Source organism: Paenibacillus oryzae (genome assembly GCF_001675045.1).
Taxonomy (GTDB): Bacteria; Bacillota; Bacilli; order Paenibacillales; family Paenibacillaceae; genus Pristimantibacillus; species Pristimantibacillus oryzae.
This window is the reverse complement of record NZ_LYPA01000032.1, coordinates 1-57,531: the sequence shown is the minus strand read 5'-3', so window position 1 is coordinate 57,531 and position 57,531 is coordinate 1. Positions and strand designations below refer to the sequence as shown.

At 51.0% G+C, this 57,531-nt stretch carries 51 protein-coding genes and 1 pseudogene (1 of these 52 only partly in view); 27 read left to right on the top strand and 25 right to left on the bottom strand.

All coding sequences use genetic code 11. The features are described from left to right. The 4 genes in view from A7K91_RS05295 to A7K91_RS05280 are tightly spaced (at most 26 nt apart) and all read left to right on the top strand, a layout consistent with a single transcriptional unit that may run on beyond the window. Nucleotides 1–638: the 3' portion of an NUDIX hydrolase gene (locus tag A7K91_RS05295; RefSeq protein ID WP_068680429.1), read on the top strand. The gene continues 256 nt to the left of window position 1, outside the view; the window shows 638 of its 894 coding nt (coding positions 257–894); the start codon falls outside the window, past its left edge; its stop codon occupies nucleotides 636–638. Next, a complete protein-coding gene (locus tag A7K91_RS05290; RefSeq protein ID WP_068680428.1) occupies nucleotides 635–1,192 on the top strand; it encodes a riboflavin biosynthesis intermediates N-glycosidase in 558 nt (185 codons plus the stop codon). The genes A7K91_RS05295 and A7K91_RS05290 overlap by 4 nt, the downstream gene beginning before the upstream one ends. Nucleotides 1,193–1,218: 26 nt before the next feature. Next, complete coding sequence (locus A7K91_RS05285; RefSeq protein ID WP_082967252.1) at nucleotides 1,219–2,184, top strand: TIGR02452 family protein; 966 nt, start codon at nucleotides 1,219–1,221, stop codon at nucleotides 2,182–2,184. A gap of 26 nt (nucleotides 2,185–2,210) precedes the next feature. Then, entirely contained in the window at nucleotides 2,211–2,765 is a 555-nt protein-coding gene (locus tag A7K91_RS05280; protein ID WP_068680427.1) for an RNA 2'-phosphotransferase, read from the top strand. A gap of 198 nt (nucleotides 2,766–2,963) precedes the next feature. Here A7K91_RS05280 and A7K91_RS05275 read toward each other — a convergent pair whose 3' ends face one another. Continuing rightward, the gene (locus A7K91_RS05275) at nucleotides 2,964–3,557 is read right to left on the bottom strand and encodes a hypothetical protein (protein ID WP_068680425.1); all 594 of its coding nucleotides are present in this window, start codon (nucleotides 3,555–3,557) and stop codon (nucleotides 2,964–2,966) included. Continuing rightward, entirely contained in the window at nucleotides 3,554–4,036 is a 483-nt protein-coding gene (locus A7K91_RS05270; RefSeq protein ID WP_068680423.1) for an RNA polymerase sigma factor, read from the bottom strand. Before A7K91_RS05270 ends, A7K91_RS05275 begins: the two co-directional genes overlap by 4 nt. A gap of 140 nt (nucleotides 4,037–4,176) precedes the next feature. Here A7K91_RS05270 and A7K91_RS05265 point away from each other — a divergent pair, with 140 nt between their 5' ends. Then, nucleotides 4,177–4,743 carry a GNAT family N-acetyltransferase gene (locus A7K91_RS05265; protein WP_082967251.1) on the top strand — a complete coding sequence of 189 codons (567 nt, stop codon included), beginning with the start codon at nucleotides 4,177–4,179 and terminating at the stop codon, nucleotides 4,741–4,743. A 348-nt stretch (nucleotides 4,744–5,091) separates the two neighbouring features. Here A7K91_RS05265 and A7K91_RS05260 read toward each other — a convergent pair whose 3' ends face one another. Further along, nucleotides 5,092–6,105, bottom strand: a complete 1,014-nt coding sequence (locus A7K91_RS05260) for a Gfo/Idh/MocA family protein (RefSeq protein ID WP_068680418.1) — start codon at nucleotides 6,103–6,105, stop codon at nucleotides 5,092–5,094. 86 nt (nucleotides 6,106–6,191) lie between these two features. Next, nucleotides 6,192–7,103, bottom strand: coding sequence for a sugar phosphate isomerase/epimerase family protein (locus tag A7K91_RS05255; RefSeq protein WP_245697252.1), 912 nt, complete (start codon nucleotides 7,101–7,103; stop codon nucleotides 6,192–6,194). A 190-nt stretch (nucleotides 7,104–7,293) separates the two neighbouring features. Between A7K91_RS05255 and A7K91_RS05250 the strand changes: the two genes are divergently transcribed. Next, nucleotides 7,294–8,205: an AraC family transcriptional regulator gene (locus A7K91_RS05250; protein ID WP_068680416.1), complete on the top strand. Its 912-nt coding sequence runs from the start codon at nucleotides 7,294–7,296 to the stop codon at nucleotides 8,203–8,205. A gap of 41 nt (nucleotides 8,206–8,246) precedes the next feature. Here the strand turns inward: A7K91_RS05250 and A7K91_RS05245 are convergent, their stop codons facing one another. The 7 genes from A7K91_RS05245 to A7K91_RS05215 all read right to left on the bottom strand — a co-directional run bounded on the left by A7K91_RS05245 (nucleotide 8,247) and on the right by A7K91_RS05215 (nucleotide 20,637). After that, a complete protein-coding gene (locus A7K91_RS05245) occupies nucleotides 8,247–9,374 on the bottom strand; it encodes a GerAB/ArcD/ProY family transporter (RefSeq protein ID WP_068680415.1) in 1,128 nt (375 codons plus the stop codon). Between the two features lie 18 nt (nucleotides 9,375–9,392). Further along, nucleotides 9,393–10,571: a Ger(x)C family spore germination protein gene (locus tag A7K91_RS05240; protein WP_068680414.1), complete on the bottom strand. Its 1,179-nt coding sequence runs from the start codon at nucleotides 10,569–10,571 to the stop codon at nucleotides 9,393–9,395. Next, on the bottom strand, nucleotides 10,568–12,085 hold the full coding sequence (locus A7K91_RS05235) for a spore germination protein (RefSeq protein ID WP_156739336.1): 1,518 nt from the start codon (nucleotides 12,083–12,085) through the stop codon (nucleotides 10,568–10,570). The genes A7K91_RS05240 and A7K91_RS05235 overlap by 4 nt, the downstream gene beginning before the upstream one ends. Nucleotides 12,086–12,250: 165 nt before the next feature. Beyond that, nucleotides 12,251–13,231: an alpha/beta fold hydrolase gene (locus tag A7K91_RS05230; protein ID WP_156739334.1), complete on the bottom strand. Its 981-nt coding sequence runs from the start codon at nucleotides 13,229–13,231 to the stop codon at nucleotides 12,251–12,253. A 74-nt stretch (nucleotides 13,232–13,305) separates the two neighbouring features. Next, a complete protein-coding gene (locus A7K91_RS05225; RefSeq protein WP_068680407.1) occupies nucleotides 13,306–15,252 on the bottom strand; it encodes an FtsX-like permease family protein in 1,947 nt (648 codons plus the stop codon). Next, nucleotides 15,242–16,003, bottom strand: a complete 762-nt coding sequence (locus tag A7K91_RS05220) for an ABC transporter ATP-binding protein (RefSeq protein WP_068680399.1) — start codon at nucleotides 16,001–16,003, stop codon at nucleotides 15,242–15,244. Before A7K91_RS05220 ends, A7K91_RS05225 begins: the two co-directional genes overlap by 11 nt. A 152-nt stretch (nucleotides 16,004–16,155) precedes the next feature. Further along, nucleotides 16,156–20,637 (bottom strand): AAA family ATPase, encoded by a 4,482-nt coding sequence (locus tag A7K91_RS05215; RefSeq protein ID WP_068680397.1) that lies wholly within the window; start codon nucleotides 20,635–20,637, stop codon nucleotides 16,156–16,158. A 220-nt stretch (nucleotides 20,638–20,857) separates the two neighbouring features. Here A7K91_RS05215 and A7K91_RS05210 point away from each other — a divergent pair, with 220 nt between their 5' ends. The 3 genes from A7K91_RS05210 (at nucleotide 20,858) to asd (ending at nucleotide 28,501) form a co-directional block, all read left to right on the top strand. Next, nucleotides 20,858–21,046 carry a hypothetical protein gene (locus A7K91_RS05210; RefSeq protein ID WP_068680395.1) on the top strand — a complete coding sequence of 63 codons (189 nt, stop codon included), beginning with the start codon at nucleotides 20,858–20,860 and terminating at the stop codon, nucleotides 21,044–21,046. A 42-nt stretch (nucleotides 21,047–21,088) separates the two neighbouring features. Then, nucleotides 21,089–26,728 carry an S-layer homology domain-containing protein gene (locus A7K91_RS05205; protein WP_068680393.1) on the top strand — a complete coding sequence of 1,880 codons (5,640 nt, stop codon included), beginning with the start codon at nucleotides 21,089–21,091 and terminating at the stop codon, nucleotides 26,726–26,728. A gap of 687 nt (nucleotides 26,729–27,415) precedes the next feature. Then, nucleotides 27,416–28,501, top strand: a complete 1,086-nt coding sequence (gene asd, locus A7K91_RS05200; RefSeq protein WP_068680392.1) for an aspartate-semialdehyde dehydrogenase — start codon at nucleotides 27,416–27,418, stop codon at nucleotides 28,499–28,501. Nucleotides 28,502–28,577: 76 nt separating this feature from the next. Here the strand turns inward: asd and A7K91_RS05195 are convergent, their stop codons facing one another. The 5 genes from A7K91_RS05195 to A7K91_RS05175 form a co-directional block, all read right to left on the bottom strand. Further along, a complete protein-coding gene (locus A7K91_RS05195) occupies nucleotides 28,578–30,059 on the bottom strand; it encodes a HAMP domain-containing sensor histidine kinase (protein WP_169833376.1) in 1,482 nt (493 codons plus the stop codon). Continuing rightward, a complete protein-coding gene (locus tag A7K91_RS05190; RefSeq protein ID WP_068680391.1) occupies nucleotides 30,044–30,736 on the bottom strand; it encodes a response regulator transcription factor in 693 nt (230 codons plus the stop codon). Before A7K91_RS05190 ends, A7K91_RS05195 begins: the two co-directional genes overlap by 16 nt. 71 nt (nucleotides 30,737–30,807) lie before the next feature. Then, nucleotides 30,808–31,614 carry a lantibiotic immunity ABC transporter MutG family permease subunit gene (locus A7K91_RS05185; protein ID WP_068680389.1) on the bottom strand — a complete coding sequence of 269 codons (807 nt, stop codon included), beginning with the start codon at nucleotides 31,612–31,614 and terminating at the stop codon, nucleotides 30,808–30,810. Beyond that, nucleotides 31,614–32,375 (bottom strand): lantibiotic immunity ABC transporter MutE/EpiE family permease subunit, encoded by a 762-nt coding sequence (locus A7K91_RS05180; protein WP_068680387.1) that lies wholly within the window; start codon nucleotides 32,373–32,375, stop codon nucleotides 31,614–31,616. The genes A7K91_RS05185 and A7K91_RS05180 overlap by 1 nt, the downstream gene beginning before the upstream one ends. Then, the gene (locus A7K91_RS05175) at nucleotides 32,372–33,073 is read right to left on the bottom strand and encodes a lantibiotic protection ABC transporter ATP-binding protein (RefSeq protein WP_068680385.1); all 702 of its coding nucleotides are present in this window, start codon (nucleotides 33,071–33,073) and stop codon (nucleotides 32,372–32,374) included. The genes A7K91_RS05180 and A7K91_RS05175 overlap by 4 nt, the downstream gene beginning before the upstream one ends. A 211-nt stretch (nucleotides 33,074–33,284) precedes the next feature. Between A7K91_RS05175 and A7K91_RS05170 the strand changes: the two genes are divergently transcribed. The 7 genes from A7K91_RS05170 (at nucleotide 33,285) to A7K91_RS05140 (ending at nucleotide 38,976) form a co-directional block, all read left to right on the top strand. Next, nucleotides 33,285–33,962: a response regulator transcription factor gene (locus tag A7K91_RS05170; RefSeq protein WP_068680383.1), complete on the top strand. Its 678-nt coding sequence runs from the start codon at nucleotides 33,285–33,287 to the stop codon at nucleotides 33,960–33,962. 2 nt (nucleotides 33,963–33,964) lie between these two features. Then, a complete protein-coding gene (locus A7K91_RS05165) occupies nucleotides 33,965–35,023 on the top strand; it encodes a sensor histidine kinase (RefSeq protein ID WP_068680381.1) in 1,059 nt (352 codons plus the stop codon). Between the two features lie 92 nt (nucleotides 35,024–35,115). Then, on the top strand, nucleotides 35,116–35,829 hold the full coding sequence (locus A7K91_RS05160) for an ABC transporter ATP-binding protein (protein ID WP_068680379.1): 714 nt from the start codon (nucleotides 35,116–35,118) through the stop codon (nucleotides 35,827–35,829). Further along, nucleotides 35,826–36,575, top strand: a complete 750-nt coding sequence (locus A7K91_RS05155; protein WP_068680377.1) for an ABC transporter permease — start codon at nucleotides 35,826–35,828, stop codon at nucleotides 36,573–36,575. The genes A7K91_RS05160 and A7K91_RS05155 overlap by 4 nt, the downstream gene beginning before the upstream one ends. Then, the gene (locus tag A7K91_RS05150; protein WP_068680375.1) at nucleotides 36,572–37,345 is read left to right on the top strand and encodes an ABC transporter permease; all 774 of its coding nucleotides are present in this window, start codon (nucleotides 36,572–36,574) and stop codon (nucleotides 37,343–37,345) included. Before A7K91_RS05155 ends, A7K91_RS05150 begins: the two co-directional genes overlap by 4 nt. Before the next feature lie 39 nt (nucleotides 37,346–37,384). Next, nucleotides 37,385–38,272: an ATP-binding cassette domain-containing protein gene (locus A7K91_RS05145; RefSeq protein ID WP_068680374.1), complete on the top strand. Its 888-nt coding sequence runs from the start codon at nucleotides 37,385–37,387 to the stop codon at nucleotides 38,270–38,272. Continuing rightward, complete coding sequence (locus A7K91_RS05140; protein ID WP_068680373.1) at nucleotides 38,269–38,976, top strand: hypothetical protein; 708 nt, start codon at nucleotides 38,269–38,271, stop codon at nucleotides 38,974–38,976. The genes A7K91_RS05145 and A7K91_RS05140 overlap by 4 nt, the downstream gene beginning before the upstream one ends. 69 nt (nucleotides 38,977–39,045) lie before the next feature. On the opposite strand, the gene A7K91_RS05135 is transcribed toward A7K91_RS05140, so the two are convergent. Then, the gene (locus A7K91_RS05135; protein ID WP_068680372.1) at nucleotides 39,046–39,954 is read right to left on the bottom strand and encodes a LysR family transcriptional regulator; all 909 of its coding nucleotides are present in this window, start codon (nucleotides 39,952–39,954) and stop codon (nucleotides 39,046–39,048) included. 127 nt (nucleotides 39,955–40,081) lie between these two features. Here A7K91_RS05135 and aroA point away from each other — a divergent pair, with 127 nt between their 5' ends. The 6 genes from aroA to A7K91_RS05105 all read left to right on the top strand — a co-directional run bounded on the left by aroA (nucleotide 40,082) and on the right by A7K91_RS05105 (nucleotide 45,864). Continuing rightward, complete coding sequence (gene aroA / locus A7K91_RS05130; protein ID WP_068680368.1) at nucleotides 40,082–41,455, top strand: 3-phosphoshikimate 1-carboxyvinyltransferase; 1,374 nt, start codon at nucleotides 40,082–40,084, stop codon at nucleotides 41,453–41,455. A 2-nt stretch (nucleotides 41,456–41,457) separates the two neighbouring features. Then, the gene (aroC, locus tag A7K91_RS05125) at nucleotides 41,458–42,513 is read left to right on the top strand and encodes a chorismate synthase (protein ID WP_068680367.1); all 1,056 of its coding nucleotides are present in this window, start codon (nucleotides 41,458–41,460) and stop codon (nucleotides 42,511–42,513) included. An 812-nt stretch (nucleotides 42,514–43,325) separates the two neighbouring features. Continuing rightward, a complete protein-coding gene (locus A7K91_RS05120) occupies nucleotides 43,326–44,132 on the top strand; it encodes a GNAT family N-acetyltransferase (RefSeq protein ID WP_342671729.1) in 807 nt (268 codons plus the stop codon). Nucleotides 44,133–44,258: 126 nt separating this feature from the next. After that, nucleotides 44,259–44,915, top strand: coding sequence for a hypothetical protein (locus A7K91_RS05115; RefSeq protein ID WP_068680366.1), 657 nt, complete (start codon nucleotides 44,259–44,261; stop codon nucleotides 44,913–44,915). Between the two features lie 38 nt (nucleotides 44,916–44,953). Then, complete coding sequence (locus A7K91_RS05110) at nucleotides 44,954–45,499, top strand: hypothetical protein (RefSeq protein ID WP_068680365.1); 546 nt, start codon at nucleotides 44,954–44,956, stop codon at nucleotides 45,497–45,499. 44 nt (nucleotides 45,500–45,543) lie between these two features. Continuing rightward, nucleotides 45,544–45,864, top strand: a complete 321-nt coding sequence (locus A7K91_RS05105; RefSeq protein WP_068680364.1) for a cupin domain-containing protein — start codon at nucleotides 45,544–45,546, stop codon at nucleotides 45,862–45,864. A 101-nt stretch (nucleotides 45,865–45,965) separates the two neighbouring features. Here A7K91_RS05105 and A7K91_RS26955 read toward each other — a convergent pair whose 3' ends face one another. From A7K91_RS26955 to A7K91_RS05090, 4 genes and pseudogenes are all read right to left on the bottom strand, one after another. Then, the gene (locus A7K91_RS26955; protein ID WP_425415642.1) at nucleotides 45,966–46,121 is read right to left on the bottom strand and encodes a hypothetical protein; all 156 of its coding nucleotides are present in this window, start codon (nucleotides 46,119–46,121) and stop codon (nucleotides 45,966–45,968) included. Nucleotides 46,122–46,201: 80 nt separating this feature from the next. Further along, nucleotides 46,202–46,297, bottom strand: a pseudogene (locus A7K91_RS27425) (SAM-dependent methyltransferase); the annotation flags it as partial. Between the two features lie 19 nt (nucleotides 46,298–46,316). Beyond that, nucleotides 46,317–46,667, bottom strand: a complete 351-nt coding sequence (locus A7K91_RS05095; RefSeq protein ID WP_068680362.1) for a cupin domain-containing protein — start codon at nucleotides 46,665–46,667, stop codon at nucleotides 46,317–46,319. Between the two features lie 14 nt (nucleotides 46,668–46,681). After that, complete coding sequence (locus A7K91_RS05090; protein ID WP_068680361.1) at nucleotides 46,682–46,999, bottom strand: cupin domain-containing protein; 318 nt, start codon at nucleotides 46,997–46,999, stop codon at nucleotides 46,682–46,684. 100 nt (nucleotides 47,000–47,099) lie between these two features. Here A7K91_RS05090 and A7K91_RS05085 point away from each other — a divergent pair, with 100 nt between their 5' ends. Next, nucleotides 47,100–47,801, top strand: a complete 702-nt coding sequence (locus A7K91_RS05085) for a Crp/Fnr family transcriptional regulator (protein ID WP_068680359.1) — start codon at nucleotides 47,100–47,102, stop codon at nucleotides 47,799–47,801. Here A7K91_RS05085 and A7K91_RS05080 read toward each other — a convergent pair. After that, nucleotides 47,733–48,287: a hypothetical protein gene (locus A7K91_RS05080; RefSeq protein WP_245697250.1), complete on the bottom strand. Its 555-nt coding sequence runs from the start codon at nucleotides 48,285–48,287 to the stop codon at nucleotides 47,733–47,735. The genes A7K91_RS05085 and A7K91_RS05080 overlap by 69 nt on opposite strands. Before the next feature lie 246 nt (nucleotides 48,288–48,533). Here A7K91_RS05080 and A7K91_RS05075 point away from each other — a divergent pair, with 246 nt between their 5' ends. After that, entirely contained in the window at nucleotides 48,534–49,517 is a 984-nt protein-coding gene (locus tag A7K91_RS05075; RefSeq protein WP_425415641.1) for a radical SAM protein, read from the top strand. 176 nt (nucleotides 49,518–49,693) lie between these two features. Here A7K91_RS05075 and nrdG read toward each other — a convergent pair whose 3' ends face one another. Both nrdG and A7K91_RS05065 read right to left on the bottom strand, forming a co-directional pair. Then, nucleotides 49,694–50,200, bottom strand: coding sequence for an anaerobic ribonucleoside-triphosphate reductase activating protein (gene nrdG / locus A7K91_RS05070; RefSeq protein ID WP_068680358.1), 507 nt, complete (start codon nucleotides 50,198–50,200; stop codon nucleotides 49,694–49,696). Next, nucleotides 50,197–52,119, bottom strand: a complete 1,923-nt coding sequence (locus A7K91_RS05065) for an anaerobic ribonucleoside triphosphate reductase (RefSeq protein ID WP_425415643.1) — start codon at nucleotides 52,117–52,119, stop codon at nucleotides 50,197–50,199. The genes nrdG and A7K91_RS05065 overlap by 4 nt, the downstream gene beginning before the upstream one ends. 393 nt (nucleotides 52,120–52,512) lie before the next feature. Here A7K91_RS05065 and A7K91_RS05060 point away from each other — a divergent pair, with 393 nt between their 5' ends. From A7K91_RS05060 to A7K91_RS05050, 3 genes are all read left to right on the top strand, one after another. Then, nucleotides 52,513–53,508: a cell wall hydrolase gene (locus A7K91_RS05060; RefSeq protein WP_068680356.1), complete on the top strand. Its 996-nt coding sequence runs from the start codon at nucleotides 52,513–52,515 to the stop codon at nucleotides 53,506–53,508. A 231-nt stretch (nucleotides 53,509–53,739) separates the two neighbouring features. Continuing rightward, nucleotides 53,740–54,975, top strand: coding sequence for an MDR family MFS transporter (locus tag A7K91_RS05055; RefSeq protein ID WP_068680350.1), 1,236 nt, complete (start codon nucleotides 53,740–53,742; stop codon nucleotides 54,973–54,975). A 263-nt stretch (nucleotides 54,976–55,238) separates the two neighbouring features. Then, nucleotides 55,239–56,756 carry a DEAD/DEAH box helicase gene (locus A7K91_RS05050; protein WP_425415640.1) on the top strand — a complete coding sequence of 506 codons (1,518 nt, stop codon included), beginning with the start codon at nucleotides 55,239–55,241 and terminating at the stop codon, nucleotides 56,754–56,756. Between the two features lie 75 nt (nucleotides 56,757–56,831). On the opposite strand, the gene A7K91_RS05045 is transcribed toward A7K91_RS05050, so the two are convergent. After that, nucleotides 56,832–57,362: a superoxide dismutase family protein gene (locus A7K91_RS05045; RefSeq protein ID WP_068680336.1), complete on the bottom strand. Its 531-nt coding sequence runs from the start codon at nucleotides 57,360–57,362 to the stop codon at nucleotides 56,832–56,834. Nucleotides 57,363–57,531: the final 169 nt, after the last annotated feature.

Genomic DNA, 57,531 nt, shown 5'->3' with positions numbered 1-57,531 from the left:
CGAGGCGAGAGCTGCAGGAGGAGACGGGCCTGGATTCTGTATATATGGAGCAGCTTCAGACCTTCAGCGAGCCGGGACGCGATCCCCGGACATGGGTTATGAGCTGTACGTATATGGCGCTGATCGATGGAAGCGCGGTCGAAGTGGAGGGCGGGGACGATGCGGACCAAGCCGCATGGTTTGAAATATCGTACCGGCTGGTAAGGGAACAGAAGGAGCATCAGGAGGATGGCTTTACGCGCAGCTGGCAATACGAGCTTGTCCTTCGCCATGAGGAAACGGAGCTGAAAGCCATCGTGGAGAAGCGGACCGTGTATACCAACTCGGCTGCCCAAACGGACTATATCCTGATTGAAAATGAAGGCCTTGCTTTTGACCATGCCAAGCTTATTGCCTGCGGAATCGAACGGCTGAGGGGCAAGCTGGATGAAACCAGCATTGCCCTGCATCTGATGCCGGAGCTGTTCACCCTGACGCAGCTGCAGCAGGTGTACGAGGTTATTGGCGGGAAGGAATTGTTAAAAGCGGCGTTTCGGAGAAAGGTGGCTCATCTGGTTGTGGAAACCGATCATTATACAGAGCCGGCCGGACATCGGCCGTCGCGACTATATCGACGAAACTGGGAGAATTTATCATGATATATAATGTGGATGCGTTGCGCAAGGCTTATCAGGCTGGCGAACGTTTTAAATATTTATTTTTTTGGGGACATACGCCTCCGGCAGATGGAGTTGTTAACCAAAGCTGTCTGAGTCAATGGTGGATGAGCCGTTTTGAGGTAAATGGTGTTGTCTATAGCTGCACGGAGCAATATATGATGGCTGAAAAAGCGCGTTTGTTCGGCGACCAGGAGATGCTTGAAGCTATTATGAAGGCCAAACACCCCAAGGAAATGAAAGCCTACGGCAGGGCAGTTACGGGATATGATGACGCCAAATGGAATGAGGCAAGCTACGGGATTGTCAAAGAGGGCAATTGGGCAAAATTCAGCCAAAACGAGGAATTGAAGAAGTATTTGCTGGGTACGGGGAAACGAATTTTGGTTGAAGCAAGCCCAAGAGACCGAATCTGGGGCATCGGCATGGGCAAAAGCAATCCCGACGCGGAATGTCCGCCCAAATGGCGGGGCAAAAACAAGCTTGGGTTTGTGTTGACGGAGGTACGCGACGAGCTGCTGTCAATGAATAATTAACGATATCAATAAGGATGAGATTACAGATGAAACCACATACAGAAAGAAGCAATTACGAAGGAAGAAGAACACTCGGGGAAAAAGAAGGGCATGGAAAAAAGGCCGCAGGAAAAGCTGGAGATAGAACAATAGCGGGAGGAAAAGCAGAAGAGGGAAGAGCAAGCCGCAAGCAGGTGGCGGAGCAGACGCTTGCGATTATTGGGCGGGGATGTTACGAGCGGGATGGACGCTTGATCGACATTGCTTCTATGCAAAAGCAATCCGAGAAGGGCAGCCGGCTGCTTGTACCCGATGAAGCATTGAAGGTATTGGAGACGGTTAGACGGCGCTTGAACGGACCGGCGGTTATTCGTCAATATGTACGCAACGAAGCAACAGTAGAGGCGATTCTGGCATGTCCGGCGGAGGAACGAAGCCATCTGGGCGTATTGAATTTTGCCAGCGCCAAAAATCCGGGCGGCGGTTTTTTGGGCGGGGCCATGGCGCAGGAGGAGAGTCTGGCGGCCTCCGGCGGATTGTATGCGACGTTGCTGCCGCATGAGCGGTATTATGAATTTAATCGGAAGTGCGGGACGATGATGTACAGTCATCATGCTATTTTTTCGCCGGACGTTGTTTTTTTCCGGGATGCCCATTTTAATTTGCTTGCCGAACCCGCTACGGCGTCCGTATTGACGCTTCCTGCCGTTAACTTCGGCCAGGTCGTGCTGAAGGGCGAGGATGTTGAAGAGGCGGATCGCGTGATGAAGGAACGGATGGAGCTGGCGCTTGCCCTTTTTGCCGAAGCCGGCATGAAAAGACTGGTGCTTGGCGCTTATGGCTGCGGCGTATTCCGGAACGATCCCGTCAAAATTGCCGCATGGTGGAACGAGCTGTTAACGGAGCGGGGATACGGAGCTTTGTTTGATGAAGTCGTTTATGCCGTGCTTGACCGGAGCCGTGATCAGGCCAGTATAAATGCTTTTCGAAGAGAATTTCAAAATGTTCAGTAAAAAAAGATTGGAAGGGCAAGATGGGTATGCGAAACAAAAATGATGATGTAAAAATAGGCAAGTTTCTAAGTTTGGTGCTTCGGCATCAGCCCCAGGCAGCAGGTATTACGCTTGATGCAAATGGCTGGGCGTCCGTGGATGAGCTGATCGCCGGCGTAAACCGTTCCGGCAGTAGGCTGGATCGTGCTGCGCTGGAGCGGATCGTGGCTGAAAACAACAAAAAAAGATACAGCTTTAACGAGGACCGCACCAAAATCAGGGCCAACCAGGGCCACTCCTTATCGGTGGACGTTGAGCTAAAGGAGCAGAAGCCGCCAGCGCGGCTTTATCATGGCACGGCCCGCCATCTGGTTCCCTCTATTAAGCTATTGGGCATCAAAAAGGGAACCCGGCAGCACGTCCATTTGAGTGATGATCCGGCATTGGCCATGAAGGTAGGCTCCAGACATGGCGAGCCAGCCTTGCTGGAAATTGAAGCGGCCGCGATGCATGAGCTTGGCCATATCTTCTACAAGTCGGAAAACGATGTATGGCTGGTTGAGTTTGTGCCGTCTGTATTTTTAAAAGGCGGGCATGACTAAAACGAACAGGCATAACGAATTGAAATCGCGTAAAAAATACAGCCGTCACCAAGGGCTGCCAGACGTTTGACAACGTATCGGCCTCCTGCATGGTGACGGCTGTTTCTATTTTATCCTAGCGGAGGAACCCTCTGTCCCGTAGCGTTTCATCTCGGCTCAAGTCAAGCACTGATTTCTGGTTTGAGCCATGAAAACCGATTAAAAATTGTTGTAAATCCGCTCCGCCGTTACTTTTCCGCTTGCGATATCGCCGGAGGTGTAGCCGGAAACAGCATTGCCGACTTTAAAGTCCTTGCTGACAAGCTGCTCGGAGGGAGCTGGCGCGTTTGGACCGGGAATGCCGTATTCCGTTGCATCCGTTACCGTTACCCAGAGCTCGCCGATGCGGAAGCTTTGCCCGTCTGCGGAAACCTCTTCAATAGTGCCGTCGATGTTGACAATGGCTTTAGCAGCCGGCGGCGCCTGAGTCGTGCCTGAGGCTTGCGGTGAAGCTGATGTCGGCGTTTGCCCCTCTGCAACGCTGTTTGTTGGCGCTGGAACCGGCGCCGTGCCGTCCGGGCTTTGGTTAAAAGCAAACACGCCTACCGCAAGTACGGCGCATGCGGCAACTCCCGTTGCCCATGCAAATGTTTTGTTTTGTTTTTTACGGTTTGTAGTGGTCATATAAGTCTCTCCTTTTGTATGCGGGTCCATAAATTGTTGTTCTCGTTCCAGCCGTTTGAGCGTCCGTTTCTGAAAATCATCGCTTGTTCTCAATTTGGAGAATGCTTTTTTATAGTCCGAATGCTTCAATCCTGCCAACCTCCTAACAGGCCTTTTAACTGCGAGCGTCCACGCGCCAGCCATGTTCCTATCGTTGCGGGTTTTGAATGAAGAATATCCGCAATTTCCTCCAGGGAATAACCTTCAAAATAAAACAAATGAATCGGTATCCGGTATTTTGGAGCAAGAGACAATACCGCCTGCAGCACGGCATGGTCTTCTCCGGGCAAATAGGACAGGTTGTCCGGAAGGGGGCTCCGGCGTTTAAACCAGCCTGCTTTTAGCATGTTTTTGCTTTTATTGATGGCTGCTCGTATCAGCCATGCCTTTTCATGCTCGCTGCTCTCGAAGACGGGAGCTTTTTGAAGGTACGCCACAAATACGTCCTGGGCGACCTCCTCGGCGTCAGCCACGTTTTTGAGATAAGCAAAAGCAATTTTGATCAAATTGTCGGAATACAATCCGACGGCTTCGCGAATTCGTTCATTGAGCTCAGATGAAGCTTGCACCCTCGGGTCCCCCTTTCACTATAAATACAACCGAAAGCCGCCTCATTTTTCAAACCGTCCAAAAAAACTTTTATATACCCAGAATACCCATTTTGCAGAAAAGGGAATAGGACTATAATGGAAAAAAGAGGGGGTATGACATGATTTTGATACAGGGAGAACAAATTGGGCTTAGATTATTGGAGCCGGAGGATGCGGCGCTGCTTTGGAAGTGGCTTAACGATCCTGATGTATTGGCTTATTATGAAGGGCGCGACCGTCCGCAAAGTCACGACGATATCAGAGGAAGCTTTTATGAGGATACGGGTGAGGCTACACTTTGCATCATTCAGTTTATGGGGAACGACATTGGCTACCTGCAGTTCTATCCGCTGGACGATGAAGACAAGCAGTCTTACGGGTATGGGGAAATCGACGGCGTTATCTACGGAATGGATCAGTTCATCGGAGAAACGGCTTATTGGAACAAGGGGATCGGCACAGGGCTGATCGGGGAGGTTGCCCGTTATTTGTTCAGCTGTCAGGGGGCCGATAAAATTGTCATGGATCCGCAGGCATGGAACGAGAGGGCAATCAAGGTTTATGAAAAAAACGGGTTCGTCAAAAAAAGGCTGCTGCCCCGGCATGAGTGGCATGAGGGCGAATATAGGGATTGCTGGCTGATCGAGCTGGACAAAGAAAGCTTGCAGAAAAAGCTGGAGAAGTAAGTGCCAGGGCGTGCAAGCAAACTCCGAGAGGAGCATATTGCCTCTCTTTTTGTGCCCGTCAGGGCATTTGTTCGATGGTTCGCAGCGCAACGCTTGAAGGGGCTGTCCGAAAAGTCTGTGACGGTAAATAATTAATCAGCAAACCGGTCCCTCCCGGAAAAGGGTGTCTTGGAAGCTCAAACATTTTTGTCCGCTTTATTTTAATCCTGTTTGTAGTGGATAAAAGCCGACAAAAAAACTCGCCCTCAAGACACCCTTTCCCCTCCGGTCCCTCTGCTGAATAATTATTCGTTTCACTTGACTTTTCAGACAGTTCCTTTATGCTTCAAGCTGCCTGCCATGTACGGTTTACAAACCGATTTTTTTGCCTGTGCGCGCGCTTTCGATAGCCCCAAATACCATGGACATGCTTTTTAGATTGTCTGCACTGTCCGTTTCCGCAGGGCGTCCTTCCTCCAGGGCCGCAAACATTTCGTCCAGACAGCCGTAATGGCCTTCCCGGCCGGTCCACACCTCTTCACCCTGTACAGTCAGCTGCTCGCGGATAAAACCTTCCGATTTTTCAGCGTTGACAGCTTCGCCATAAGGCATGGAATGTCCGTCCCACCGCACGGTGCCGCGGCTGCCGATCACTCTCCAGTCCGATTCCCAGGAGGTGTTCAGCCCCTCCGAGCACCAGGAGCCGCGATAGCTGAACACGGAGCCGTCGCTCATTTCAAAAATACAAATGGCCGATGCATTCCCCTTGTACCAGGAGCCGGGAGGGTTAAACTCGTGACAATAAACGGACACGGGATCGGCGGCGCTAATAAATCGGGCCTGGTCAAACGTATGGATGGCCATGTCGACGACTAGCGGGCTGTCCATGACATCGCGAAAGCCGCCAAAATGGGCGCCGAGATAAAAGTCCGCGTTTATCGTTCCCACAGTGCCGATGGCGTCCGCGTCCAGCAGACCCCGCAAGGAACGGATTTGCTTCAAATAGCGGCGGTTCTGCATGACGGAATACCGTTTGCCTGCTGATTGGGCAAGCGCCGCGATTTCTCTCGCATCCGCCATGGATTCCGCCATCGGTTTTTCGCCGAACACATTGCAGCCCGCATTCATCGCTGCGGTAACGACCGCTTTATGGCTGGCCGGTATAGTGACGTCGAAAACAAGGCTGGCGTCTGTTTCAGCCAATGCCGTTTCAAGATCGGTGAACACCGGGACGTTTAGCCCGCGCTTTGCGGCCATCGTCCGGGCGGTTTCCTCATAGAGATCTACAAGGCCTACAACCTCCGCATTGTGACGTTCGGCGGCGTAATCCAGCCAGGTATTGGACATGCCTCCACAGCCTGCGACCAATATGTTATGCTTCATCGTTAGCGACAGCTCCCCGTTGTTAAGGTGGTTAATAGAGGTTGTTCCATACAAGCTAATAGCGTTAATGCTTCGGTGAGCCTTTGTTATTCTACCGGGTTTGGTACAAAATCGCCGCCGCGGCAACGCTTCAGGTAGTTAAGTCCATGAACCTGCCCCGTCATTTCCAGTTCGCCCTTGTAGACGGGATCATGCCAGCCTTCGATATCAATGCTGCCGCTGTAGCCCGCTTGTCTGAGAATGGAAATGATGTCGGTCCAGTTGGAGTCGCCAAAGCCCGGCGTCCGGTGCCATACAAATTCACACGGTCCATGAATGCCGTATTCCTTAACGATATCCCAGGCGATTGTGGCGTCCTTGCCGTGCACGTTAAAAATTTTGCCTACCCACTTGCGCAATTGCGGAATGGGATCGATCAGGCTGACCATTTGATGGCAAGGCTCCCATTGAAGGCCGATGTTATCGCTTGGAACAGCGTTAAACATCATCTCCCAGGCTGTCGGGTTATGCGCGATGTTCCAGTCGCCTTCCTTCCAGGTTCCGCCCATATCGCAGTTTTCAAAAGCAAGGCGGATGCCGCGCGACTCCGCGCGTTTCGCCAGCTCCCCGAATACCTCTCCAAAACGGGTCATGGACTCGTCAATGCTGCCCGGCACCCGTCCCGTAAAGCCGGCCACCGTATCGCAGCCAAAAGCCTCCGCCGCATCTATCAGCCGCTCCCAGCTTGCCAATGTGTCTGCGCTGTCGCCTTTTCCCGTCAGCGGGTTGCCGAAGATGCCAAGCGTTGAAATGGGAATCCCGTGTTTGTCCGTGTGCTCTCGCACCTGCTTCGCCAGCTCCTGCAATGGAGTAGTTCCCGTCGATTGCCAGAAGGTCAGGGAAAACGATTCAAAGCCGTGCGGAATGAGCTGGGGAATAATTTTTGCTGCATTGTTGCCGCCAACCAGCGTGCCTATTTTTATGCTGTTCATAGTGATGTCCCTCACTTTTTTAGTCATATACAACAACTCCATCATAAGGTATCATGACTAGCAGAGCTAGGTACAATCTGACGAACCATTCGCACAATCTTCTTCTAGAGATTGTTCAATAAGTCCGCCTTCCATTACGCAACCTGCCTGGCGGCATAGGCGGCTTCGAATATGGAATAATATGATCGTAAAATCGTATCTGAATGGAGGGCTCGGCATGACGCGAAGTCCGCTCAAGGAAAATACGTTTATACCGGATCGCACCTTCCCGATCAATGTGTTTCGGGTGGGAGACGTTTATCCTCATTGGCACGATCATATCGAATGGGTGTATGTAAAGGAAGGGCTGGCCAAAATTCAGATTGACGGCAGCTTTGAGCAAATCGGCAAAGGCGAGCTTGCGTTTATTAATTCGCGGCAATTGCACAGCGCGGCAACGCAAACTCCCGATACGGAGCTGATCTGCATCGTGTTTAACGAAGCGCTTGTCCGGGGCAGCGGCTTGGATATTACGGAGTATCATTATTTTGTTCCCTACTTGCAGCAGCAGCAAAAATGGCCCAGCTGGATGAGGAAGGATGCTCCATGCATGGAGGAGCTGGGGGAAGCCTTCGAGCGTTTGCTATCGGAATTCGGGCAGAAGCGTCCCGGCTACGAGCTGCTTGTTAAAGCGGAGCTGCTGCGTATATTCGGCCTTTATTTTCGCTACGCGGAGCAGTTTATGTCGGAGGCGCCGCCGCGGACCTACAATCCGCATGACTTCACAAGCCTGCTCAAGACGCTCAGGGAGCGCTTCTGCGAGCCAATTACGATTGGCGAGGCGGCGGGGATGGTTAACTTAAGTCCCAATCATTTTTGCAAGCTGTTCAAAAAGGTAACGGGCAAAACCTTTATCGACTACCTCCACACGCTGCGCGTGCAGGAGGCGGAGCGCTTGCTGCTGGAGAGCGATTTGCCGGTTACGGAAATTGCCGAGCGAGTCGGATTTTCCACGATAACGTATTTCGGGCGGGTTTTTCGTAAAATCCGCAGCCAATCGCCTTCCTCCATCCGAAGGGATCGGGCGGAGGCGCGGAGGGATCAGGCGGAAGCGCTGACTCCCGCAAAAGCGGGAAGCCGTGACAGTTGAATTCAATACGTCTCATGGTTTCAGTCATGGTCAGGCCACGGTCAGGCGGGAGCTTTGGGCAGCTGCTTCGTTTTCCCGGCTGTTTTCTTTTTGCTGCGAATCGCCCCCACGATCCACAGCAGCAGCGGCAGCAGCATAAAAAGGACGGGCAGGTTGAAGGGGACGGCGACGAGCTTTGGATAGAGAATGGAGCTATCCACGAAATTGCGCGGCAGCATGGCGAGCGTAATCGCAATTGGAGCAGCTATAAAAATGATGATGCGCCAACGCTTGATCCCCATCCATTGGGCGGTGCCGTAGGAGGCCACGAACAAATAGAGAGCTACCTTGATGAATATACCCATAATCCAGATGGCGACAACGATCGAATCCAGATTTTGCAGAAACCCGAAGGAAATAAAACGCACCAGATTAAGAAACGGATAGGTCTGCCTGGACGAAGTGGATTGACCGAAGATGGCGATGCACTGCATAGCTGACAGCAGCGTAAAGACGCTGGCCACAACAGAGCCCAATATAGCTCCCTTGACGCCTTCGCGAGGACGGGCGAGAAAAGGCAGGATCATCATGAGCATAATATTGTCCCCCAGAAACGAAGCGGTTGGCAGTGCTCCCATAAGCAGTACAAGGGGGGTATTGTCCGCCATAATCGGCAGCAGATTATGGAGCTTGATTTGTGGAGCATTGAGCAGCAAAGGCACCATTATACCAAGCAGAATAAGCGGCCCCAGCACCTCGCTGCATCTCGCCAGCACCTCGATGCCTGCGAAAGATACATAAGCCGCCACAAGCAGCATGCCGAGGATGGGGATGAAAACCGGCGTAAGCTGCAAAATGGTGCCGCTTATAAAATCGGCATATTGCCTCAAAATAATCGCCAGCACGGTGTACCAATAAACAACATAGAGCAGAATGACGACATGTCCAACAAATTTCCCCAAAATTTTAGGCGCATACGTGACTATGCTTTCGTTGGGATATAGAATGCTGATTCGGGTCAGCACGTAAGCCAGGCCCACCGAAAACAAACCGGAGATCAGGATGGAAATCCAGGCGTCCTGCTTGGCGACGGCGATGGAGGGATTGATGGTTAGCAGTATAGTCATGCCGATTTGCATGGTGGAAATCAGCCAAAATATTTGATTTCCGTTGATTTTCTCCTTGCTCATGCAAGCTGTCGCTCCTCTCTAGCCGGATTGCTGGGTGTTGAACATGCCGGGGCGTAAAATTTCCGCTTCCACTTTTACCGCGACCTTTATTTTTGGGAAAATTTCTTCCCAGTCCTTCTGATGCTTTTTCCAAATACCGGGGTATTTGCGGTGAAAGGCTCCTGCAAAATTGAAAATATCTGCCTTGTATTTGGTTTTCGCATCTTCAAACGTTTGTAAAATTCGTTGCTCAATACTCCGTTCAAGCTGCTCTTCAATAGCTTGCAAGCTTTCGCTGCTTTGGTTGATGTTAATGTCCGATTCATTCTGGATTAATTGGTTTTTGCATTTGACGTGGATAGTGACGGACCATTCGCCGTTTTTGATGGCTGGCACTAATCTGGTCCGGCTTCGCAAAAGCTGAACCGATAAAGTACCATCCGAAGACTCCGGCTCTATCGTAATGGTTGCATTGTGCATTTCGTCAATGGTCCATAACAACCCTCTGGTATCCTCATTACTGGCTATGCCAGCCAGCTTTTCGTTATGGAGAATAACGGTCCCGCTAATATAACCGACGCCTTTTGTGGGATCTGGCTCGCTGGGCGCATGCATAGGCTCCACCCACGGCAGCAAAGCCGTTTTGCTTTCATTGTCCAGCATCTCCTGCAAATGGGCCAGCGTTGTGGTAATGCTTGCCCGGTTGTTAGCCATCTCGCGTAAAACCTCGGACGTATTGCGCTCCAGAATGGAATGCTTCTCTAATATCTTTTTTGCTTTTCCTTTGCTGACAAAAACGAAGGCGCGCTCGCGCGGCTCCGAATCCCGCATGAGAAAGTCCATATCCTTCGAGATCCCCTTTTTTACTCTGTCCACGCCAAATATGTAGACCTCGGAATGTCCCCAAAAAATTTCGCGTGAAAACTTCATTTGAAGATGAGACAACGCATCGGCAATATTTTCTCCAGACGCGGACTGTATGAAGGTTGTCCCTGTACCGCTTGTTGCTTTCCCGAGCGAATCGCTTCCCTGTGTCGAGCCTAGGGGAATAAAGATTTGAATGGTGATTTCAACGTTTTTGTCGCCGTGCTGGTCGATAGCTACCCCTGTCACAAGGGCCAGGTCGTTAATTTCCTTGCGGTCCCAGCAGCCGCCAAGCAGGAGGCAAATCAGCAGGGCAGCCAGTATAAGCAAAAGAAAGCGAGTCCCCCGGCTCATGAGGGCGCTCCTTCTTCCCCTTGCTCGGGTCGGTTGAAGGGAGCCTGACGGATTGTATTTTTACGTCCGGTAAGGCTTGGCCGCTTGCGCATGCCCCAGATAGGCCCTCGAATAAACGTATCCAGCATTTCACTCCATTTCATTGGCGCAAGGGGCTGCAGGTAGGGGACGCCTAATGAGCGGAGGGAGCACAGATGAACAATAATAGTCAATAGACCAAGCATCAGGCCGAGCAGGCCAAACATCCCCGATAAAAACATGATGGGGAAACGAAGTACGCGAATGGCGATGCCAGCGCTATATTGCGGCAGCAGAAAGGAGGCGATGCCGGTAATGGCAACAACCATAACCATTGGCGACGAAACAAGACCGGCCGAGGTTGCCGCTTGTCCGATAACGAGGGCGCCAACGATGCTGACGGCAGAGCCGACCTGCTTGGGCAAGCGAACGCCGGCTTCTCGCAGCGCCTCGAAGGAAACCTCCATGAGCAGCGCCTCAACAAGCGCGGGGAAAGGAATTTCTTCCCTCGACTTCGCTATGCTGAGCAGGAGCGAGGTTGGCACCATTTCCTGATGAAACGTCAGCACCGCAACGTAAAGCGAAGGCAGCAGCAATGAAATCAATAGAAACAGAAACCGCAGCCAGCGAATGAAGCTGCTGATCATAAAGCGCTGATAATAGTCCTCGGGCGATTGCAGCATCGAAAAAAAGGTAGTTGGCGCAATAAGGCAGAACGGCGTGCCGTCCAGCAAAATTGCAATTTTCCCTTCCAGCAGAGCGGCGCTAACGACATCGGGACGTTCTGTAATCTGGATTTGCGGAAAAGGCGAATAGGGATTATCCTCAATCAGCCCTTCGATATAGCCGCTTTCCAGCACGCCGTCGATATCAATTTTCCCGATGCGGCTTGTAACCTCCTCGACAAGGTCGTGATTCGCGATGCCGTCGATATGAGCAAGCATGATTTCTGTTTTTGTGTACCGTCCGACCTGAAAAGAGCTTAGCTTCAAGGCAGGATCTTTAATTTTGCGCCGAAGCATGGAGGTATTGACGCTTAACGTTTCGGTAAAGCCTTCGCGCGGCCCGCGAATAATAGATTCTGCCGCCGGCTCCTCGATACTGCGCTGCTGCCAGCCGGGCAAACTGACCGTAATGCCAAAGGGAAGTCCGTCAACGAGCAATGCGACGCTTCCGTTTGATATAGAACGCAGCAGCTCGTCAAAGCTGGCGGCGATTACCAGCTGGCTTGCAGCAACAATCGAGCTTATGTAGGAAAAGTCTATTTTGTCAGGATCAGCACGAGCCTGCAGTAGCGGGGCCAGAACATGCAGATCAAGAAGCTGCTCATTGATCATGCCGTCAATAAACAGCAGGAAGGCATCGGTGTTGCCCGCAAGCGGAAACGATCTGGATCTAATGTCGGCGGAATCGTTATAAATCTTTTTGATGATTTCAATATTGTCTGTCAGCCGGGTGCTAAAGGGCGTATGCCTGTATTCCAAAATGTCCATCATAATAGACTCCTTGTGAGAGGTTGCTCAAACCGTAAAGCGAGGAGTGCTGGAGCAAGTATAGGTTAAGGGTATATTTTCCCAATGCGGATTTTTTATTCTCCAAAATAATAAAAAGACGGCGTTCTCCGGGGAGAACGCCGCCATGATGTCATTTTGATGCCCGCGCTAATGCGCGGCTATCGAGGCAAGGAAATCTTTTATTTGTCCGCTCATTTCCTTGGATAACGTCCAATGCAAATAGTGATGGCCCTCCAGGGCAATCAGCTTGCTTGCGGGATGCGCGGTCAGCTGGGTCTGGTAGAAGGATGCTATGGACTTCCCGTCTTCGCGCACCCGGTCGTCTTTTTTCATAAAGATGAGCATTGGCATATTTTCCGGGTGGCGGAGCGCTTCTGTTGCAGCAATATTTTGTTTAATGTGATTGGCCTCGTCAACAACATTCACATTATACGTCTTCCGTGCTGCAAACGACTTTATTGCAGCCAGCGTTTTTTTTGAATAAACACCTTCCGGAGCTTTGGGAAGGAAATCCTTCGGAGCCATTACTGTCATGATACGGGCAATACCCGCCGGTGCGAGATAGGACAAGTATGGAGGTGTATCGGGAACCTCCTCCTCGAAGTAAGCCACTGCCTGCGGCAGCGTCAAGTCGTTGCCGACAATGGCCTTCACCTCGTTCGGATATTGATTGGCGTAATAAAGGCTGTAAATGCCGGACATGGAATGCGGCATCAATACATACGGACCCACGATGCCGGATTTTTTGAGGGCGGTTCTAAGCTCCTCCACGATCCTTTTAACGGTGCGTTCCTTGTTTGTGGAGTCGCTCCATCCGTAGCCGAAGCCTTCGACAACAACGACTTTATTTTCCTTCGACAGCTCGTTTATGAGCGGTTCAAAGTCCAGCGCTGGCGCAGAGGTTCCGAGACCGCTCAGCAAAACGATCGTGTTGTCGCCGGTTCCCTTTTCAAAGACATGCATTTTGCCTCCGTCTACCTCGATCATTTGGCCAATCGGCGGAAATTTCACCTGCTCATACGCATTTAAAATATGATGGAAGGCGATTCCCAAAACGATAAGCGCAAGTACGCCCAAGCCGATATTTCGCATCAGCTTTCCGAGTTTGAATCTTTTGGTTTTTTTCATGGCTTTACCTTCACCTTTATTATTTTCCCTCAAGTTCCAGACGGGCTTAATTGCCAAGCAGCCGTCGTTACTCGTTACAGTGCTTCCTTTACGACCCTTTTGCCGTAGAAAACGGACAATACGCCGAAGATTGAATACAAACCTCCGTAGATAGCTACAACAATCAGCATGGGCGTCCATAATTCACTGCCGAAGAAAAACCAGCCGGAACGAACGGCGTAGTAGCTATGTCCAAGCCCGACAACTAGCGGAATTCCAAAGCTGAACAGCTGCTTCAGGATAATGCCCGACAGCATATCCCCTCTGCTGAAGCCCAGCTTGCGAAGGATGGTGAAGCTTGGCTTCTCCGCCTGGCTTTCCTCCATTTGCTTGAAGTACAAAATGCAGCCTGAGGTCATCAGGAAGGCGAGACCCAGAAAGCCAACAACGAACAGGAGCAGGCCGAGGTTTTGCAAGGTTCCTTGCTCGCTATCCAATTGAGAGCCGTTGTAACGTTTTTCGCTAGCCTTCATGGACATAAACAGCTCATTTGCTTCCGCGACCCTTTCCCTGTCTGCAATATCGAAGCCAATATAGGTGGAGGAGTCGAGCTGAAGCTTGGAATCAGCATCCTCCTGAAGGCGCTTGAAAACCGCTTCGTCAACAATGGCAACGGGTAAACTGCCGTTGGAGAAATATAAGGATACTACCGCTTCCTTTTGAATACCCTTGATAGCTAACGGGATGTTTTCCTTCATTCCTGTAAATTCCACACGGCCTTCAAACACACCCGGAAGCACCATTTTCATAGCATCGCTATACCCGGAAAGGAGCGTTTCATGCCCTGAAATATCCAAACCATCAACCGAGGATTCACTGATGACGCCAAGTGTGACTTCTTGCGGTTCATTGGCCGTTTCTCCGCCTTTAACCGCGATTCCCGGCAGCTTTGCATGTACTTGAAGCACGCTGATGTTGCGTTGTTCAAAGGAAATGCCTTTTGCCGCAAGCCCGTCACTAAAGGGTTTGGCTTCTTCCTCATAGATAAAAGCAAAGTCGTTCGGAACAGTCGCTTGCGCCATTTTTCCCGCGGAATAATAAGAAATGTAGCTCAGGGATAACAAGCCGAGCGCCAGTGCCGATACCGTTGTAATGATAGTCAGCAGCAGCGCGTTGGACTGGATACGGAACATGATGGAGGATAGCGACAGCACCTCCTTGACGTTCAAATAGCCGTTTTTGCGTTTGCGGACCAAATAAAAGATGCAGCGAACCGAGCCTTTGTAGAACAAATAGGTGCCCACGATAACGGAACCCAAAATCAGTACCATAGCTATCATTAAATCATTGACAGAGCTCACATTAGTCGCGTCGAACAATCGGGATGACAGGTTATAGCCGTAAATAATCAAGCCAAGACCTGCAACGCCGGAAAGCACCTCCAGCAGTGAAAGCTTTCTTCCCCTGTCCTCCGTCGAAGCCAATGTTTGAAATAAACCAAGGATGGTTTGCCGCTTGATAAAAAGAAAGTTGGAAAGCATGATTAGCACATAAATGGCCACAAACACAAGAAGGGTTTGAACCAGCGCCTGCATGGAAAAATCCAGTGAGGCTGATGTTTGAATCCCCGTTAAATCCAGCAGGATATCCAGCAGCAGTCGGGATGAAAAGAGTCCTACTCCAACACCGATTAGCAGCGATGCAAAATAAAGCATGAAGTTTTCGGCCGTCAAAATTCGAAAAATATGGCTTTTGGTCAAGCCGATAAGCTGAAACAATGCGATTTCCTTGCCGCGTCTGCGGATAAACAAATTGTTGGCGTACAAAAGAAAAATGCCAACGATAACGATCAGCAGGATGGAGCTTGCGCGAAGCGCAGCCGCTCCTTTGATGCCGCCGGTCAGCCGGCCCACTGCAGGATCATATTGCAGAGTGACGAAGGAAAAATATAGCGACGAGCTGAACACCAGCGCAAAAACGTACAGAAAGTAATGCTTAACATTTTCAATGAGGTTATGAAAAATAATGCTTTTAATGCTCAAGCGGACGACCCCCTGCCAGGGCTTGGCTGCTTAGAATATCGCCGTAAAACGCTTCACGCGTTTTGGAGCCCTTATGGATTTCGCTGTAGATCAGCCCGTCCTTAATCAGAATTACCCGTTCACTGTAGCTGGCGGCTTCCACATCATGCGTTACCATGGCAATGGTGCTGCCTAGGGTTTGATTGAGCTGGCTGAGCTTGTTCAGCAAATAATAAGCGGATTTGGAATCCAGCGCGCCGGTTGGCTCGTCCGCAAACAGAAGGCTGGGGCGATGGATAAAAGCTCTTGCCGACGCTACGCGTTGCTTCTGCCCGCCGGATATTTCCCTTGGATATTTGTTTTTCAGATCAAAAATGCCAAGCTCCGAAGCAATCATCTGAAAACGCTGCTCGGCTTCCTTGCGCGGCAGCTTCGTTACGGTGAGCGGAAGCATAATGTTTTCCTTAACCGTAAGCGTATCCAGCAGATGGTATTCCTGAAAAATAAAGCCCAAATTCCGTTTGCGAAACTCTGCGATCTGCTTTTCGTTCATCCCGGTAATATCCTTTCCCGCGATCACGATGCTGCCCGAGCTGACCTTGTCAATAGAGGACAATACGTTCAGTAAAGTGGTTTTGCCGGAGCCCGACGCCCCCATAATGCTAACAAACTCTCCTTCCTGAATGCTGAGGTTGATGCCCTTCAATACTTCCTGGCGATTATATTTATTGCCGTAAACCTTTTGTATGCCTGTAGCCTTCAAAATCGGCATGTCATTCACTCCTTAAGCTTTATATCCTAATTATAGAAAGGGCGGCTTGGGAGTACCTTCGATTTGCCTTACAATTTGAAAGGCCCAAGGTGACAATATTGTCACCTTGGGCCTTTGGCTCAGTGCTTCGTAATCACCCACAGGTGCTGGCGCTAATTCAGAAGCTTCAGCTCTTTGGCTTGCGCGATAGCTTTTGTCCGCCGGTTTACCTTGAGCTTGGCAAACAGATTTTTGATATGAACCTTGACTGTTCCTGTTGCAATAATGAGATGTTCGGCAATTTCCTTATTGGACAACCCCGCTGCCAGCAGAGCCAAGACTTCCAGCTCGCGCTCCGTGAGCGGCTCCTCCAGCATTTCCGTTTGCGGCAATTCTGGCAGCTCGGCCGCATCGGAATGAGCGCCGGCCTTGTCAGCTGCGGTTTGCAGCGCGCACAGGAATAAGGCATGAGCGGCCATGGCCAGCAGCACCGGCTGATGCCGGGGAGCAAAAACGCCTGCGGCATGGCGGTTTTCGAGATAAAGCACGCCCTGCATCGTACCGTGCACCGTGACGGGCAGGCATAACACCGATTGCGGCTTGCGTTCTGCAATATAAGGATTATGGTCCAGCCAGCTTTCTTCCTCGGGACTATAGCGGACCTCTTCTTGCGTCAGCAGCGTATACCGGATCAGCCCTTCCGGCAGCGAAAGGCTATCGTTGTTCAATCCCGTCGGAGTGAAGACATCAGAGGAGTGGATATCGAAATAGGCTTGCACATACAGCCGTTCGCTGCCGCCGGTCAACAGCGCTCCCGTTGTGGCGCCTGCATAGGTGACAATCGTATTAAGAATATTGCGAAGCGCCGTTGCTGTGTCATCCTGCCCCCCAATCATTTCGGCGGTTTTCAGAATAGCGTCAAGATCAAGATGATGGCTGTAAGAAGCATCGCCTGCGAGCGTAATCTCGGAGAGTGAGGATACGCCGCGCGCTCCGCCCGAAGCTTGATATTCGGCAAGCGGAGGCAGATCTGGCTTGTCCTGATTGGTCCAGTGCGCCTCCAGCTCTTTCAGCTGCGTTACCTTAATGGCAAGCTCCCACCGGCTGTAGCCTTGAAGCGCAAGCTCCAGATAGTAGAAAGCGCTGGTGCTTTTTCCGCGTTCCCGGTAATGGCGGGCGGCCAGCTCTGCCGCGATGCTGCCTGCAGCAATATCATCGCTCTCCCGCGCCTCCCGGATAGCTTGGTCGTATAAGGCTTCGGCTTGTTCAAGCTTTTCCGAGACTCTGGCGTATTCGGCTTCCAGCACAACGGCCCGGGACAAATATCTCGCTGGCGCGATAGACGCCCAATGCCGGAAAACGGTAAGACTTTCCGCAATCGTTCTGGTTCCGAAATCGCTCGCTTTCCTCGAACCGTTTGCTTCCTTCCTGCTGACTGCTTCCTTTGTATTGCCCCGTTCAATTGAAGCTTCAAGAGGCTTAAGCGCGAGCCGCGCAAGCAGCTCGTAGAACAAGCCCTCCGCCAGATGCGGCAGATGAGTGGCGTAAGCCTCATGCTGCCTGCCTTGACGCGCCCAATCTGCCGCTTCCTGATAATATCCCAGCAGGAAACACAGCTGCGTTTTGTAAGCACAGTATTGGAATAACGTAGTTACAGCCGTTTCGCCGCCGGAAATCCGGTCTAAAAATTGTTCCTCGTCAAATCCTGCACTGCTGAAGCTTTCGGGCGATGCAGTGGCTCCTTGAAGAGCCAGCGCGAGCTGCCGGTACAGGTACAGGTTTTGCAGCACAAAATCATCCCGGGTCGTTTCCAGAACATCCATATAATCGCTTATCGTCCGATTCAGCTTGCTGAGGGGCACTCGGGCATAAATGGCATTGACATGAGCACCCACCGCATAGCTGGCAAAAATGTAGTCGCCGGATTCCAGTCCGCTGGACAAGGCTTGAGCCAGATAAGACTCGCTCTCGCGGCTGTCTCCGGCAAATTGGCTCAATACGCCGCCAAAAATGGTATAGGTTTTGCTCTTGATGGATGCCAGATTATAACGCCGGGACAGCTCGACGCCCACTTTTCCGACGGCCAGGCCAAGGCTGTAATTGCCGTGATCTGTGCCAAGCAGCATGCCGACGGCGGTGTAAACGGCTGCCGATACGGGCGTATTGCCGTATTGCAGCGTAAGCTCCAGCGCTTTGCACATCAACTGGGCGTATACATTTTTATTTGTAAAAAAGGTGGAAGGCGTAATGGCAAACATCAAATTCATAATCAGTATGGTTTCCGGGTCTGACATATCGGGAAGCTCCCCAAGCTGATCCATACGTTCCTCCAAAATCTGCTCTATGCGGGCAGCCTCCACCTTCAAACGGCTTTGCTCCAGCTTCGGCGAAATGTCGATGCCATGCTCGCGAAGGCAAGTTAGACCAAGCTCGGTTCCCTCCGCATATTTTCCTTGATTAATCAATTGCATAATGCGTAGCAGCTGCACCCGGCTCCGTTCTGACGTGTTGGATGCGCGCTGCAGGAGGAGCTGTAATCCGGCTTCGGACTCGTGGTGGCTGCCGCACAAATAAAGACATTCGGCATGCTGGAGCTGCAGCTCGAACCCCAGCTCCAATGCCAGCTCAGCCGGATAAGGACGGAGCAGCTCGACCCCTTTTGCAAAATAGGACAAGGCCATATCGTACGCGGAAGCCGCTTTGGCTCCGGCTCCTGCATCCAGATTTCGGCGGGCAAGCGTTCTAATTGAGACGGGATCAGAGAGCGTATCCGAGCCTTGATTCAGATGGTTGATGGCATCAAACGGAATATCCTCGCTGCCGCTCTGCCGTGTAAGCAATGTTTCTCCAATGGCTTGGTGAAACGCTTGCTTGACCTCGCTGCCGAGCTCGCTGTAGATCAGCTTTTGAATGCTGTCGTGGACAAAAAAGTAACGGTCCGGTCTGGAGGATTTGAGCAGCCCCTCCGTCTCCATCATGGTCCAATCTTCAACGGATAGTGGTTGCCCTGCCGCCTCGGCGATAATAGCCGGATCAAACTCGCTGCCAATACAGGAAGCCATTTGCAGCAGCTTGCGTTCATTGTCCGAAAGCCGCTCCAGACGGTGGCGAATTAGCGTTTGAACAGCATAATGCGGGGAGAGATTCATCATCTGGCCGATATCCCATTGCCAAGAGCGCTTTGCTTCATCATAACGAACAATGTGATCGTCGCGCAGGCGGAGCAGGATCTGCCTGAAGTGGAATGGATTTCCTCCCGACTCGCGATAAAGCATTTCGGTCAATGGGTACGTAATATCCGCCTGGACATCCAGCGTTTCCGACATCATGCGGCCTATGTGCTCTCTATCAAGCGGAGCAAGCTCAAGATGACGAACGGCGGCTTGGTCGGATATGCTTCCATTCTCCTCGTAGCCGGGCAGCGAATCTAGGCCCAGCTCAGAGGGGCGATAAGAGCAAACGAATAATAAATATTGGCATTCCGGATCGCACAGCAAGGCGTGTATTAATTGCAAGGAAGAGGCGTCGGCCCACTGCAAATCATCAATAAACAACACAATTGGACAATCTCTGGATGCCAGTGCCTGCGTGAATCTCCGAAATGTGTAGATGAATCGTTTTTGCGACTCATTGGAAGGAAGCTCCTCGGGGAAGGGAGAAATGCCGGTCAACAGCTCCAGCTCCGGAATAATGGCGGTCATTATGGCCGCATTGGCGCCAAGCGCATGTTGAAGCCGGATTTTTAATTGCTCTGTATAAGCCATTCCTTCTCCCAGCATATGGCGGACAAGGCCGCGGAAGGCTCCAATGACGGGTTGATATGGAACGCCGGTAGCCAGCTGCTGAAACTTGCCGGAAATATAATAAAAGCGATGGTTTTTCCGCAAATCCCGAAAGGCCGCATGGATCAAGCTTGTTTTGCCGATGCCGGCTTCGCCGGTTACGTAGACGATTTCGGTGGAGCCGAAGCAGGCGGAATAGAAGGCCTGTGTCAGCACGTTTAATTCGTATTCCCGTCCATAAAAGCCTTGCAATTCGATATAGGCTTCGTCGCTTGTCCCGGACTGATCCAGATCGTGAATGAGCTGGTCTGCAGTTTGATAGCGCTGATCCGGGTTTTTCGCGAGAAGCTTCATAATAATGGCTTCGAGCTGCCCGTCAACCACTGGCGATCCGGGCGCCGACAGCGGAGGAGGGGTTTGGGCCAGATGCATGTAGACCCATTCCAGGGAAGTAGCTGCGGAAAAGGGAGGCCGTCCGGCAACCAGCTCGTAAAGAATGGCGCCAAGCGAATAAAGATCGCTCCGCTCATCAATCCTCCGCTGCATTCTCCCTGTACTCTCCGGCGAACAGTAGGGCAAGGCTTCCGGCAAACTGCCGAAATTCGGAGCAGGTGAATCTCCATGTTTGTCATGTTCCTCTTGTTTCCAAAAGGTATCGCGCCTGTAACCCGCAAGTCTGAGTCCTTCTCCATCAGCGCTGATGATAAATTGCTCCGGTCTCAGCTCCAGATGGAGCCGCTGCTTCAGATGCAGCTCCCGGAGTTGCAGCGCTGCGGCTTTTGCCAGTTTGCGGAGTGACGCTCCTTCCCTATAGGGATTTCGCCGCATCCACTCTCTTAATGTCATTTCAGACCCATAAAGCTGGTTGGTCATACCCGAACACCCCGAATTGAGCGGGTTTGATACACGCCCTAGATTTTAATAGCCGTTTTTTCTTTATTGTACTGGAAGCAAGGGTGAAATTGCACCCTCTATATGAATGGAATTGTCGAAAGATACTCCTTTTTAGGTATGGAGTAACAGCTTCGTTTGACCTATTTTTAGGAAGCCGAGAAATAGCGTGAAATCATTGAAAAAAGGATGGGGAGAAAGCATGAGCGATTCCATAATTTCTTCTATTATTGTGCTTGTTTTGGGGGTGCTGCTGTATATCAGCCTTTGGTGGAATGCCGTCTATACAGGCTGGAGGTTTGCCAGATGGTATTTTGGCATCATATTGGCTCTTGCGGTCATTGTTGGGGTCTGCTACGAGCTATTCCATATGACATGGCTGTCGGTTTAGGGGGGCGCAATTGTATATTGATTGGAAGAGAGGACGTTTATAATGAGTAAAAAAAGAATGATATTTTGGCTGACTGCGCTTGTTGTGCTGCTGCCGGTTGTTGGCGCCCTTCTGACTCCCGAATTAACTGTACCGTTAAGAGCGGCGGGTATTGGCGGACAGATATTAACCGGATATTCCACGTATACTAACAATGTGTATGAAGGGCGGGCGACAGAATATACGTTTAGTGTAGATGGTATTGTCCAAAATAGCCCGAATCCTCCAGCCGTTGCCGATTGGCTGACGCCGTCGGTTTTTTATGATTATGGCTGGAGTCGCTTTAGCTGGAATCCCGTATTTACCTATAGCAGCAATGGTGCAATCGGACAAACAAGCGATTCGTTGGCTATTCCTGCGACGGCGACCTGGGTTACGATTTCTTCCTTCCAGGTCGAACGGACAGGTGTGAATAATCCGATTGGCAACACCTCTTTTCGCTACTCAGTGGATGGCATAACCGAGCTCACGACCGATAATGAGCTGAATATTCCTCCAAATGCGTTGTGGGCGACACTCTACTCCTTTACGGATGGCTGGACCAATACCACCGATCATGTCCATTGGTCATATGAGCTGAACCGCCCTGTTCCCCATATCGCTTCGCTTACGGTTTCCTCGGATGGAGCACCAGGCTATGCCAAAACTGGAGATACCATAACCGTTGAGCTTGAGACGGATATTGCCATTCAAAGCCCTATCATCAAGATTGCCGGAACGACAGTGGCGGCAACAGGGAGCGGGACAAGCTGGAGCGCAAGTTTGGCGGTGACGGATATGCTGCCGGAAGGAGCTGTGTCTCTGTCAGCGGCCATATTTTCAGAGGCGGGAGCGCCAGGCAGTGTTTTTACCGCGACGACGAACAACTCTGTCGTTTTTTACGACAAAACGGCTCCGCAGCTAACCTACTCGCTTTCACCAAGCGGTCCAAGTAATGAGGATGTTTCGGTACAAGTTTCGGCTGCGGACGCGAGTAGTTCAATCGCCAGCTTCAAGTGGGCGTCAGGAAATCAGAATGTTAATTATTTTGTTGCGCAGGGTCATGATCTTTTGGGCAGCAATGCTGGAGCGGCGTTAGCGACAGACAGCTTTACGGTAACAGAGAACGGGACCTTTACTCTGTACGCCCGCGATATAGCGGGTAATGAAGCGGTGTTTCCGATTACAGTCTCTTCAATTGACAAAATCCCGCCGGTTATCGTGTTGACGCCTTCAGGGACGGCAGGTCCAACCAATACGGATGTGGAAATCAGGCTGGACGCCTCGGATAATGTAGCCATTGCCAAGCGGCTATGGGCGGCAGGGCTGCAAAATGCGGCTTTTTTCCAAAGCGGAAATGGAACTTCGTTAAATGATGGATTCTCTGTAACGCAAAATGGCGTTTATTCCGTATACGTGGAGGATACGGCGGGTAATTCCGCTCTGGAGACGATTGAAGTCGCCAATATATTCAAGCAAGTGCCTGAGCTGATGTTAACGCCTTCGCCAAGTGGCCCAACAAACGGTGATGTTGTGGTTGGTATTGAGGCTTCTATTGCTGGCGAGTCAGCAGGCAACAACCTTGCCAAGCTACGTGCGGCGAAGGGAGATCGTAATGCCGACTACTTCATTGGCGGCGGTGAAGATGTGCTGAGCGCAGCAGAGTTCATCGCTGATGAAAATGGCATGTACACGGTATATGCACGTGATGCGGCAGGCAATGAAACGGTGAAAACCGTAGAGATAAAGAGTATATTCAAGCAAGCGCCTGAGCTGATGTTAACGCCCTCGCCAAGTGCCCCAACAAACGGTGATGTTGTGGTAGGCATTGAGGCTGCTGTTGCTGATGATTCAGCAGGCAATGGCCTTGCCGGGCTTCGTGCAGCGAAGGGAGACCGTAATGCCGCCTACTTCATTGGCGGCGGCGGTGAGGATGTTCTGGATGAATCAGCGTTCACGGCTGATGAAAGCGGCATGTACACGGTATATGCACGCGATGCGGCTGGCAATGAAACGGTGAAAACCTTAGAGATAACCAATATATTTAAGCAAGCGCCTGAGCTGATGTTAACGCCTTCGCCAAGTGGCCCAACAAACGGAAACGTTGAGGTAGGTATTGCTGCTATTGTTGCCGGTGAGTCAGCAGGCAATGGCCTCGCAGAGCTTCGTGCGGCAAAGGGCGATCAAAATGCTGCCTACTTCATTGGCGGCGGCGGTGAGGATGTGTTGGATGAATCGGCGTTCACGGCTGATGAAAACGGCACGTACACTGTATATGCACGCGATGCGGCAGGCAATGAAACGGTGGAAGCAATAGAGATAACGAATATATTCAAGCAAGCGCCTGAGCTTTCACTGACGTTTTCGCCAAGTGCTCCGACCAACGCAAACGTTGTGGTTGGCGTTGAAGTCTCGGTCGCGGGCACGGCAGCAGACAATAGCCTTGCCGAGCTAGGTGCAGCGAAGGGTGAACAAGATGCCGCCTATTTCATCGGTGGTGGCGGCGAAGATGTGCTGAACGAAGAAGAGTTCGTAGCTGATGAAAACGGCACGTACACTGTCTATGCGCGCGATGCGGCTGGCAACGAAACGGTGAAAACAATAGAGATAACGAATATATTCAAGCAGATACCTGAGCTGACGTTAACGTCTTCGCGAAATACTCCGACTAACGGAAACGTTGAGGTAGGTATTGCTGTTACTTTTGCTGGTGAGTCAGCAGGTAATGGCCTTGCCGGGCTTCGTGCAGCGAAGGGAGACCGTAATGCCGCCTACTTCATTGGCGGCGGCGGTGAGGATGTACTGGATGGATCAGCGTTCACGGCTGATGAAAGCGGCACCTACACTGTCTATGCACGCGATGCGGCAGGTAATGAAACGGTGAAAACCGTAGAGATAACCAATATATTTAAGCAAGCGCCTGAGCTGATGTTAACGCCTTCGCCAAGTGCCCCAACAAACGGAAACGTTGAGGTAGGTATTGCTGCTACTGTTGCCGGTGAGTCAGCAGGCAATGGCCTCGCAGAGCTTCGTGCGGCAAAGGGCGATCAAAATGCTGCCTACTTCATTGGCGGCGGCGGTGAGAATATGTTGGATGAATCAGCGTTCACGGCTGATGAAAACGGCATGTACACTGTTTATGCACGCGATGCGGCTGGCAATGAAACAATGGAGACCATAGAGCTAACGAACATACTCAGGCAGGCGCCTGAGCTGACATTAACGTCTTCTCCAAGTGCTCCAACCAACGGTGATGTTGTGGTAAGCATTGACGCTTCCGTTGCTGGCACAGCGGCGGGGAATAGCCTTGCGGAGCTTCGTGTAGCGAAGGGCGATTTTGACACCGCCTATTTCATCGGCGGTGGCGGTGAGGATGTGCTGGACGAATCAGAGTTCACGGCTGATGAAAACGGCACGTACACTATTTATGCACGTGATGCGGCTGGCAACAAAACAGTTGAGAGAATCACGATTTCAAACGTGGATCGAATGAAACCAGCCTTGACGTTAACATCGGACTATACGGCACCGATTAACGGCAACGTGATGATTTCCGTAACTGCGTCGGATTCCGAGAGCGGAGTCAGAACGGTGCTTTGGTCCGCCGTTTCTCCAGAAACGGAGAACCCTTGGCCATCCGAAGAAGTGATGGATGGAGTGTTTGTTGCTACAGCCAATGGCCTTTATACGGTCATTGCCTATGATTACGCGGGCAACAGCACCGTTCAGCAAATTAACGTGATGAATATTTATCGGGATGAACCAAAACTGCAACTGAGCCTGGAAACGGAAGAACCAACAGGTGAGCGGGCTGCTGTTCTTGCACAGGTCACTGCCGTCGGCGATGGCAATTCTATCGCAGTTGTGAAGTGGGCAGAGGGCGAAGAGCCGATTGCATTTTTCAGCGGCGGAGCTGGCAACGATATAACGGAAGCCCGCCAGTTTGATGCACAAACCAATGGCGTCTACACCGTCTACACAAAAGATGCAGCTGGCAATGAAGCGGCCGCTACCATTGAAGTGGACAACATTCGCCGTATTAACGCTGATCTTGCGGCATTGACGCTGAGCATCGACGGTCAGCCGGTGACCCTTTCTCCAGTATTCGATCCACGGCAGACGCATTATACGGCACAGGTGGCAAGCGAGGTTGCTTCTGTGCTGCTGACGGCCTCGGCGGCTGATATGGCCGCATCGGTAGCGGTCAACGGCAAGGCGGTGCAGGCAGGGGAGCAAGCAGTAGTTTCGCTGAATTATGGCGCCAATACAGTGGACGTTGAAGCAACGGCACAGCTGGCGTCGGTTAAACAAACCTATGAAATAGAGATTACGCGCGCAAGACCAGCGGCGGCGGCATTGCCAATTATCCGCAGCCAAATATTTGGATTAAGGCTGAACGGCCAGCCGATAACGGGGCTTACGGAATCAAGCATTGTTGATTCAAGCGGAGCGTTGCATTATGAATTGAAGCTGGAGTCGGCCGGAGCCATTGTTTCCGCTGCTTCTGCCGGTGGCGAAAACGTGCTGCGCATTGAGTCGCAATCAGGTGTAGCTCACAAAGCGGAGCAGGTGCGGTTTGCGTTTTCGACAGAGGCCATTCGACAGCTCAAGGATTTGAAGCTTAAGCTGGTTTTGAGCATAGAGGAAACAGAATATGAAATGCCATTGGATTTTTCTAAAAGCAATTCCAACGAGCTGTCTGTTCAGTTAGCGGTGCCCGGAGGGACAAAGCTGGCAAAGCGGCTTCTTGATCAAACAAATACCGCGCTAGCCCATAACTGGAATGTGAAGCAAGCAAGTGCTGCAGTATCCTTTGCAAGTGGCGGAATTACGGGCAAGGGCAGCCTGCTGCTTCCTTTGCCGGACGCTCTTAATGCGGTCGAAGCACGTAAACTGGCGGTTTACATGAAAGTTGAAAATGGAGAGAGTCGCTTGATGGCGGGGAAGGTTCGTTACGATGCTGGAGGCAAGGCAACCGGTATTACGATTGAGACGGAAGGCTCCGGCCAAGCCATCGTGCTGGCGGCTGAACCTATTGTCACTTCCTACGACAACTATATGAATGGTTACGGCGATGGGCGTTTTGCACCTGATCGGGCGGTCACTCGCGCCGAGCTTGCCGCCTTATTGACGAAGCTTTCGCCGGCCGGACAGGCAGGGGCGGCAGCCGGCGGCGATACAGACTTTGGCGATGTGCCGCAGGAGCATTGGGCGGCTGAGGCAATTGCCAAGGCAGCCGCATCCTCCTGGATGAGCGGTGGACCTGATGGTTCGTTCCGACCAGAATCCCCTTTGACCCGCGCCGAGCTGGCCGTTGTTCTGGCCCGTTGGCTTGCGGCGCAAGGGACGGAGCAGCCCGCTATGTTCGCGGATGCGGCGGAGCATTGGGCTGCCTCGGCGATTTCCATCGTATCGGAACAAGGCTGGCTCACGGGTTATGAAGATGGCAGCTTCCGCCCGGATCGTCAAGTGACGCGGGCACAGGCTGTTGCCGTATTGAACAGGGTATTGGGCCGTCCGCAGTTGTCGGGGAGCGGCGGTGACTGGCAGGATGTTCCGGCCTCGCATTGGGCCGCTGACGCAATTCGTTCCGCTACTCAGTCGTTCCGTGAAGAGGCTTATCTGAATGGTGAAACCGAGGTTGTAGCCATACAAAAGCCATAATATTCCGGCGGCATAAAAGCTGAAATCTTAAGCCAAATGGTTAAGACCGGCGGAGCAGCAAGCACCCTCTCCAAACAAGTGCTGGCAATATATGCTCGGCCGGATTTTCGAAAAATTGCTGAAAGACGATTGAATTTTCCGCTATTGCTTGCTATTATAAAACCAATATGAAAAGGCAACGACGAGACGAGTAGGCGGATTTATTTGATTGCAGAGAGCTCCGGCAGCTGCGAAGGAGCAGAGAATAACCCGCTGAAGAAAGACTAAGAGCCGCGCATTGGAATGACGGAACGGGGAAGCCCGCCGGAAAGGATAGTGCGACGGGAGCTCCCGTTACAGAGCTAGAGTATAAGCTGGTAATTTTGCAGCCGTACTTGAAGAGGCGGATATGGCGACATATCTGCGAATCCGGGTGGTACCACGAGCATACTAATCTCGTCCCTGAGACTATAGTCTTGGGGGTGGGATTTTTTTATTGCGCAAGTACAGCAGCACTGGTGAACGAAGCATCCCTTTCGAGGCTGTTCAAATTGGCCGGTTTCCATTAAAGCAGGCTCCAAAAGCACTCTTTTGACTGGTCGCGATAGTTTGACGTTGCTGTTCGAGGGAACCAATAAAGCATAAGCCGCATTTAATTAAGCAACGATAACTACAGGATAACGAGATTACGGAAAGGGAGAGAGATTCATGACTGGAAAATTGAAAGCAGGTATTGTTGGAGGAACAGGCATGGTGGGACAGCGCTTTGTGGAGCTGCTGAACGGACATCCCTGGTTTGAAGTAACGGCGATTGCGGCCAGCGCAAGCTCGGCAGGCAAAACATACGAGGCAGCGGTTCAGGGCAGATGGAAGCTGTCCACTCCGATTCCTGAAGCTGTAAAAGGAATTATGGTGCAGGATGCTTCCAAGGTAGAGGAAGTGGCAAGCGGCGTCGACTTTGTTTTTTGCGCGGTAGATATGAAGAAGGATGAAATTAAAGCTTTGGAAGAAGCTTATGCCAAAACAGGTACGCCTGTTATTTCCAACAACTCCGCCCACCGCTGGACGCCGGACGTACCGATGGTTGTTCCCGAAATCAACCCTGGCCATATCGAGGTTATCGAAGCGCAGCGCAAACGTCTGGGCACATCGACGGGCTTTATTGCGGTTAAGCCAAACTGCTCCATTCAAAGCTATGTTCCGGCGCTGAACGCCCTGCGTGAATTTAATCCGAAGGTTGTTGTGGCATCTACTTACCAAGCGATCTCGGGCGCGGGCAAAAACTTCACCGATTGGCCGGAAATGCTGGACAACGTTATTCCTTACATCGGCGGGGAGGAAGAAAAAAGCGAGCAGGAGCCTCTGCGCATTTGGGGCAGCGTCGAAAACGGCGAAATTGTAAAAGCGGAAGGACCGCTTATTACGACGCAATGCATCCGCGTGCCGGTAACGGACGGCCATCTGGCAACCGTGTTTGTTTCATTTGAAAACAAACCAAGCAAGGAAGAAATTCTGCAGCGCTGGCAAGAATATAAAGGACGTCCTCAGGAGCTGGAGCTGCCAAGCGCGCCGAAGCAGTTCATTACGTATTTTGAGGAAGAAAACCGTCCGCAAACGAAGCTGGACCGCGACATCGAGCATGGCATGGGCGTTTCCGCCGGCCGTCTGCGCGAGGATTCCGTCTACGACTACAAGTTTGTTGGCTTGTCTCATAACACGCTGCGCGGCGCTGCCGGCGGCGCGGTGCTGATCGCCGAGCTGCTGAAGGCGGAAGGTTATATTGTAGCTAAATAAGGTCAGCAAATAATACCGAGGATTGTTATATGTAGAGGGTCAATAAAAAGATGCGGCGAGGGCCGCATCTTTTTTATTACTCGTTTGCTTGCTTCGGGCCGCCAAATGCTAGATCAAATTCGACGCAGGCTCCGCCGCATTCGTTATTGCGAGCGCGGATTTCCCCTCCATGTATTTCCGCCAGTTGTTTGGCAATATAGAGACCACGCCCGCAATGGGCATAATCGTCCTCCTGGGCGGAGCCGTTCCCTCTGTATAGCCTGTCAAAAAGGTGGGGGAGATCACCGTCGCTAAAGCCTTCTCCGGTATCGCAAACCGTGATGGTGCAGCCATCCTCGCGTAAGACGGCTTCAAGCCGGATGCTGCCTTTTTGCGGCGTATGGCGTATACCGTTCAGGACGATGTTGTCCAGAATTCGTTCCAGCTTCCCGACATCCACCCATCTTTTTGAAGAAAATGACTTTTCAGGGTTGCAGCCTCCCATTTTTAAGCGGACATCTATTTCCTTCTGCGAGGCTAACAGCTTGTAATTGTCCGTTTTTCGCTTGAGCAGTTCGCTCAAATCGGCATAGGTGTAATGGATGGAAAAAGCGGATGGCTGGGAATCGGCCGGTAACTGCATATGCTCGATATAGCTGGAGCCGCGAATTGCGTTTTCCTTGATAACGGAAATATATTTTTGCCATTTATCCTTGCTGTCGGACTGCTCTAGCAGCAGAGAGTCGGCATAACCTCTAATGATGGCAAGGGGCGTTTTGATATCATGAGCCAGATTCTCCATTAAATCCAGCCTCTCTTGCTCCATTCTCCACTGCGAGATTAAGGATGCCTCCAACTCGGCTCTCATATCCCGAAAAGCTTCGCTAAGCTGGCCCAGCTCATTGGAGCCCGCGTAATCGATTGTGAAATTCAGGTCTTTGTTTTTAATTTGCTTTGCGGCCTGAATGAGCTGGCGAAGCGGCTTGCCCATATTATTGGCCAACAACCGAGCGAACAGGAAGGCAAATAGGATGATATAAATAAACGGCGAAAGAAAAAGGAACATGTACAAGGGAGCAAAAAGAAATTGATCTGTTTTGCTGGCATACGTTGGGGAAAGGTTATACATCAGCACGACTCCGCCTGCTAATGTGCTGTTTTCTCCAAAAAGGGGGATGATCACCTTATACTCTCCGTCGCCCCTAATAGTGGTATTGATGCTATCCCTTAGCTGCTCACGGCTATTCAATATTTTGCGTTGATCTGTGCCGTAAAGAACACGCCCCTCTGAATTTATCACCTGATAACGGATTCCCTCTGTCGGGATAACGGCTTGCAGCAGCTCCTCCCGTTCCGGGTTCAGAAGGCGGTCTCCTTGCTCTCGGAGATAAGCATTCAGTGATGGAATTTGTTTTTCATAATGATTAGCGGGATAAATCCCCGAATATTCCAATTTCGAATACAGATAGACATAGGAAGCGACAGTTAACGCCGTTGCTGCCGCGCTAAGAATCAGAATCAGGGCAAAGGCAAAAATAAACTGCCATTTGAGAGGCCAGCGCATCAGGATTTTTCCCATTTGTATCCGATCCCCCATACGGTAGATATGTACGCTGCATCAGGGTCCGCTTCGGCAAGCTTGGCGCGGATGTTTTTGACATGCTCCGCAACCGTACTGGCATCGCCGTCCGCATCGTAGCCCCATATTTTTTCATACATTTGATCCTTGGAAAAAACCTGTCCGGGATGCAGGGCCAGAAATTCGGCGATGTCGAATTCTTTCTTGGTTAGAGGTATAGCTTTCGTGCCTATAAGAAGCTGCCGTGATTGAAGATCGATCGTTGCGCTTTTGAAATGGAGCAAGCGACGTGCGCTGTGTGCATTAAGCAGCATCGCTCTTTCCTCGCGCCGCAGATGGGCCTCGATTTTGGCCAGCAGCTCCAGCAAGCTGAAGGGTTTGCCGATATAGTCATCCCCGCCGATCGCCAGACTTTTGATCCGGTCCTGTTCATATTGCTTGGCGCTCAGAAAAAGAATGGGGCATAATACGACGTCCCGGATTTGCCTGCAAACTTCAAAGCCATCCATGCCTGGCATCATAATATCCAGAATAATCAAATCGGGCTGCTTCCTTGCAAGGGCAATGCCGGTTGTCCCGTCATAGGCGGTTAATACGTTGTAGCCCCTGCCCTCCAGCGTATCCTGTAGCAGGCCAGCCATATCCTTTTCGTCGTCGATAATCAGTATCGTCTTCATAATGCCAACCTCCAAACCAGTTGTTCGGCCACGGAAGCTCCAAGGCTGTTATCGCCTACGGAGCTCTATTATCATTCCTGTGCTTTACGCCCCTCCCACCTCCAAAACCAGAGAAGGCCGCCAATCCATAATACTACAAATCCAACAGCAGCCAACAACGAGCCCTGATAAGTCTTTTGCCAAAGGTAGTCCATAACGGCTTCGTCGGGCAGCTCCGGCAGCAAATAAAGTCCCGGCATGCTGGACAGGCGGACGGGCCATGCCCATGGAATATAAGGCCAAACCGCGTCACCGAGAGAGGTTGCCGACAAAGCCGCGATCAGAAGGCCGCCTCCGCCTAACGCTGCCGATGCTCCCATTCCCCACGCCAGGCTGACCCACAGGTGCAGCGCCGCCAGCGGGAGCGAAGCTGCGATACCGATGCCTGCCGCCGCAGCGAGAATATCCCAGCGAACGGGAACAGAGGTAAACCATTGCAATCCGGCGGCAAGCGTTAAGGTAGACAGAGCTATTGCGGATGCCATTAACACAATCATAAACAACAGCTTGCTTCCGTATAGGCGAAAACGCGAAATAGCAGTGCCTAAAAAGCCGTTGAAATTACCTGCTAGCTCCTCCTGAAGGATTACATACCCGCCTAGAAGGCCAATGCCTATCGGAAGGGCGAGTGAGCTGGCTCCCTGAACAAACGTATCGAAGATCAGGGCCGGAAGGCCGGGAGTTACCGCTCTTCCCGCGTAATACCAGACAATAAGCGCGGCAAATCCGATGGGGCCCGCCAGCAAGAGCCATTGCAGGGGCGTGCGCTTCAGCTTCAGCCATTCGATTTGAAGCAGGACTGCAAGGTTTGCCTGTTTTGCAAGGTCTGCCTGTTTCATTAGCGCAGCTCCTTCCGGCTGAACCACAAAGCGCTCAGGCTTGAAAACAGGATAAGCGCGGCAATTGAAATGCCGATTCCGAGCGGGATAACTGAGGTGTCAAGGAGCAAAGGGTCTCCGGGTGGAAGGGATACGCCGTTGGGATGTACGCCAACGATTGGCGCCATCAGGCGGGATGGCCAGCTCCATGGAACAAACATCCAGTTTGCGCCTGGAGCAACGGATACGCCCCAGAAAAATCCGATAATGCCCAAGCCCATGCTGGAAAATAAGCCCTTCCAGAACGCAGCCATTAGCTGCAAAGGAATAAGCGGAAGCGAAACCAGCCAGATCAGCAGTCCCCCTATAATGAGTTGGCTCCACGGAACGCTGCTGTCTGCTGCTATGAGCAGCACCGAAGCAAGCGTGCAGACTATCAAGACAAGCGTTGCCCAAAAGGAATGGATGGCCATGACGGCGATTTTGGCAAACCAGACGCGGCATGGAGAAACGTTGTGGATTCGCAGGTTTACGAGATTGCCTGCTTTTTTCTCCTGAATGTGAATCAACGCGGCAAACAAGGCCATGCCAATAGGGATAAAGATGACTGGCCACCAGTTGTAAATAACCGTTAACAGAAAACTCCAGTCCCCGTTTTGGTCCGGCGCTACAATCTTGACCAGCAAAGCAAGAATCAGAATAAATAAAGGGGCGCAAAGAATCAGCTTGCGCGTAAAGGTTCGCTTATATTTGAGATATTCGGATTGAATGACGGCAATCATAATTTCGCCCCCCGCACTACGTCCATAAATAAAGTCTCCAGATCCTTGTCCTGCCGGAGGGGGCCCTGATGCTTAAGCTGACCTTCGCTAATAATACCAATACTTTCGACAAGCTGGGCCACCTCCGTCAAGGCATGACTGGACAAAATAACGGTGATGCCGCGCGCGGGGAAGGAGAGGATTAAATCCCGCAGCTCCTGAATGCCGATGGGATCAAGACCGTTTGTAGGCTCGTCCAGAATGATCAGCTTGGGCGTGCCCAGCAACGCGATGGCTACGCCAAGCCGCTGCTTCATGCCAAGCGAAAACTGGGAGGTCCGCTTTTTGCCGGTATGCTGCAGGCCTACCGTTTCCAGCACCTCATGGATGGCTTTGTTCGGCAGCCCTCTCAGCTTGGCGTGTATGGTCAGGTTTTCGGCTGCGGTCAGATTGCCGTATAGAGCGGGCGCTTCAATCAAAGCGCCGATGGAGTCCAGATGCCTTCGCTGCCAGGGCTCGCCGTCCACCCAAATTTGACCTCCGCTGGGACGGATAAGCCCGGTCAGCATTTTTAGCGTAGTGGATTTGCCTGCGCCGTTTGGCCCCAGCAAGCCATAGATGGTGCCTGCTTTGATCTGCAGCGAAAGGTTATCCACTGCCCGCTGCTTGCCATAGGTTTTGCTCAAGCCCTCCGTGTGCAGAATAAATTCGTGAGTCATTGTTGGTCTTCATCCTTTCCCGTTATGACAGATCTTTGCGTTTTTTTGTATGCCACTTACTGTAACGCTTAGTTTTCAAGAATTTATAAAGGAAGCAAAACATCCTGATTTTGAAAATCCGATATCCTGCAAAGGGGATAACATGCGATTGTTTAAGAGTTGTTTTATTGGATAACGCAACTTAAACTGGAAGGAGAGAGAGGGATGCTGCGTGAAAAAAAACGTGTTATACATAGAAGATAATGAGGAAATAGGCGTTTGGGTAAAAGAAGAATTGGAGCAGCGGGGGTATGCTGTTTATTGGCTGCTTTCTGGCGAAGGGGCCGAAAAAGAAGCGGGTCAGCATGACATCGTTATTTTGGACATTATGCTGCCTGGCCTGGACGGATTTACGGTGGGGAAACGGTTAAAAAAGGCAGCGCCTGCTATTCCTGTTTTGCTGTTATCTGCCCGGACATCGATAGATGATAAAGTAGATGGTCTGCAATTTGCCGATGACTATTTAACAAAGCCCTTCCATATGGATGAACTGGTTGCAAGGATGGAGGTATTAATCCGCCGAAGGGGCGAAGTGCAGCCTCAACGCATCTTGTTAGGAAATCATATTGAAGTCAATCCAGAGGGGTTAACGGTCATCGACAAACGCAGCGGCGAAGAAATCATTTTGACAGGGAAGCAGCATCAAATCCTGATGTATTTCTTGCGCCATCCCAACCAGGTGCTGCCCAAAGAACAAATTTATGAAGCCATTTGGGAGGAAGCCTATATAACGGGCGATAAAACCTTAATGGTCCATATCCATCGGCTGCGTCAAAAGCTTGAGCCTTATTCGGATTCCCCGGAGATCATTGAAACGTTGAAGGGAATAGGTTATCGGGTGAAGCTATGAGAATGAAACAGGAACAGGGACAGAAGCAGGAAAAGAATCATAAACAGGAGCAGAAGCAGCCCGGTACCTTGTTTCGTCGTTTTTTAACGAGGCACTTTCAGTTTATTTTTATTCCCCCGCTTGTGCTTATTTTCTTTTTTGCGATTATTAGTTTTCCGGGGATTAATGAGGAAGACCTGAATACATTAAATCTATTTTACGTTGCATTGGTTTTGCTTGGTTTTATTAGTGTTGCATTTGTTGTGATATCCTGGGTGTTTTTTATGAGACTTCGGAAACGTCTGGCGAATTTGCAGGAGGTTATGTCATTTTCAGCAGATCATCATTCATTTCCTAAACCAATAGCTATTCAAAATGACCGCATGGATGAAATTGATCAGTTAGGACGTTCCTTTAATTGGATGATTCAGCAGCTTGAGGATAGCCGCAAACGAGAACATGAGGAGGAAGTGTTACGACAGCGGCTCATTGCCAACTTATCTCACGACCTGCGAACGCCGCTTACTGTTTTGAGAGGACATGTTACCCGCCTAAACAAAGAAGCAATGAGTGCAGAAGGACAAAATTCCTTAGCCGAAATCAATCATACGATTACAAGGGTCGGAGAGCTAATGGATGATTTATTTTCCTATACCTTGCTTACTTCGGGAAAACATCCGTTTCGGCCCGCTTCAACCGATATCGGTCGTTTAGTAAGGTCATCTGTTGCTGCGTGGTATCCCCTTTTTGAAGAAAAAGATTTTCAGGTGGAGGTTGATTTACCGTCAGAGGAAACCTTTTATTGGGAGGTTGATCCGGCCTGGATGACGCGGGTTCTGGATAATCTGTTTCAGAATATCCTTCGTCATGCCGCAGAGGGGAAATACGCAAGCATTGTCGTTAATGTCGAAAAACAAGCCATCATTATTGCAGACAGAGGTCCGGGGATGAGCAATTTCTCCTATGAGCGCGGGGCCGGGATCGGTTTATCCATTGCAACGTATATGCTCGAACAAATGAAGCTGAAGGCTGAGTTTACATCAGATGAAAATGGCACAAAAGTAGCTATCGGCAAGGCTTAACCAAAAGGTAACCCAGAATTAAACGACAGGATAACCGGAATGTAACCTTGCTTTTTTATAATGGGAACCATAACAGAAAGGAAGTGTTATGGTTGCTTACTATTGATCATTTAGTGAAACGCCGCGGAGCTCATGAAATCCTTTCAGGGATCAGCTTTCAAGCCAGGCCAGGCAGAGTCACTGGTTTTTTGGGTCCCAATGGAGCGGGTAAAAGCTCGACTCTTCGTATCCTGCTTGGACTAGATCGCGCCACATCGGGAAGTGCGCTTATTAACGGGAAGCCATTTGCACAATTAGCTAATCCCCTAATGACAGTGGGAGCCGCATTCGATGGGTCCGGAGCGCATGGAATGCGTACAGGACGCGCGCATTTGCGCTGGATAGCTCGTGCTGCGGGGTTGCCCCGCTCCCGTGTCGAGGAAGTGCTGGATATGGTAGGTCTTACTTATGCGGCTGGCAAACGAGTGGGAAGTTATTCTCTGGGTATGGGGAGAAGACTTGCTTTGGCAGCGGCTCTCCTTGGCGATCCCCCGATATTGGTATTGGATGAACCTGTTAACGGGCTTGATCCGGAGGGAATACGGTGGATTCGGACTTTTTTGCGGGAACGCGCCGAGTTTGGCAACACGGTTTTATTATCCAGTCATTTAATGGGTGAGCTTGCAGAGACAGTTGATGATGTGGTTATCATTAAACGCGGGAAAATCGTTGCGGATGGAGCGTTGGAGGAAATTATAGGCACTCATTCCACCCTGGAGGATGCCTTCTTTGCTCTGACGGCGGAACGGGCAGGTGATACAGGATGAAAGCCTTTAAGGCGGAGCTATCCAAACTGTTTTCCCTGCCTTATATATGGCTCGCCCTTCTGCTAGGGGCGTTTGCCCCGGCATTATTTGCGGCTCTCGATAATTTTGCGGAAAAAAAGGATATTATTGCAGGCATTAGCACGCGGCTTTCAGAGGTTGGCTACATAGGATTAGCCTTTGGTGTGCAAGGCGTCATTATAGTTGGCGTGCTTGCTGTAAGCAGCGAATATGTGAGGGAGAGCAATGAAAACGGAGGGGGACAACAGCTGACGACAAGTTTATCTGTTGTTCCATCCCGGCTTTCTTTTATGCTGGCAAAAGGGGGCGCCGTAACCATCATCAGCATCCTGCTGTGTGTGGTGGCTATTTTCACAACCTTGACCGTAACACGTCTTATATTGGGCGAATATGCCCCAACCTTTGATTGGTCCAAACTTCTTGGCGTCGCTTGTTATTGGGTTTTGACTGCTCTTTTGGCATCCGGGTTAACTTTTATTACAAAAAGCGGAGTCATCCCGCTTACTGTACTCATGATTAATTCATCCGTTGTATCCTTAAGCGTTGTGCTTTCCAAGGTTACAAAGCTGGCGTATTATTTACCAGACAGGGCTGGTATTGATATGTTTATGTCTATGAGCGATAGTGTTCACACTCCACTTGCAGGCGGCTTCGTTATGGCTGCCTGGGCAGCTGTGTTTTTCATGATCGCAGCTATTGTATTCCATAGAAGGGACGTTGCAGCATGAGGGCTTCTGTTGTTTCTTCTAGTCGAAAGATCATGCATATGCTGGGCTCCGAGCTGGAAAAGCTGGTTACGCTCCCCTTGATATGGCTTACTCTTATTGTTGCATTCCTTGCTAATATGGTATTAGCTGCGGCTTTTACTTCTGCTGGCTTACAGGGGGCATCAGGTGCGGGAGCTCAAAGTATCCTGAATACGGGGCTTGCATCTATGGGATATCTTCAAGCAGGGTTCATTATTTTGGGCATTCTGGCTGCTTGTTCAGAGTATGAGAATGGACAGATTCGAACGACGCTAACGGCGATGCCTTGGCGGGGCTATCAATTATCCATGAAGTATGTGGCATTAGCCATACTAACCGTTCCTGCTGCACTGATTATTGCTGCATCAGGCGTATTCTATTCTTTTATGATGATGAAAGATGCAGCGGCGGCGATTGAAATGGACAAAATGATAGAAGCATTGGCTGGGGCAGCAGGTTATTTAACGATAACCACACTTATTAGTGCGGCCATTGGAGCTTTATTAAGACGAACGACTCCTGCTTTGGCGTTGCTAATTGGATATTATTTCATTGTGAGTCCGCTATCGGAACCTTATCTGCCGCGTATTTTCAACTATTTTCCCGATATAGCAGGACATTATATGTACATGAAGCCTGCATCTGATGACATAAATGCGCTTACGCCCATGCAAGGGACAGGTATTGCAGGGATATGGGCAATCATTTTTATGGCGGGAGCGATTGCGGCCTACCGCAGAAGAGATGCTTGAGCATGGAATACATGAACATAGGCAGATTGGAGCTGTACAATGACCGAGCTTTTGGTAAGCCTCAAAAATGTACACAAGCGTTACGGAGGTTCTACGGTGCTGTCGGAGGTAAACCTGGAGCTTCGCAAGGGAGAATGTCTGCTGCTGAGGGGAGGCAACGGCCAGGGGAAAAGCACGCTGCTCAAGCTGCTTGCAGGGCTGATCGCGCCAACCTCGGGCGAACGAATAATTGTTGGTTCTCCACCGCCCGTAATTGGTTACGCGCCGGATCGTCTGGCTGGATTAGCTATGACTTCGGCGGACTATTTGCGGCATATGGGGCGTATCGCTGGCATTGAACCTCGTACGCTTCAACCCCGGATTTTGGAGCTGCATGAGCGTTTCAGGCTTGATCCCGCTAACAAAACAAATATGCGCCATTATTCCAAAGGGATGCTGCAAAAGGTAAATATGATGCAGGCCTCGCTGCGGGAGCCGGATTTGCTGCTGCTGGACGAGCCATTTTCCGGCCTGGACAAGGCGTCCGTGGAGCATCTTCTGTCTTCCTTACAAGCCGTTCAGCAGATTGGAACAGCAATTGTGGTCGCGGTACATGGCGATATTCCAGCAGAGTATCTGCTTTATCGTACACTTTTGGTGCGGAATGGAGAGCTTTTTTTGGAGCAGGAGCAGGAGCAGGAGGAGGGAGTCAGAGCAAAGGGCAGCCCACAAAGGGAAGTTAGGTATGAGGTGAAAAGCAAGCTGGATGAGCGCCAGGTGAACCGTCTTGAGCTTTCCTTTCCTGCTGTCCAGCTTGCGCCTGAAGATGACGGATGTTATTGCTGTTTCATTCCGGAATCGGGGCTGCAGCGATTTATAGCTGAGTTGTTGGAAGCGGGAGGCATTTTGCTTTCGCTTCAGCGGCAAGAGGAGGAGGGGAAACAATGAGAGCATTGCTTGCTTATTTGCACAAATGCTTCATGACCTCTTACCGGTATGCGCCTCCAACGTTTGTTTATTTGCTGGGCATTATTTTTGTTTATTCGGTCGTGCCTAATCCCGTTATGGGAAGTTATGCGTTTTCGGCATCCTTCCTGTTTATTGTATCTATCGCGCTTAGCGCTGCCGTTATTGATCTGGAGAGGACCAATCAAGAGCTTGTCACTTCGATGCATGCGGGAAGCCTGAGCAAGCTGAATATGGCCAAGGTTTTATACAGCTGGTTGTTTACACTGCCCCTTGGCTGGTTTGCCGTAGCTTATCCTGCTTTGACGAACAAATTTGATCGGGCCGCTTCATTGGAGGAGCTCCTGATGGCAACGGGTTATCATGCCGCCGCCGCTTGGCTCGGTGCCTCCATAGCCTGCTGGTTTACGGTTAAGCTGTTCGCTTCAAGAGTGCAGTCGCTTATGCTGCTTGCTGCCGTAATCGCTTGCTCCCTCGGGGCAAAGGGACTGGAAAACGTGCTGCCTCAAGGCTGGGATAACGTGCTGCACGTTCTTCCTCCGATTCGTTTTTCCATCCATGCCATGATGAACTACGACAGCGTATCCTGGGCGATGAAGCTTTGGGCAATGATCGCCCCCTTGCTGTACGGATCGGTTTCGGTCCTTGTATTCGCTATTGTTATGAACAAGCGCAAGTTGAACTAGGGCGTATCTGAGCAAGCTTGCCTGAACACTTCAGCACTATTTGCTCCCTGCGAAGTTTTCGGATATGCCCTAAAGCGGAGCGTTGTTTTTTGAGCTTCCCTCAATCAGCAAACGGACAAAATCCTCCGCCGCCAGCGAGAGCTTCAAATCGCGCCGTACAGCGAAGCCGATGCTTCGAGGCGGAAGCGGCTCCGCCAGCTCCAGCTCCAGCAGCTTGCCGGACGCAATCTCTGCCTCCACGAAGGAGCGGTTAATAAGCGCAACGCCATAGCCAAGCATGGCGAATTCGGCAAGCAGGTCAAGACTTCCCAGCTCGATATCCGCTTCAACCTCAATACCTTCCTCCGCAAACCACTGCTCTACAAAACGCCGCGTGCTGCTGCCCGCCGACAGCAGCAGCAGCGGCAGCATGGACAGCTCCTCTCTTCCGAGCGGCCTCCCTTTAAGCGCTCCGTACTTCTCCGCTCCAGCTACAAAGCAATAGTCCTGAAGCGCCAGCATCCTGACCTCAAGAAGCGGGTCTTCAAGCGGCAGATGCACGATGGCGCAATGAATTTCCCCCTCCAGCAGCCGCTCGGCCAGCTCAGGCGTTTTGCCGTGGGACAGGCGGATATGAATGCCGGGATATTCCTTGTGGTAGACGTTCAGGTAAGGGAGCAGATGATGCTTGATCAGATAGTCGCTGGCTCCGATGCGCACTTCCCCGCGCTGCAGCTTCTTCATCCCGTCTACATGCCGCTGCCCGGATTCCAGAATTGAAAAGGCCTGCTCCACATAATCCAGCAGAACGGCTCCTTCCTCCGTCAGCTCTACCCCTTTAGGCATCCGGTGAAAAAGCTTGACGTCCATTTCCTCTTCCAGCTGCTTGATTGCGTGACTGACCGAAGGCTGCGTCAAATGCATATCCTTGGCAGCTTTGGTGAAGTTGCCTTGCCTTGCTGTGTGCAGAAAAATCCGGTACCACTCCAAATGGATCAATGATAACCCCTCCCCTTTTGACATAGACTGTGTCTATTGATATTGGGTAATATATTAATTTAATTTATTTCACTACCCCTATTATAATGAAGGCAACAAAAGGTTTCAACGGAAAGAGGGGCAGCAAATGGAGAACAAGCATGTGGAAAGAGATTTGGAAAGCCGGTCGCCGTGGTCTCTGCATGGGGATAAAGGCAAAGTGAGCCTTCAGTCTCCCGAGGGCAAGGTCGAAGCCGTATTAACGGTATCCGGCAGCAAAAGCTTGACCAATCGCGCTTTGATCATCGCCGCATTGGCTGAAGGAACCTCGGTTATTGAGGGCATTTTGCGAAGCGATGACTCCTTCTGGTGTATCGACGCCTTGACGCGGCTTGGCATCAAGCTAGAGGTAGACGGAAACAAAGTGACGGTTGAAGGCGGCGGAGGTCTTTTTCCGCTGGTTGGCGGTGAGCTATACGTCGGCGCGGCGGGAACCGTCGCACGTTTTTTGCCGGGAGCCCTTGCGGTTCAGCCGGCAGGCGCATGGAAAATAACAGGAAGCGCGGCATTGGCGCGAAGACCTCTATCTCCGCTGCTGGATGCTTTGTCCGATCGCGGCGCAGAAATACAGATGGAGAAGGAAGGCAGCAGCCTGCCTTATCTATTGAAGGCTCGCGGATTGCAGGGCGGAAACGTAATCCTGCCGGGAGATACATCGAGCCAGTTTATTAGCGGTTTGGCTATTGCTGCGCCTTATGCGCGCGAACCTCTGACGATTGCTATTAAGGATGAGGTTGTTCAACAGCAATATGTGGAGATGACTCTGGATATGATGGCGGCTTTTGGCGTCGTTCCGCACGTTACGAACGGCGGGCAAGCAATCGTTATTCCAAACGGAGCCTATAGAGGACGCTCCATCGTGCTGGAGCCGGATATTTCCGCTTGCTGCTACTTTTGGGCATTGGCTGCCTTGACGGGCGGTACGGTAAAAATTGAAGGCATCCATGCCGCGTCCACCCGTCAGCCTGATATTGAGCTGCTGGGTTATTTGGAGCTAATGGGCTGCATGGTCACTCGCGGCGAAGACTTTGTGGAGGTGCAGGGTCCTGAGGTACTGCGCGGCGGATTTACGGCGAATATGAAAAGCTGCTCGGACCAAACCTTGACTCTTGCAGTGCTTGCGATTTTTGCCGACGCTCCGGTTTCGTTGACGGGAGCGGCCCATATCCGGAAACACGAATGCGATCGGATTTCCGCTATTTGCGAGGAGCTGGGCAAGCTGTCTATAACGGTGGATGAAAAGCCGGACGGCTTGACCGTGTATCCCGAAACCCCTGTTCCGGCAACGCTGGACCCGCATGACGATCATCGTATGGCGATGGCTTTATCGCTTATATCCTCCAGAATTGATGGCATTTCAATTGCCAATCCCGGCTGCGTCTCCAAAACGCTGCCGGACTATTACGAACGGCTGCAGCAGCTTGGTTTTGGCATTACGTTTGAAACTTGGGGAGGTTGTTAAGGATGGCAGGCAGTACATTTGGCGAAGCATTCCGAATTTCAACTTTTGGCGAATCTCATGGCGAGGCGGTTGGCGTTATTGTTGACGGCGCAACACCCGGGGTGGAGCTGGACGAGGCTTATATTCAGGTACAGATGGACCGGAGAAAACCGGGGCAATCCTCCGTTACGACTCCGCGCAAGGAATATGACAAGGTGAAAATTGTTTCCGGTATTTTTCAAGGGAAAACGACGGGAACGCCGCTTATGATTATCCTGTACAATCATGATATGAAGCCGGAGGCTTACCAGGATATCCATGAAGCCTTCAGGCCGGGACATGCTGATTTTTCGTACACGCAAAAATATGGCATTCGCGATTACCGTGGCAGCGGCAGGGCATCCGGGCGTGAAACGGCAGGCCGGGTAGCCGGAGGCGCGGTAGCCAGAAAGCTGCTGGAGCGGCGGGGCGTCCAGGTGCTGGCTTATACGTCGGCCATCGGAGGAATCGCTTGTCAGACCTTTGACGAAGCGGCTATTGAGGCCAATGCTGTCCGCGCCTGCGATCCCGAAGCAGCGGAGCAAATGATCCAGCTCGTGGAGGAGCTGGGCAGGCAGGGAGATAGCTGCGGCGGCATTGTGGAATGCCGGATTCGCGGCGCCGCTGCCGGCCTTGGCGAGCCTGTATTCGACAAGCTGGATGCAGAGCTGGCTAAAGCGATGTTGTCCATCGGGGCGGTCAAAGGCATTGAATTTGGCGCGGGCTTTGAAGCGGCATCCATGAGAGGAAGCCAGCATAACGATGCGATGGATGGGGGCGGCTTCCGCACCAACCATGCAGGCGGCATTGTCGGCGGCATTAGCACGGGCCAGGATATTGTGTTCCGGGTGGCGGTTAAACCAACCTCCTCTATCTCGCTACCGCAGCAAACGATCAATATTCACGGCGAGGAGCAGATGATTTCGACCATCGGCCGGCATGATCCCTGCATTTGTCCCCGGATTGTTCCTGTTATCGAAGCTATGGCTTGTCTGGTGCTGGAGGATCAATACAAACGGCAAGCGGCTATGCTGGGTTAAGCTGTTCCAGCCGAGCTGAATACAGCCATTTCCGGCGGGTGACGAATACTGCCCGCGCTGAATGCAGCAAGCTTGGCTGGTGAAGAATACTGAAGGAATGTCCTGTCTCGGCGCGGATACGCGTTGGCAGGGCATTTTTTTGCTACCGCATTAACAATGAGAGCGTATAAGTTCATAGGCATGCCGTTCAGCATTATGTTTTTGAATGTCTAGATAAGGGGACCCGGTAGCTCTATAGGCCAAAGGAGCTTTCTAAGGTTCGCTCGGTTGCTGAGTTTGTTTTGAGGCATTTAATTCGTTATGTATGGCCTGGGTGCTCCGCTTGCAATATGGCAATTAGAGCTATTGAAGCAGGGTGAACAACGGGGCAGCGCTCCTTCCCACATTCTTTCTGACCTCTTGCGGTCACCAGTGACCGTTAGGATGTCTTTTTTGTGAAAAGCCAGTATCTAACGGACATCCGCGGCCGTTACGGGCTATTTTCGTCGGTAATACGCGGGTTTTTGAAGGTTAAAGGACGAGCGCGACCGTTACGAATTCGAAATCCGGTTTTTTGAGGCTTTGGCGGTCACGGATGACCGTAAGACTACTAGCCCAGACAACAAACCAAAACACCAAGTCAAAACAACAATCCAAGACAACAATCCAAGACTGCCGGCTAGTCTACTTATAATGGCTCCAATGAGGATTCCTCACTTTTGGAAAATGCTATAATAGAAGTTATTGACTGTAAGGAGGAGTTTGTTATTTTGCCTTCAGAAGACCTTGTGAATGCTATAGAATTATCAGAGATAAACTATATGAGGGATCGCATGAAAGCGATTCAGGCCCGTCCGGGCAACCCGGAGGGAATTGATATCGGGGAGTTTGGACAAACGTTGTGCCTGTATAGCGAAACAATGCCCTGGGGACAATTTAATGCCGTTAAAGGGTTAAAGGGAAGCGACATCGGTTATTTGGACGATATCCTAAGGTTCTACAGGGAAAGAGAGCGTAAGCCTCAGCTGGAGATCGTGCCTTCGGGAGTTGATCAAACGCTGCTTAAAGCGCTTACGGATCGTGGGTTCTATTCATCTGCCGTTCATACCTCCATGTATATTGATCTTGCGGTTTTGGAGCAATTGGAAGATAAGAGGTTCAGCGCAAAAAGGGATGAGATGGAGCCTGATATGATATTGGAATCGACGGAGAAGGGATTCGAGTCCAATGTGATAATCTCTGCGCTGGAGGAGGATCAGCTGCCGCTGTACGCAACCATACATTGCAGGGGGACCGGCTTGCCGGATGATGGCATCCCGTCTGTGCTTGCAAACAATAGTGTCCTGTACAACCGGCCTGGCTGGTCGTTTTACCTGGCAAGCGTGGATGGTCAGCCGGCGGCTGTTGGCGTCATGTATCGCCATGGCGCCGTTGCTTCCTTAACCTTTGCAGCTACGCTGCCGGAATTCCGCAAGCTGGGCTTGCAGGGGCTATTGCTGGAGCAACGACTGCGGGCTGCCCGGGAGCAAGGCTGCAAGCTGGTTGTCGGACAATGCGCCTTTTTGTCCCAGAGCCACCGCAATATGGAGCGCGCCGGAATGAAAATCGGCTACATCAGAAGCACATGGACGCAACGATAATTTGCAAGGAAACGGTGATTGAATGGTTGCAGCAGAGAAGGACCCCCTTGCGATGGGCAAAATAAATGCAGAAATCGAGCGCGAGCTTGAGTTAGAGCCAGGGCATAAGGAAGAGGAAAACAGACGATGAAAAAAGTAATTAACAGGTACAAAGGGTATCTCTACATTGGCGCCGTAATCGTCGCCATGCTGTTATTGTCCCGGTATCATCACGTGGACGGATCATTTGGAGACAGCTTGTTTAGAGCTGTTGGCCTACAGCCTTGGATAGAAATCAACAGTAATTCGAGATTTCATATTCCTGTCATTATTGGCATTCCGCTGCTGTTGGTTGGACTTTTTGGAGCTGTTTCGGTCTACCGTAAACGTTACCCAAAAATAGGAAGCATCCTGGCAATCTCCTGTATTGTATTTGCCCTTATTTTTGGCGCGATAGCGGAAAAGGCGATGTTTCTGGTCAAACGCAATGCGGTGGATGCTGCTTCGGTCGATATCACAAACAGCAATTGTCAATTTAGATCCGAGCAAGACGAGATGTTGGTAACTTGCACCTTTACGATCTATAACTATGGAAAGGTCGAGAGGATTCAGCTGACCCCCATCACTCCGGAGTGGTTTGAGGAAGACGGATTCCCTGAATTGAGTTCTGCTCAGCTGGATATTCAGAAACGGAGCAAAGGAAATTACACCATACAACAAGTAATCGCTCCTTCTAGTGACTCCAGTTTTTCAAAAGAATTTAACCGTGTTCAGTTTGAAGTGAATGTATTGCAAAATGGGTAGGCTGGTGGAAGATTAATATAAAGAAGTGGAGTGAGCGCATGAAAAAGAAGCTGTGGCTAGGCTCTTTAGCCATCATCATTATTTTTATAGCATTCGCCGCTTATTGGTTTTTCCCTCGCACAGTAGCGCTGAACACCGAAGGCTTTAAATACAGGCTTGGCAAAGAAAACATAGCGTATGGCGAGTCTCTGCAAGTTCATGTCAACGGCAAGGCTTATCGGAGGCTGGGAGACAAGGTCAAATTTATAGGCGAAATTCAGCTGGAGGGTAAGGATACTCTACTCCAGGAAAACAGCTGGCAAGTAGACCTGCTTATTGATCAAACCAATGGGGAATTGCTGTATGTCAGAGGTAACGACACAATGCTTCATGAAACGATCGGGACGTTATTCATTAATCGGGACTTTAGCGAGATGACGATTGCAGTTATAGAAGAATATGAAGACGGCAACGGCGGAAGCTGGTCGGGCGAAGACGGCTTGATGATTTCGGCTCCTGCTGCAACCAGAGAAGAGGCCTTGGCCGTGTCCAATTCCTTAATGGCGGACTACTTAAAGAACTCGGATTCTTTTATTTTAAGATAGACAAGTTCTAATTATCGTAAAACAAAAAAGGGGCAGCTACAATCATGAACTCAGAAAAAATCAACGTGTTTCAAGCAACAAAAGATGTGAAGGAATATACTAACTTTGTTGTTGGTGAAGTCAATGATCACGTTGTTCGTGCGGCTGTAATCGACGGTGAATTTCATTGGCACAAGCATGAACATTGCGATGAACTATTTATGGTGCTGGAAGGCGAGTTGTTTATTGATTTCGAGGATGGGACCGTGTCACTTAAACCTGGCGACGTCTACACCGTTAAGGCAAATGTTATGCATCGTACCCGTTCAAACGGCAGAACCGTCAATCTTTGCTTTGAAAAAGCGGATAATGATATAAACGGATAACAACGATTCAATTTTGATCGAAGCGGAAAACCATCCAAGCATGAATGAACTCCAGCTCCACTGCTAGTTGATGTCTAACAGTGGGGCTAATGCTCACAAGGCTAGGACGGTTTTTTGCTGCAAACAGCGATGTAATCCAGCTTGACGTCGGGATGATTAAAGAAGGAAAACATCTTTTTGAACATCGCCCGGTTTTCCTTTTGGAGTCCATTGCGAATAATGATGATCGTTCCCCAAAATCCTTCGTCGCGAAGCATGCCGCGCGGGCTCATAAGCGTCATTTTGCCGTGAGTGGCGGCACTTCCAGTACCTTGGTTGATGCATTCAGATTGGCTTACTCCATCAGCCAGCTAGTTGCCGCAATGCCGCCGGGGCGCAGCCGTTTTTTGCCCAGCCTTGCCAGAAAGGTATGGCCAACCTCCCGTTTCTCCACTATCGTCAGCTCCTTTACTTTATTTTTTTCCTTTTACAACAACAAGCAGCATTTTGAAAGCTTCTTCGTTGGCTTCCAGCGCATGAGGAATATGAGCCGGCATAACAATGCTTTCTCCTGCAGCTACTCGATAGCGGTTTTCGCCGATCGTAATCGTGGCTGCTCCGTCCAGTATCTGCACCAAAGCGTCCCCGGGCGTTGTATGCTTGCGGATTTGCTGGCCTTGGCCAACGGCGAACAGCGTAATGCCAAGCTCCGGCAGCTGCACCAGCGTCATGCTGGATACCTGCTGATCGCCATATGCAATCTGCTCTTTCAGCTCAATAACTTTTGCTTGCGGCAGCTTTTGAATAAATAGATCCTGTCCCATTATGGATCCCTCCGTTAAATAGTTATCATAGCCGTGGCGGATATTAGGCTGATCTGTGCGTATTTACAGTTTTCGACGCCTTGAAGCTCGTGCTCCTGATAGGCCGGGATAATCCAGGCCTCGCCCTTGCCCAGCGTAACGGCAGATGTTGAGCCGATAATGCGGAGCGTCCCCTCCAGCACGTAGAACCAGCGTGTGGCCTCGGCGCGTTCCGGGCTTATTGTTTCTCCTTTATCCATTGCAAAAATAAAGCCGTCGGACAAGCCGCCCTCCCAAAGCAGCCTGCTGCTGATCTGCCCCGGCTGATGTTTAATTAGCTCGCTGAATTTCATTGCGGTTCCCTCCTTGTTGAAAATAATTCTCAACTGTTATAATCATATCAGAAGCCCGCTGCAAATTCCGTTGCCTTTGCAACGAAAGAAGGGGATTTGAATGGAAAATTGGATGGGATTGTTTCAACAAACCGCGCTGTTTCATGGCTTTAGCCAGGATGAGATTTCCAATGCCTTGTTATGCCTGGAGGGAACGGTTCAGCGTTACCGAAAAAAAAGCATTATTTTTCATGAAGGCGATCCGCTTCGGGCGGTTGGTATTGTTTTGTCTGGCACGGTTTATTTATGCAAAAGCGATGAGGATGGCGGACAGGCCATTTTTTCGGAAATGTCGGCTGGCGATATAGTGGGGGAAACCGCGCTTCAAGCCGGGCGGGATCAAGGTGGCGATGGGGTATCGTACAGCGCCCATGCTGCCGAGGACAGCGAAATTTTGTTTATTCAAATGGACAAAATCGTTCGGCCGATGGGCGAAATCTGCGCGCTGCGCTCCAAGGTGATTGAAAACCTGCTGACGCTGATTGTTTCCAATAACCGCGTGTTGTACCGAAAGCTTGATCTGGTCGCGCAAAAATCGCTTCGCCAGCGGATTCTGCATTATTTGGAGCTGGAGGCGAAGCGCAACGGGTCCAGGTCGTTTTCCATTCCGTTCAGCCGGGCCGACTTCGCCGATTATTTGCTGGCGGATCGCAGCGCGTTGTCGCGCGAGCTGTGCAGAATCGCGGATGATGGATTAATCCGCTTTAATCGAAATCGTTTTGAATTGCTGGAGAGCGTAGATGCGCTGAACGCCCGGCAATAGGGCGGCAATTTGAATCACAAGGCCCAGCAGCATGTAGATGGCATGTATGGCGTATACGGCTTGAAAAAAGTAGGCTTGCGCCGAAATCCAGATAATCAGAGCAAAGCCCGTGTACAGCGTAAAGGTCCAGGACCAGTGACGGTCCTTGAATACGTTGAGATGTTCCCCAAGCCTCCACTTCCAGCGGGTAATCAGAGAGCTGGCGATCAGAATCGGCCCAACGCCCAGCACCAGCAGCAGGATGATCCCCGGAATCAGATAATCGCTGAAGGGGGAATGCTGGAGCAAGGATAATGGCATGCTTAACAGGCCGCCTTGCGGATCAAGGATTAAGCCCCCGCCTCCAACTATCGCTCCCGCCCCCAGAAACAGCTGCAATATAATGAGCAGCCAGGACTTCGATGGTTTGGCTGCTTCCTCTGGCGAATGCACCGGCGTCATATGCCGTTTTTTGGCCGGAACATTTGCCTTTTTCCTTTTGTTCATATTGCATTCCCCCTGTGATGGATAGGTATCCTTGACTCGGCATCCGTTCGTCTTTTGTTCATTTATGGCATCTTACCATAACGATTGCTCGCTTCAAATGAACAAAGTCACAAGCTTTGAAGAGGTATAGACCGAGTTTTTTTCAGGCGCATCTCCCGTGCGTACGCGTATTTTTGTGAAATTGAGAGATGGCTCACTGCAACTCTGAAGCTGCTGGGATATAATCGGCAGCGTCATTTTTGTCCAATGGCAAAAAGCAGAAATACGCCCGCAGGAGGAATAGCATTGAGTCCATACAAATCATTAGAGCTGGAAAAGCCGGCTGAATATCAGCTGGAGGGTTTGGAAATCGGCGTTACGTCAAGCTGCAATTTCCGCTGCAACTATTGCTGCGCCTATAAGCGCAATGACGGTGAAAGCCTTGCGGCGCCGGAAATCATCAGGCTGCTGGAGGAGCTGCCAGATTTGAAGCGGGTCCGCTTGTCGGGCGGCGAGGTAACCATGCAATATGCGGACACACTGGCCGTTGTGGCCTACTGCGGTTCCCGGGGCATTCAAACGCAGCTGAACACAAACGGGAGCTTGCTTACTCCAAAGCGAATCGGGGAGCTGGAGAAAGCAGGGTTAAACGCAATCCACATATCGTTCAACTATTTGACGGCCGAGTCGTTTGCCGCTTATTATCAGCTGCCGCTCCGTTTCTATGATCGCATTCAAGACAACATTCGCGCCTGCTCGGAGACAGGTTTCCATACCGTATTGGAGACACTGTTATTTAAAGGAACGATGAACAGCCTGAATGAAATTCATGATCGCGTCTATGAGCTGGGCGCTCGCATTCACGAAATCCAGAACAGCATCGTAATGCCGCATACCGGCTGGCAGGGCATTCTGGAGGAGCGGGAGCTTAAAGAAGCCATACACGGGCTGATTGCCCGCCGGAGAGAGGGAATGAGTCTTTTCTTTACGTGTATTGACCGCTTTGCGGAGCGTCTGGATTTCAAGGAAGGGCCCCATGTTCATTTGACGCATTGCATTGAGGGCAAAACCCAGCTGCATTTGCACGGAAATGGCGATATCATCATTTCAGAGCTTTGCCATCCCGTTGTGATTGGCAATGTGTACAGAGACCTTTCTCTGCGGACGGTCTATCAAAATAGACCCAAGCCGCTTTCCGATTTTTTGAACAAGCTGCCATGTCCTGCTTACGACTCTCTCTATAGCGAATAAAACTGGCCCTCCAAGGCTCTCAGCTTCGGAGCATGCCTGCTGCATGTAGCAATATTAGCAATATTGGTCTTAATAGCGGAATAAAAAACAAAGAGCGCACCCCCTCTTTCCTCGAAGGAAAGAAAGGGCTGCGCTTTTTGTCGAGTGCTTAGTTGAAATTATATAGTATCAGCTTATTATATAAATCCAGGTGCAGATACCGCTTTTCCATGTGCTAAACTTGCTCTGACATCCAGAATCCGCTGGTTGGAGGAGCCGCGATAAAGAAGGGTCAAATCCTTCTGCTCCTCCACAAAACGTCCGTCGATGATAACATCGCATAGCTGGAGCAGCGCCCGCATCTCCTCTCGCTCCTGCAATTGCTCGAACGTAAAGCCTGTATAGGACCACACATCGAAATGCGGAAGACTCCTGCGGATTTCCGCAACGAATGGAGTGAGCTCCTCCGCTGAATAGAACGGGTCTCCGCCGCATAAAGTGACGCCCTGCAGCAGCGGATTTTCCCGCATGTCCTCCAGCAGCTCCCGCTGCTTGTCCAAATCAAGGGGGACGCCGGCCCGGAAGCTCCATGTATGCGGGCTGAAGCAGCCGGGGCAAGCATGACGGCATCCGCTTATGAATAACACGGCCCTTATGCCGGGGCCTTCGTTTATACTTTCAGGGTAATAGCCAGACAGATTCATAGATGCTTGACGCGATCCTTGACCTCAGCCACCTTGGCCATATTAAAGCGCGTCTGGTAATCACCGGTCAAATAACCGGTAACGCGGCGCAAGCGGCGGAAGGCGTGACGCTCCTCGCTGGCGTTGCAATTGGGGCAGACGGAGCCGATTATGCCCTCATAGCCGCATACAGGGCAACGATCGATAGGATGGTTGACGCTGAAATAGCTCACATCGTTTGCCAGCGCAAATTGCACGATTCGCAGGAAAGCCAGCTGGTTGTTGCGGGCATTGCCGTCCAGCTCGATATAGGAAATAGCTCCGGCATTGCATGGCTCGTGGAATGGAGCCTCCAGTTGTATTTTTTTGGCGGCCTTCAAGTGATAATAAACCGGCACATGGTACGAGTTGGTGTAGTAGTCGCGATCGGTTACGCCTTCAATCACGCCGTAGGTTTGACGGTCGATCTTGGTGAATTTTCCGGACAAGCCTTCGGCTGGCGTTGCAAACAACGTAATGTTCAGGTCATGCTCTTCGGCTTTGGCATCGCAATAGCTTCTCATAAAACGGACCATCGCCAGCGCGCGCTCATGCACCTCGGCATCCTCGGCATGATGCTTGCCGTACATAGCTTTCATGCATTCCGCTATGCCGATAAAGCCGATCGACAGGCTTCCATGCTTCAGCAAATCCGCTACGCTGTCAGTGGCCGCGAGCTTTTCTCCGCCTTCCCATACGCCTTCGCGCATCATAAAATCGGAGGCTTTGGCTTGTTGAGCAGCCTGGATGTTGTAACGATGAATAAGTCCCATCATGGCGATGTCCAGACATTTTTCCAGCGCGGTATAGAAGCCTGCTTCATCGGCGACCTGGCGCTTGCCGAGAGCAATGCCGTTTTCAATGCCCAGCTTGACCAAATTAATGGTGTTAAAGGACAGGTTTCCTTTTCCCGACAAGCGATTGCGCCCGAAGCGGTCGCCGATTACACGGGTTCTGCAGCCCATTGTGGCGAACTCCGTATCGGGGTCCTCCGGATTGTAATAGGCCAAATTAATTGGCGCGTCGATATTGGCAAAGTTGGGATAAAGCCGCTTGGAGGAGCATTCGATGCTTTTCAGGAACAGCTCGTAGTTGGGGTCCTCCGGCGCTTGGTTGACGCCCTTTTTACACTTGAAAATCTGAATCGGAAATACTGGTGTTTCGCCGTTTCCGAGACCCTTGATCGTGGCATTCAGCAAAGCATCTATGACAAGACGTCCTTCCTCGGAGGTACAGGTACCGTAGTTAATGCTGGTAAAAGGAATTTGGCCGCCTGCGCGGGAGGACATAGTATTCAGGTTGTGAATAAGCGCTTCTGCCGCCTGGTTCGTTTCCTCAATTGTTTGCTTGCGGGCATGCTGATAGGATTCAGGGCATGTATCCTGCAGGCCTTTGTTGGAGAAAACGAGCTGGTCATCGCTTAGATAAGGCGCATTTTCCTGCAAAACAAGGAGCGCTTTGCGGAAATGCTTGCGGAACGACTTGTTAATATACGGAGCCAGGTCCCAGTCCAGCTTGTTCGCGGATACGCCGCCGTATTGGGCATTTTGCTGGGATTGAAAAATAATCGCAACCAGAGCCATTGCCGTAGTGATAGAATTTGGCGGACGAACGCTTCCGTTGCCCGTATTAAACCCTCTCTCCAGCAATTTGCCAAACGGGATAAAAATACAGTTGGTTGTGCCCAGCACATATTGATCCAGATCATGAACATACACATAGTTGCTGTCAACTGCTTCCACCAGCGCCTTGGGCATAATGACGTTTTTGGCGTACCATTTCGAAAATTCGCTGCCCAGCTTGCTCATTTTTCCGGAAAAGCTTTCGCCGTTCAGGTTGGCGTTTTCGCGGGCGTGATCCTCGTCGTGCACGTCGATAATGCTTTCCGCCAGCCGAACCAAGGCGGCTTCCTGCAGGATTGACTCTTCTATTGACACGTTCAGCACCTCTTTTATGTAGAATCGGGTAATCAATATCTTGATTATTTACCTAGCATAATACCCGTAATCATTCTAGGTCTAGTGTTTGCTGTAATTATTCATGAATTTGATGCCTATCTTGTTCACGGCTTGGAAATGCAAATTTCACACAATTTACACTTGCGGCCCGGCAGTCCGCACGGCTACGCTAATTCCGTTATTACGGTGGAATTATGTGAAATTGTTAATCTTTCCAATCATGGACCTGTGATATAATGTGACGGAAGATGACCCTTGGAGCGTGCTTCAGACACGCCCTGCACCAGAGGAATGCCATATTTATTTCATTCAGGCCTTGAAGTTCGGGAGGGAATTATGCTTACGATTGCTAAAAGCCATAAAACAGTGGCGAGCTTGCTCGTCCTTGCCCTGCTGCTTGCGGTTTTTCCGCTGTCCGCCGCCGCGCAGTCGCAAAAAGGGAATATTGATAAGGAAATCGTGGTTACGCTGGACGGGGAGCCCGTTAAGCTGAGCGATCCGGCGCGCAAGCTGGATGAAAGGGTTTATCTCCCTGTGTCTCTGATAGCAAAAGCGTTTGGAGCCAAGTCCAATTGGGATCAGAAGACGGAGGAAGCAACCATCCACACCTCAAACGGAGATAAAATTGTGCTTGGCAACGGAGTGCCGGTCGTTTATTTCAACGAAGGGCGATATATGCTGGATACGCCGCCGTTTCTGGTGAACGGCAAGCTGTATATTCCGCTGCGCCATGCTGCGGAGCTTATGCATGCGGAGGTGGAATGGAACAGCGAGGAGCAAACCGTAGAGCTGCAGACGGTTCAAACGGCGACGGTTACGGCCGAATACGGACTTAATGAAATCAGCAAGGAAGCGGGAGCCAAGAAAGCTGCGCTCCTGTCGCGCAACGGACTGGAGGATGCCAAGGATATCAAGGAGGGCATGAAGCTAAAGGTTGTTATACCATCCATACTCAACCATCCCGCCAAGCCCTTTACGGATGAGGACTATATGCTGCTGGCCAAAATTACGCAGGTAGAGTCGGGTTATGAATCGTATGAAGGGCAGCTCGGCGTTGCAAACGTTATCTTGAACCGGGTCAAAAATTCAAAGTTCCCTAATTCCATTCGCGATGTCATTTATGCAGGCAAGCAATTTCCGCCTGCCCACAATGGCTTGCTGGACAAAAGCGAACCTAATGCCAGCTCGCTTCGCGCAGCCAAGGATGCGCTCAATGGAAAAAACAACGTTGAAGATGCCGTTTATTTCTTCAATCCCAAAGTCTCCAAAGGCGATTTTTGGTCCAAGCTGGACGTCATTGTAACGATTGGCCACCACAGCTTCGCCAAGTAGCTTAAAGCTGCCGGATGCCAAGCAGCTCAAGACTAGACATCCGAGCGCAAATTCTTTACATTATCGAGCGCTTCATGCCCGATCGAAAAAACTTCTTATAATTAAGCGCTTCGGGGCGTTAGCTCCGGAGCTTTTTTGCATGGCTTGATTTTGAAAGTAAAAATAATCATTCCACCTTTAATCCGGGTGTTGTATAATCAGTGAATTACTGTCAACGGAGGAATGGACATCATGAGAAAATATTTGGCGTCGTTTAAAGAGCAACATCCCATCGTCAATATGCTGCTGATCGGAACCGTATTTGCCCGTACCGCAAGCTCCATGAGCCTGCCGTTCCTGGCGATCTATTTGCTTGCAACCACAAATATGAATCCTGTTACAATCGGGGCTATTATCGGGATTGGTTCGTTGTCCGGTATGGCTGGCGGTTTTGTTGGCGGCTTTTTGTCCGATCGCTTCGGGCGCAGAGTCGTCATGCTTTCATCCTTGTATGTATGGGCTCTTGTATTTCTGGGCTTCAGCTTGACCAAAAATCCGCTTGTATTTGCGTTTCTGAATGCCACCAACGGTTTATGCCGCTCCTTCTTTGAGCCGGTATCGCAAGCGTTGATGGCTGACCTGACCGAGCGCGAGAAACGCCTGCATATTTTTTCGCTGCGTTATTTAGCCATTAATATCGGCGTTGCGGTTGGCCCGCTGCTAGGCACATTGTTTGCGGCAATTAACGGAAGCTTGCCCTGGATGATCACGGGAATCTTTTATTTGATTTATGCCGCTGCGCTGCATGTACTGCTGATCAAATTCGGCATTCGCAGCATAGAGGGCGAGAAGAAAGAGCAAGTGACCATCTCTCAGTCCTGGCAGGTTATTGCCAGAGACAGAGCTTTCCGGTTTTTTATCCTGGGGGGCATCGTCAGCGGGATTGGCTACGCTCAGATGACCTCGACGCTGTCGCAATATGTGGAGGGGCAATTTGCATCCGGCGCTACGTTATTTGCTTGGCTGATGACTATTAATGCCATTGTGGTTATTGCATTTCAGATGCCGATATCCAAATGGGCGGAGAAACATTCTCCGCTCACTGCAATTGCAATTGGGAGCGTCTGTTATGCTGTGGGACATGTGGGGTTTGCCTTCAGCCAAAACTGGACGATGCTTGTTGTATCCATGGTGTTTTTCACTTGGGGCGAGGTTTTGACCTTCCCTGCGGGAGCTATCATGGTTGACCGCCTGGCGCCGGATCATATGCGCGGCACCTACTTTGGCGCTCAGTCCTTTACCAGTCTCGGCTTTTTTCTGGGACCGCTGCTTGGCGGTTTTTTGCTGCAAAAATTCGGAGGCTCCACCTTGTTTGTTACCGTAGCCGTCATCACCCTTATTTCTGTCCTTTTTTATCGGATCGGCATGCAGGGCGGAGCGAACGGCTTTCAAAAGCGGAGTGGACAAGCTCGCGAGGGAGCAAGCTAGGGAGTCCGTGCAGTTCGGGCCAAGGCGTCAATGCTCCGGCGGGAACTGATTTTAACCTATTTTCTGAGTTGATTATGCATATGTGCCGTATGTGCACGGAAAGAGCGCAGGCTGTTTATCGGCAAACTGCGTTCTTTTTTGCATAAGCGTGCCGCCGTCCTCCGCGGCTTCCCTAATGCTTGCAAATATGGTATCCTTACGAGTCAACATAAAACCATGAACAAGTTATAGGAGAATCTATGAACTTTCAAGAGCTAAACCTTATGCCTGAGCTATTAAAGGCATTAAATCAGGAACAATACACAACGCCAACACCGATTCAGGAGAAGGCGATTCCCGTTATATTGGAAGGCAAAGACTTATTTGGCTGCGCCCAGACCGGAACAGGCAAAACGGCGGCGTTTTCGCTGCCGATCCTTCAATTGCTGCACAAGGACGGTTATGGCTCCGAGAGAGGCAAACGCAGCATCCGCTCTCTTATTTTGACGCCAACCCGTGAGCTGGCGCTGCAAATCGACGAAAATATAAAGGCTTACGCCCGTTATACGCGTCTGCGCAGCGTTGCGATAGTGGGCGGCGTATCCCAGGTTGGGCAGGAGCGCGCGCTGGAGAAAGGCGCGGATATTCTGATCGCAACGCCGGGACGTCTTACGGACTTGATCAATCAAAAAATAGTGGATTTGCGCCATGTGCAAATTCTGGTGCTGGACGAAGCCGACCGGATGCTGGACATGGGCTTTATCCACGAGGTAAAACGGATTATTTCCGGCATGCCGAAGGAAAAGCAAACGTTGTTTTTTTCGGCCACTATGCCGCCGGAAATCGCGGGCTGGATGGAGTCGCTTCTGCGTAATCCAGTCAAGGTGGAGATTACGCCGGTGTCCTCAACCGTTGAAGTGATCTCCCAGTCTCTTTATTTTGTTGATAAATCCAACAAGCAGGCCTTGCTCCAGCTTCTGCTGGAGAAGCAGGATATTACGTCGGCGCTAGTGTTTACCCGCACTAAACACGGAGCGGACCGGGTAGCTAAAGGCCTGAACCGGATCGGCGTTACCGCCCAGGCAATTCATGGCAACAAATCACAAAACGCCCGGCAAAATGCATTATCCAATTTTAAAAATGGCACAACCCGGATACTGGTTGCTACGGATATTGCAGCCAGGGGTATTGACATCGACGAATTATCTTATGTCATTAACTTTAATCTGCCGAACATTCCGGAAACCTACGTTCACCGGATCGGGCGGACCGGACGGGCAGGGCATAGCGGTTCAGCCATTTCCTTCTGCGAGGCGGAGGAGCTTCCTTACCTGAAGGATATTCAAAAGGTAACGAAAAAGCAGATCCCCGTTGTGGAGGATCATCCTTATCCCATGACAGAAGGCAGCATGCCTGTCTCTTCCGAGCCAGAGAAGCAGAGCGGAGGCGTGGGGCAAAATCGCGGCGGAGCAAGGGGAGCAAAGTCGTCCGGCCAGCGCAGCCGGAACTCCAGCCGTCCGGCTCAGCATGCCAAAACGAATGGCGGCGGCTCGCAGGAGCGTCAATCGGGCCATGGGCAAGTTGGCACCGGACAAGCGGGCAACGGCCAGTCGGGCCATAGGCGAGTTGGCACTGGACAAGCAGGCAATGGCCAGTCGGGCCATGGGCGAGTCAGCAATGGTCGTACTGGCGCTCCTCACCCGCAGCGCAGCAATAGCGGCCACTCGCAGCGTGCCGGAAGCAGCCGTAGCGGCGCATCACAAGCACAGCGTAATGCGTGGAGCAATAGCGGGCAGGCCTGACAGACCGATAAAAACATGCAACAGCCCTTTAACTGCCAATTCGGCAATTAAAGGGCTGTTATTGTTTCGGGAAGGTTACTTGATTACTCCGCAAGCGATTCTTCCGCCGGAATTGCCGGACGGGTCCGTCATGTAATCATCGGCTTTTTCGTGGATGATAAGTGAAGTTCCGCCTGTCTTGCGCAAGGAATTGGGATGGCCTGGCTGAAGCGTGACGGTTGCCGTAACGAGATCGGCGGTCACTTTGCCATCAGCCGAAACGGTAATGTTAGGCAGGTCGCCTCCATGAAATCCTTTAGGATTATGAAAGCCATGCTGCTTGCCAAGGGGATTAAAATGCGCGCCGGCGCTTTCAAATTTGGGCGGATCACATTTTCCATTTTCATGGATATGGATGGCATGCTCGCCAGGCGGCAATCCGGCGGCTTCGACATGGATAGCTACTTTATCCCCCTGCTGCGTAAGCATAGCCTTGCCGATTGTTTTCCCTTCGGCATTTATGATGGTCACCTCGGCTGGCTCGCTGTTTTCAAGCGCGGAGACCGGAGCTGCGGCCATTGCCATTGCAATTAACGGTAAAGCCAGCAACGATGACAGCTTTTTCATTAAAAACCCTCCATTCGTTATACGAGGCATTAGCCCCCGTTTGGCGATATATGGAATAGGTTGCGCATAAATGCAAGGAATTATTTATATACATGACTTATGCAGTTCGCGAGATTAACTGGTAATGGTGAGAATCTATGCTTGAATAAACTGGCCACCAAGACATAGA

Excerpts from the sequence above, each read along its gene's own strand:
- aroC (WP_068680367.1), top strand. The coding sequence starts at position 41,458 with ATGGCAGGCAGTACATTTGGCGAAGCATTCCGAATTTCAACTTTTGGC.
- A7K91_RS05190 (WP_068680391.1), bottom strand. The coding sequence starts at position 30,736 with ATGAAGACGATACTGATTATCGACGACGAAAAGGATATGGCTGGCCTG.
- A7K91_RS05255 (WP_245697252.1), bottom strand. The coding sequence starts at position 7,103 with ATGACTAAAAAAGTGAGGGACATCACTATGAACAGCATAAAAATAGGC.
- A7K91_RS05165 (WP_068680381.1), top strand. The coding sequence starts at position 33,965 with ATGAAACAGGAACAGGGACAGAAGCAGGAAAAGAATCATAAACAGGAG.
- A7K91_RS05060 (WP_068680356.1), top strand. The coding sequence starts at position 52,513 with ATGCTTACGATTGCTAAAAGCCATAAAACAGTGGCGAGCTTGCTCGTC.
- A7K91_RS05110 (WP_068680365.1), top strand. The coding sequence starts at position 44,954 with ATGAAAAAGAAGCTGTGGCTAGGCTCTTTAGCCATCATCATTATTTTT.
- A7K91_RS05245 (WP_068680415.1), bottom strand. The coding sequence starts at position 9,374 with ATGAGCAAGGAGAAAATCAACGGAAATCAAATATTTTGGCTGATTTCC.
- A7K91_RS05220 (WP_068680399.1), bottom strand. The coding sequence starts at position 16,003 with ATGCCGATTTTGAAGGCTACAGGCATACAAAAGGTTTACGGCAATAAA.
- A7K91_RS05235 (WP_156739336.1), bottom strand. The coding sequence starts at position 12,085 with ATGATGGACATTTTGGAATACAGGCATACGCCCTTTAGCACCCGGCTG.
- asd (WP_068680392.1), top strand. The coding sequence starts at position 27,416 with ATGACTGGAAAATTGAAAGCAGGTATTGTTGGAGGAACAGGCATGGTG.
- A7K91_RS05150 (WP_068680375.1), top strand. The coding sequence starts at position 36,572 with ATGAGGGCTTCTGTTGTTTCTTCTAGTCGAAAGATCATGCATATGCTG.
- A7K91_RS05115 (WP_068680366.1), top strand. The coding sequence starts at position 44,259 with ATGAAAAAAGTAATTAACAGGTACAAAGGGTATCTCTACATTGGCGCC.
- nrdG (WP_068680358.1), bottom strand. The coding sequence starts at position 50,200 with ATGAATCTGTCTGGCTATTACCCTGAAAGTATAAACGAAGGCCCCGGC.
- A7K91_RS05095 (WP_068680362.1), bottom strand. The coding sequence starts at position 46,667 with ATGGGACAGGATCTATTTATTCAAAAGCTGCCGCAAGCAAAAGTTATT.
- A7K91_RS05155 (WP_068680377.1), top strand. The coding sequence starts at position 35,826 with ATGAAAGCCTTTAAGGCGGAGCTATCCAAACTGTTTTCCCTGCCTTAT.
- A7K91_RS05175 (WP_068680385.1), bottom strand. The coding sequence starts at position 33,073 with ATGACTCACGAATTTATTCTGCACACGGAGGGCTTGAGCAAAACCTAT.
- A7K91_RS05265 (WP_082967251.1), top strand. The coding sequence starts at position 4,177 with ATGATTTTGATACAGGGAGAACAAATTGGGCTTAGATTATTGGAGCCG.
- A7K91_RS05085 (WP_068680359.1), top strand. The coding sequence starts at position 47,100 with ATGGAAAATTGGATGGGATTGTTTCAACAAACCGCGCTGTTTCATGGC.
- A7K91_RS05210 (WP_068680395.1), top strand. The coding sequence starts at position 20,858 with ATGAGCGATTCCATAATTTCTTCTATTATTGTGCTTGTTTTGGGGGTG.
- aroA (WP_068680368.1), top strand. The coding sequence starts at position 40,082 with ATGGAGAACAAGCATGTGGAAAGAGATTTGGAAAGCCGGTCGCCGTGG.
- A7K91_RS05230 (WP_156739334.1), bottom strand. The coding sequence starts at position 13,231 with ATGAAAAAAACCAAAAGATTCAAACTCGGAAAGCTGATGCGAAATATC.
- A7K91_RS05105 (WP_068680364.1), top strand. The coding sequence starts at position 45,544 with ATGAACTCAGAAAAAATCAACGTGTTTCAAGCAACAAAAGATGTGAAG.
- A7K91_RS05055 (WP_068680350.1), top strand. The coding sequence starts at position 53,740 with ATGAGAAAATATTTGGCGTCGTTTAAAGAGCAACATCCCATCGTCAAT.
- A7K91_RS05050 (WP_425415640.1), top strand. The coding sequence starts at position 55,239 with ATGCCTGAGCTATTAAAGGCATTAAATCAGGAACAATACACAACGCCA.
- A7K91_RS05250 (WP_068680416.1), top strand. The coding sequence starts at position 7,294 with ATGACGCGAAGTCCGCTCAAGGAAAATACGTTTATACCGGATCGCACC.
- A7K91_RS05205 (WP_068680393.1), top strand. The coding sequence starts at position 21,089 with ATGAGTAAAAAAAGAATGATATTTTGGCTGACTGCGCTTGTTGTGCTG.
- A7K91_RS05180 (WP_068680387.1), bottom strand. The coding sequence starts at position 32,375 with ATGATTGCCGTCATTCAATCCGAATATCTCAAATATAAGCGAACCTTT.
- A7K91_RS05185 (WP_068680389.1), bottom strand. The coding sequence starts at position 31,614 with ATGAAACAGGCAGACCTTGCAAAACAGGCAAACCTTGCAGTCCTGCTT.
- A7K91_RS05290 (WP_068680428.1), top strand. The coding sequence starts at position 635 with ATGATATATAATGTGGATGCGTTGCGCAAGGCTTATCAGGCTGGCGAA.
- A7K91_RS26955 (WP_425415642.1), bottom strand. The coding sequence starts at position 46,121 with ATGCTTCGCGACGAAGGATTTTGGGGAACGATCATCATTATTCGCAAT.
- A7K91_RS05285 (WP_082967252.1), top strand. The coding sequence starts at position 1,219 with ATGAAACCACATACAGAAAGAAGCAATTACGAAGGAAGAAGAACACTC.
- A7K91_RS05215 (WP_068680397.1), bottom strand. The coding sequence starts at position 20,637 with ATGACCAACCAGCTTTATGGGTCTGAAATGACATTAAGAGAGTGGATG.
- A7K91_RS05140 (WP_068680373.1), top strand. The coding sequence starts at position 38,269 with ATGAGAGCATTGCTTGCTTATTTGCACAAATGCTTCATGACCTCTTAC.
- A7K91_RS05090 (WP_068680361.1), bottom strand. The coding sequence starts at position 46,999 with ATGAAATTCAGCGAGCTAATTAAACATCAGCCGGGGCAGATCAGCAGC.
- A7K91_RS05145 (WP_068680374.1), top strand. The coding sequence starts at position 37,385 with ATGACCGAGCTTTTGGTAAGCCTCAAAAATGTACACAAGCGTTACGGA.
- A7K91_RS05045 (WP_068680336.1), bottom strand. The coding sequence starts at position 57,362 with ATGAAAAAGCTGTCATCGTTGCTGGCTTTACCGTTAATTGCAATGGCA.
- A7K91_RS05240 (WP_068680414.1), bottom strand. The coding sequence starts at position 10,571 with ATGAGCCGGGGGACTCGCTTTCTTTTGCTTATACTGGCTGCCCTGCTG.
- A7K91_RS05080 (WP_245697250.1), bottom strand. The coding sequence starts at position 48,287 with ATGAACAAAAGGAAAAAGGCAAATGTTCCGGCCAAAAAACGGCATATG.
- A7K91_RS05280 (WP_068680427.1), top strand. The coding sequence starts at position 2,211 with ATGCGAAACAAAAATGATGATGTAAAAATAGGCAAGTTTCTAAGTTTG.
- A7K91_RS05195 (WP_169833376.1), bottom strand. The coding sequence starts at position 30,059 with ATGGGAAAAATCCTGATGCGCTGGCCTCTCAAATGGCAGTTTATTTTT.
- A7K91_RS05120 (WP_342671729.1), top strand. The coding sequence starts at position 43,326 with ATGAAAGCGATTCAGGCCCGTCCGGGCAACCCGGAGGGAATTGATATC.
- A7K91_RS05260 (WP_068680418.1), bottom strand. The coding sequence starts at position 6,105 with ATGAAGCATAACATATTGGTCGCAGGCTGTGGAGGCATGTCCAATACC.
- A7K91_RS05075 (WP_425415641.1), top strand. The coding sequence starts at position 48,534 with ATGGCAAAAAGCAGAAATACGCCCGCAGGAGGAATAGCATTGAGTCCA.